At 49.4% G+C, this 57,671-nt stretch carries 48 protein-coding genes (2 of these 48 only partly in view); 34 read left to right on the top strand and 14 right to left on the bottom strand.

What is annotated here, in order from left to right:
- The 14 genes from BN3279_RS20155 to BN3279_RS20090 form a co-directional block, all read left to right on the top strand.
- Positions 1–250, top strand: partial view of a thiamine pyrophosphate-dependent enzyme gene (locus BN3279_RS20155; RefSeq protein WP_059053369.1) — the final stretch only. Its footprint begins 2,057 nt before the window's first position; 250 of the gene's 2,307 nt are visible here — the last part of the coding sequence; its start codon lies beyond the left edge, outside the window; the stop codon is at positions 248–250.
- Positions 251–264: 14 nt separating this feature from the next.
- Positions 265–1,257: an acrylyl-CoA reductase family protein gene (locus tag BN3279_RS20150; RefSeq protein ID WP_059053366.1), complete on the top strand. Its 993-nt coding sequence runs from the start codon at positions 265–267 to the stop codon at positions 1,255–1,257.
- Positions 1,258–1,458: 201 nt separating this feature from the next.
- Entirely contained in the window at positions 1,459–4,890 is a 3,432-nt protein-coding gene (locus tag BN3279_RS20145; RefSeq protein ID WP_232436895.1) for a glycoside hydrolase family 2 TIM barrel-domain containing protein, read from the top strand.
- 25 nt (positions 4,891–4,915) lie between these two features.
- The gene (locus tag BN3279_RS20140; RefSeq protein ID WP_059053362.1) at positions 4,916–6,619 is read left to right on the top strand and encodes an SGNH/GDSL hydrolase family protein; all 1,704 of its coding nucleotides are present in this window, start codon (positions 4,916–4,918) and stop codon (positions 6,617–6,619) included.
- A 310-nt stretch (positions 6,620–6,929) separates the two neighbouring features.
- Complete coding sequence (locus tag BN3279_RS20135) at positions 6,930–9,869, top strand: glycosyl hydrolase 115 family protein (protein ID WP_059053360.1); 2,940 nt, start codon at positions 6,930–6,932, stop codon at positions 9,867–9,869.
- Between the two features lie 138 nt (positions 9,870–10,007).
- Entirely contained in the window at positions 10,008–11,534 is a 1,527-nt protein-coding gene (locus BN3279_RS20130) for a helix-turn-helix domain-containing protein (protein ID WP_059053358.1), read from the top strand.
- A 63-nt stretch (positions 11,535–11,597) separates the two neighbouring features.
- On the top strand, positions 11,598–13,418 hold the full coding sequence (locus tag BN3279_RS20125) for a sensor histidine kinase (protein WP_059053356.1): 1,821 nt from the start codon (positions 11,598–11,600) through the stop codon (positions 13,416–13,418).
- Positions 13,408–14,943 carry a response regulator gene (locus BN3279_RS20120; protein ID WP_059053354.1) on the top strand — a complete coding sequence of 512 codons (1,536 nt, stop codon included), beginning with the start codon at positions 13,408–13,410 and terminating at the stop codon, positions 14,941–14,943. The genes BN3279_RS20125 and BN3279_RS20120 overlap by 11 nt, the downstream gene beginning before the upstream one ends.
- Positions 14,944–15,064: 121 nt before the next feature.
- Positions 15,065–16,750, top strand: coding sequence for a type 2 periplasmic-binding domain-containing protein (locus BN3279_RS20115; RefSeq protein WP_059053351.1), 1,686 nt, complete (start codon positions 15,065–15,067; stop codon positions 16,748–16,750).
- A gap of 179 nt (positions 16,751–16,929) precedes the next feature.
- A complete protein-coding gene (locus BN3279_RS20110; RefSeq protein WP_392396886.1) occupies positions 16,930–17,790 on the top strand; it encodes an ABC transporter permease in 861 nt (286 codons plus the stop codon).
- Complete coding sequence (locus BN3279_RS20105) at positions 17,787–18,686, top strand: carbohydrate ABC transporter permease (protein ID WP_059053348.1); 900 nt, start codon at positions 17,787–17,789, stop codon at positions 18,684–18,686. The genes BN3279_RS20110 and BN3279_RS20105 overlap by 4 nt, the downstream gene beginning before the upstream one ends.
- Positions 18,683–20,218, top strand: a complete 1,536-nt coding sequence (locus BN3279_RS20100; RefSeq protein WP_059053346.1) for a glycoside hydrolase family 43 protein — start codon at positions 18,683–18,685, stop codon at positions 20,216–20,218. The genes BN3279_RS20105 and BN3279_RS20100 overlap by 4 nt, the downstream gene beginning before the upstream one ends.
- Before the next feature lie 17 nt (positions 20,219–20,235).
- Positions 20,236–21,243 carry a glycoside hydrolase family 43 protein gene (locus BN3279_RS20095; RefSeq protein ID WP_059053344.1) on the top strand — a complete coding sequence of 336 codons (1,008 nt, stop codon included), beginning with the start codon at positions 20,236–20,238 and terminating at the stop codon, positions 21,241–21,243.
- A gap of 83 nt (positions 21,244–21,326) precedes the next feature.
- Positions 21,327–22,367, top strand: a complete 1,041-nt coding sequence (locus BN3279_RS20090; RefSeq protein ID WP_059053342.1) for a CobW family GTP-binding protein — start codon at positions 21,327–21,329, stop codon at positions 22,365–22,367.
- 89 nt (positions 22,368–22,456) lie between these two features.
- Here the strand turns inward: BN3279_RS20090 and BN3279_RS20085 are convergent, their stop codons facing one another.
- On the bottom strand, positions 22,457–24,505 hold the full coding sequence (locus tag BN3279_RS20085) for an ABC transporter ATP-binding protein (protein ID WP_059053340.1): 2,049 nt from the start codon (positions 24,503–24,505) through the stop codon (positions 22,457–22,459).
- A 3-nt stretch (positions 24,506–24,508) separates the two neighbouring features.
- Positions 24,509–26,266, bottom strand: a complete 1,758-nt coding sequence (locus BN3279_RS20080) for an ABC transporter ATP-binding protein (RefSeq protein ID WP_059053338.1) — start codon at positions 26,264–26,266, stop codon at positions 24,509–24,511.
- Positions 26,267–26,774: 508 nt separating this feature from the next.
- On the opposite strand from BN3279_RS20080, the gene BN3279_RS20075 reads away from it, so the two are divergent.
- Complete coding sequence (locus BN3279_RS20075; RefSeq protein ID WP_187377823.1) at positions 26,775–27,074, top strand: HesB/YadR/YfhF family protein; 300 nt, start codon at positions 26,775–26,777, stop codon at positions 27,072–27,074.
- Between the two features lie 93 nt (positions 27,075–27,167).
- Here the strand turns inward: BN3279_RS20075 and BN3279_RS20070 are convergent, their stop codons facing one another.
- The 3 genes from BN3279_RS20070 to BN3279_RS20060 all read right to left on the bottom strand — a co-directional run bounded on the left by BN3279_RS20070 (position 27,168) and on the right by BN3279_RS20060 (position 29,281).
- Positions 27,168–27,671 carry a hypothetical protein gene (locus BN3279_RS20070; RefSeq protein WP_059053337.1) on the bottom strand — a complete coding sequence of 168 codons (504 nt, stop codon included), beginning with the start codon at positions 27,669–27,671 and terminating at the stop codon, positions 27,168–27,170.
- 134 nt (positions 27,672–27,805) lie between these two features.
- Positions 27,806–28,258 (bottom strand): DUF441 domain-containing protein, encoded by a 453-nt coding sequence (locus BN3279_RS20065; RefSeq protein WP_059053335.1) that lies wholly within the window; start codon positions 28,256–28,258, stop codon positions 27,806–27,808.
- Between the two features lie 30 nt (positions 28,259–28,288).
- Entirely contained in the window at positions 28,289–29,281 is a 993-nt protein-coding gene (locus BN3279_RS20060) for a YpdA family putative bacillithiol disulfide reductase (protein ID WP_059053333.1), read from the bottom strand.
- Between the two features lie 226 nt (positions 29,282–29,507).
- Here BN3279_RS20060 and BN3279_RS20055 point away from each other — a divergent pair, with 226 nt between their 5' ends.
- Positions 29,508–29,975, top strand: coding sequence for a DUF3939 domain-containing protein (locus BN3279_RS20055; RefSeq protein ID WP_059053331.1), 468 nt, complete (start codon positions 29,508–29,510; stop codon positions 29,973–29,975).
- A 78-nt stretch (positions 29,976–30,053) separates the two neighbouring features.
- Entirely contained in the window at positions 30,054–30,779 is a 726-nt protein-coding gene (locus BN3279_RS20050) for an HAD family hydrolase (RefSeq protein WP_232436894.1), read from the top strand.
- Here the strand turns inward: BN3279_RS20050 and BN3279_RS20045 are convergent.
- Complete coding sequence (locus BN3279_RS20045) at positions 30,766–31,554, bottom strand: alpha/beta hydrolase (protein ID WP_059053329.1); 789 nt, start codon at positions 31,552–31,554, stop codon at positions 30,766–30,768. The genes BN3279_RS20050 and BN3279_RS20045 overlap by 14 nt on opposite strands.
- Positions 31,555–31,724: 170 nt before the next feature.
- Between BN3279_RS20045 and BN3279_RS20040 the strand changes: the two genes are divergently transcribed.
- A complete protein-coding gene (locus BN3279_RS20040) occupies positions 31,725–32,963 on the top strand; it encodes an MFS transporter (RefSeq protein WP_059053328.1) in 1,239 nt (412 codons plus the stop codon).
- Positions 32,964–33,047: 84 nt separating this feature from the next.
- Here BN3279_RS20040 and BN3279_RS20035 read toward each other — a convergent pair whose 3' ends face one another.
- The gene (locus BN3279_RS20035) at positions 33,048–33,287 is read right to left on the bottom strand and encodes a hypothetical protein (protein WP_059053327.1); all 240 of its coding nucleotides are present in this window, start codon (positions 33,285–33,287) and stop codon (positions 33,048–33,050) included.
- A gap of 374 nt (positions 33,288–33,661) precedes the next feature.
- Here BN3279_RS20035 and BN3279_RS20030 point away from each other — a divergent pair, with 374 nt between their 5' ends.
- Positions 33,662–34,531 carry a hypothetical protein gene (locus tag BN3279_RS20030; RefSeq protein WP_059053326.1) on the top strand — a complete coding sequence of 290 codons (870 nt, stop codon included), beginning with the start codon at positions 33,662–33,664 and terminating at the stop codon, positions 34,529–34,531.
- On the opposite strand, the gene BN3279_RS20025 is transcribed toward BN3279_RS20030, so the two are convergent.
- Entirely contained in the window at positions 34,499–35,152 is a 654-nt protein-coding gene (locus tag BN3279_RS20025; RefSeq protein ID WP_059053325.1) for an NADPH-dependent F420 reductase, read from the bottom strand. The genes BN3279_RS20030 and BN3279_RS20025 overlap by 33 nt on opposite strands.
- Positions 35,149–36,126: an SDR family NAD(P)-dependent oxidoreductase gene (locus BN3279_RS20020; RefSeq protein WP_059053324.1), complete on the bottom strand. Its 978-nt coding sequence runs from the start codon at positions 36,124–36,126 to the stop codon at positions 35,149–35,151. Before BN3279_RS20020 ends, BN3279_RS20025 begins: the two co-directional genes overlap by 4 nt.
- Before the next feature lie 270 nt (positions 36,127–36,396).
- On the opposite strand from BN3279_RS20020, the gene BN3279_RS20015 reads away from it, so the two are divergent.
- The 10 genes from BN3279_RS20015 to BN3279_RS19970 all read left to right on the top strand — a co-directional run bounded on the left by BN3279_RS20015 (position 36,397) and on the right by BN3279_RS19970 (position 47,605).
- A complete protein-coding gene (locus tag BN3279_RS20015) occupies positions 36,397–36,996 on the top strand; it encodes a TetR/AcrR family transcriptional regulator (protein ID WP_059053322.1) in 600 nt (199 codons plus the stop codon).
- Between the two features lie 105 nt (positions 36,997–37,101).
- Positions 37,102–37,908 (top strand): SDR family oxidoreductase, encoded by an 807-nt coding sequence (locus tag BN3279_RS20010; RefSeq protein WP_059053320.1) that lies wholly within the window; start codon positions 37,102–37,104, stop codon positions 37,906–37,908.
- Positions 37,909–38,025: 117 nt separating this feature from the next.
- Positions 38,026–38,397 carry a DnaJ family domain-containing protein gene (locus BN3279_RS20005; protein WP_059054593.1) on the top strand — a complete coding sequence of 124 codons (372 nt, stop codon included), beginning with the start codon at positions 38,026–38,028 and terminating at the stop codon, positions 38,395–38,397.
- Between the two features lie 54 nt (positions 38,398–38,451).
- Positions 38,452–40,620, top strand: coding sequence for an ATP-dependent RNA helicase (locus BN3279_RS20000; RefSeq protein WP_059053318.1), 2,169 nt, complete (start codon positions 38,452–38,454; stop codon positions 40,618–40,620).
- A 358-nt stretch (positions 40,621–40,978) separates the two neighbouring features.
- On the top strand, positions 40,979–43,066 hold the full coding sequence (locus tag BN3279_RS19995; protein WP_059053317.1) for a glycosyl hydrolase family 18 protein: 2,088 nt from the start codon (positions 40,979–40,981) through the stop codon (positions 43,064–43,066).
- 350 nt (positions 43,067–43,416) lie between these two features.
- Positions 43,417–43,914 carry a PTS sugar transporter subunit IIA gene (locus BN3279_RS19990; RefSeq protein WP_059053315.1) on the top strand — a complete coding sequence of 166 codons (498 nt, stop codon included), beginning with the start codon at positions 43,417–43,419 and terminating at the stop codon, positions 43,912–43,914.
- A gap of 30 nt (positions 43,915–43,944) precedes the next feature.
- Positions 43,945–45,426: an N-acetylglucosamine-specific PTS transporter subunit IIBC gene (gene nagE / locus BN3279_RS19985; protein ID WP_059053313.1), complete on the top strand. Its 1,482-nt coding sequence runs from the start codon at positions 43,945–43,947 to the stop codon at positions 45,424–45,426.
- Between the two features lie 194 nt (positions 45,427–45,620).
- Entirely contained in the window at positions 45,621–46,457 is an 837-nt protein-coding gene (locus BN3279_RS19980; protein WP_059053312.1) for a sensor histidine kinase, read from the top strand.
- A complete protein-coding gene (locus BN3279_RS19975; RefSeq protein WP_059053310.1) occupies positions 46,454–47,104 on the top strand; it encodes a response regulator in 651 nt (216 codons plus the stop codon). Before BN3279_RS19980 ends, BN3279_RS19975 begins: the two co-directional genes overlap by 4 nt.
- A 123-nt stretch (positions 47,105–47,227) precedes the next feature.
- The gene (locus tag BN3279_RS19970) at positions 47,228–47,605 is read left to right on the top strand and encodes a cupredoxin domain-containing protein (RefSeq protein WP_059053308.1); all 378 of its coding nucleotides are present in this window, start codon (positions 47,228–47,230) and stop codon (positions 47,603–47,605) included.
- 21 nt (positions 47,606–47,626) lie between these two features.
- On the opposite strand, the gene BN3279_RS19965 is transcribed toward BN3279_RS19970, so the two are convergent.
- On the bottom strand, positions 47,627–48,505 hold the full coding sequence (locus BN3279_RS19965) for an AraC family transcriptional regulator (protein WP_232436923.1): 879 nt from the start codon (positions 48,503–48,505) through the stop codon (positions 47,627–47,629).
- 192 nt (positions 48,506–48,697) lie between these two features.
- Here BN3279_RS19965 and BN3279_RS19960 point away from each other — a divergent pair, with 192 nt between their 5' ends.
- Positions 48,698–51,364, top strand: a complete 2,667-nt coding sequence (locus BN3279_RS19960; RefSeq protein ID WP_059053304.1) for an alpha-L-rhamnosidase — start codon at positions 48,698–48,700, stop codon at positions 51,362–51,364.
- A gap of 105 nt (positions 51,365–51,469) precedes the next feature.
- On the opposite strand, the gene BN3279_RS19955 is transcribed toward BN3279_RS19960, so the two are convergent.
- From BN3279_RS19955 to BN3279_RS19940, 4 genes are read right to left on the bottom strand one after another with little or no spacing between them, the layout of a single operon-like run.
- Positions 51,470–51,769, bottom strand: a complete 300-nt coding sequence (locus BN3279_RS19955; protein ID WP_059053302.1) for a metal-sulfur cluster assembly factor — start codon at positions 51,767–51,769, stop codon at positions 51,470–51,472.
- A gap of 22 nt (positions 51,770–51,791) precedes the next feature.
- Positions 51,792–53,033, bottom strand: a complete 1,242-nt coding sequence (locus BN3279_RS19950; RefSeq protein ID WP_082673150.1) for a heme-copper oxidase family protein — start codon at positions 53,031–53,033, stop codon at positions 51,792–51,794.
- Positions 53,034–53,047: 14 nt separating this feature from the next.
- The gene (locus BN3279_RS19945; RefSeq protein ID WP_059053301.1) at positions 53,048–53,617 is read right to left on the bottom strand and encodes a DUF2249 domain-containing protein; all 570 of its coding nucleotides are present in this window, start codon (positions 53,615–53,617) and stop codon (positions 53,048–53,050) included.
- A gap of 45 nt (positions 53,618–53,662) precedes the next feature.
- Positions 53,663–54,664: a multicopper oxidase domain-containing protein gene (locus tag BN3279_RS19940; protein ID WP_059053299.1), complete on the bottom strand. Its 1,002-nt coding sequence runs from the start codon at positions 54,662–54,664 to the stop codon at positions 53,663–53,665.
- A 317-nt stretch (positions 54,665–54,981) separates the two neighbouring features.
- Here BN3279_RS19940 and BN3279_RS19935 point away from each other — a divergent pair, with 317 nt between their 5' ends.
- The 4 genes from BN3279_RS19935 to BN3279_RS19920 all read left to right on the top strand — a co-directional run.
- The gene (locus tag BN3279_RS19935; RefSeq protein WP_059053296.1) at positions 54,982–55,608 is read left to right on the top strand and encodes an FMN-dependent NADH-azoreductase; all 627 of its coding nucleotides are present in this window, start codon (positions 54,982–54,984) and stop codon (positions 55,606–55,608) included.
- Positions 55,609–55,762: 154 nt separating this feature from the next.
- Positions 55,763–56,257, top strand: a complete 495-nt coding sequence (gene infC / locus BN3279_RS19930) for a translation initiation factor IF-3 (RefSeq protein ID WP_059053294.1) — start codon at positions 55,763–55,765, stop codon at positions 56,255–56,257.
- 107 nt (positions 56,258–56,364) lie between these two features.
- The gene (locus tag BN3279_RS19925; RefSeq protein ID WP_059053292.1) at positions 56,365–57,087 is read left to right on the top strand and encodes an MgtC/SapB family protein; all 723 of its coding nucleotides are present in this window, start codon (positions 56,365–56,367) and stop codon (positions 57,085–57,087) included.
- A 111-nt stretch (positions 57,088–57,198) separates the two neighbouring features.
- On the top strand, positions 57,199–57,671 hold the 5' portion of the coding sequence (locus tag BN3279_RS19920) for a response regulator transcription factor (RefSeq protein WP_059053291.1). Its footprint extends 229 nt past the window's final position; 473 of the gene's 702 nt are visible here — the first part of the coding sequence; its start codon is at positions 57,199–57,201; the stop codon falls past the right edge of the window.

Below are 57,671 nucleotides of genomic sequence, written 5' to 3'. Positions count from 1 at the left end.
GAACATCGTGGATGCTGCCGTTAACTCCTGTTTCTTCCCGCTCTATGAAGTAGAGAAAGGGCAAACGGCGATTACGTACAATCCGGAAGAGAAGAGCAAGCGTGTACCTCTTACGGACTGGCTGAAGACGATGGGCAAGACACGTCATTTAACGAAGCCGGAAAATGCCGAGGCTCTGGCAGAATTTGAGCAAGAGGTAGAGCGGCGCTGGAAAGTGCTGCAAGCCAAACACGAAAATCCTTATTTGTAAGGTGGTTTTTGGAGATGGACCAACAATTTCGCGCTTTCCGTATACATCACGATGCAGAAGGATTTCGATCAGGTGTAGAACTCGTTGACGCTTCGGTACTTCCCGATGCTGATGTCACCATCGCGGTGCGTTATTCCAGCGTGAATTATAAGGACGGCTTGGCCAGTCTAGAGGATGGCAAGATTGTTCAGCGCTATCCCTTCATTCCCGGGATTGACTTGGCCGGGGAAGTGATAGCTTCACGAGATGAGCGATTTCGCCCAGGAGATGCCGTACTCTGCACTGGCTACGGACTGGGCGTAGCCCACGAGGGTGGCTTTGCAGAGGTGGCCCGGGTTCCCGGTGATTGGCTGCTGCCACTGCCTCAGGGTCTGACGGCTCTGGAAGCAATGGCGATAGGAACCGCCGGTTTTACTGCGGCGATGTCCGTAGAACGACTGCTCCATAACGGCCTTGCGACTGAACAAGGACCTGTTCTGGTCACAGGGGCCACGGGCGGTGTCGGCAGTATGGCTGTCTCGATATTAGCCAGATTGGGCTTTGAAGTGGTGGCCTCCACCGGGAAAGTGGAAGCTGGCGACCGGCTCAAGGCCTTGGGTGCTTCGGCAGTCATTAGTAGAGAAGAAGCCTCGCAAGGCAAACGCGGCGTATTGTCCAAGGAACTGTGGGCCGGCGTAGTAGATCCGGTGGGCGGGGCTGCTACAGGAGAGATTGCCAAATCGGTCAAATACGGCGGGAGTATTGCGTTATCGGGGCTTACAGGTGGCGGGAGATTTGATACATCCGTGCATCCTTATATTTTGCGTGGGGTAAGCTTGCTGGGCATTGATTCGGTGTATTGTCCCGCAGAACTGCGGGCTGATCTCTGGAGCAAGCTTGGCGGGGTATGGAAGCCGGAGACGGCGCTGGAGCATTTGATTACAACGATCTCTCTGGAGGATTTGCCTCAGGCTTTAGCTACGATTTTGCAAGGTCAGATGCTTGGCCGACAGGTTGTAGCCCTGTAAATATAAATCAGATAGCTATGAACCTTGGGTGGCACTCATGAAATAATATGAGATGCCACCTTTCTTATTTCCCCTCTTTTTATTCCTATGAATGTTTAATTTCTACAAAGACGAGAGCAAAAAAATATGCCATACTATCCATAAACAAGGACTTATTCAGCAGATAACCTGATGATTATGACGGGAAAAGAGGTGGAAGCCGTGTTTAGAAATTTAAAGCGCCTGTTTAACGAGGGTTGGGAGTTCGCCAAGAGTGATTTGGATAACGCAGCGTGGTCGAGGTTAACCTTTGAGCCCGTTGACCTTCCGCATGACTGGTTAATTTATAATACGCCCGACTTGTATGAGCCTAGTATTGGCTGGTATCGAAAGCGTTTCCATTACGAGTTTGACCATCGAGAGGTCCTGCTGGCTTTTGAGGGTGTATATATGGACTCTACCGTATATGTCAACGGGCAGTATGTCGGAGAGTGGAAATACGGTTATTCTTCCTTCGAGCATGACTTAACTGCGTTACTTGTGAATGGAGACAACGAAATTGTGGTCAAGGTGGTCCACCAAAGCCCCAACAGCCGATGGTACTCAGGAGCAGGCATCTACCGCAATGTATGGCTCAAGCTGAGAGATCGCAATCACCTCACCACCGATGGAACCTATGTATCGATAACGAAGACGGCACAAGGATCGTGGAAGCTGGAGGTGGAGACGGAGGTAGTTGCATATGAGCCGCTCAGGCTGACCCATGAGCTGTATGACGGCGAGGGCAACAGGCTTACCACCGTGAGCGAAAGGCTGGAGCCACGCTTAAGCTCCGTTCTGCTTAGCCAACTGGATGTTCAGGTGTCATCGCCTCACTTATGGAGCGTGGAGCATCCGTATCTTTATACCTTGATTACCCGTCTTGAATCGATGGCCTCCGGGGAAGTGGTGCTGGAGGAAAGACAGCAGTGTCTAGGTTTTCGACATATCGAGATGGACCCGGAGCACGGGCTTCAGCTTAATGGTCAGAAGCTTAAGCTGAACGGCGTATGTGAGCATCATGATCTAGGTGCGCTGGGTACGGCGTTTAACATTACAGCCTTGCGAAGAAGGATGATTCTGCTCCAAGAGATGGGTGTTAATGCTATCCGTACTGCCCATAACATGCCAGCTCCGGAGCTGATGGATTTGGCCGATGAGCTGGGATTTCTGGTCGTTTCAGAAGCCTTTGATATGTGGGAGCGTCCGAAAACACCCTATGATTACGCGAGATTCTTCCCAGAGTGGATGCAATGCGACGTAAGAAGCTGGATACGAAGAGATCGTAACCACCCCAGCTTGCTGATGTGGAGTATTGGTAATGAAATTTACGATACACATGCTGATGAGCGAGGTCAGGAACTGACAAGGTTGCTTATAGATGAGGTAAAGAAGCATGATCCAAAGGGAAATGCCAGAGCCACGATCGGCTCTAACTTTATGCCTTGGGAGAATGCCCGGAAATGCGCTGATATCGTGAAGCTGGCTGGCTATAACTACGGAGAGAAGTATTATGATGAGCAGCATGAAGCACATCCGGACTGGATTATTTATGGCAGTGAGACGGGCTCGGTGGTGCAAAGCCGGGGAGTCTACCATTTCCCGTTCTCCAAATCGATATTGGCCGATGACGATGAGCAATGCTCTTCACTGGGGAACAGCACGACGAGTTGGGGAGCGAGGTCACCGGAATTTTGCATTATAACGGAGCGCGACAAGTCGTATTCCTTGGGGCAGTTCATCTGGACCGGGTTTGATTATTTGGGTGAACCAACGCCTTATCATACTAAAAATGCCTATTTCGGTCAGTTGGACACAGCCACCTTCAAGAAAGACGCTTATTACATCTATCAGTCGGCCTGGACGGATTATCGAACTTCCCCGATGGTTCATCTATTCCCCTACTGGGACTTTAATGATGGGCAATTGATTGATGTCCGGGTGGCCTCGAACGCGCCACGCGTAGAGTTGTTTCTGGAAGGGGAATCGTTGGGGTCCCACGTGTCCCAGCATAAGCAGGGCACGCAACTGGTGGGCTGGTGGCAAGTTCCATACCGTGAGGGGGAACTGAAGGCGGTGGCTTACGATGAAGAGGGCCGGGTAATCGCTACGGACCTTCAGAAATCCTTCGGTGATGCAAGCCGAATTCGGCTTGAGGCGGATAAGCTTACATTGTTGGCTGACGGTACGGACCTTATTTTTGTGGAAATTCAGATGGAGGATGCAGCGGGACAAATTGTTGAGAATGCTAATAACAGGGTGCGGATTGAGGTGGAGGGAGCCGGGCGGCTTGTCGGCCTGGATAATGGAGATAGCACAGACTACGATCCTTACAAAGGATTGAGTCGCAGATTGTTCAGCGGCAAGCTGATGGCGATCATCGGGTCTACATTTTCACCGGGAGATATTACTGTTAAGGTATCCTCTGCAGGATTGCCAGTAAGCACTCTGAATTTGAAGGCAATGCCGGTAAGTCTTAAGGAGATCGAGGGTAAATCGGCCTACACATCCAATCAAGAAATGCCCTGTCTAACTGGTAAGCTGGATGAAATACCAGTCCGTAAGCTGGCAATTCAGAGTCCACAGGGGCAGACGTTCCATGCTGAGCGACAAACAATGGCGCTGGAGGTACTACTATATCCGCCGAATACGTCTTACACCGAGGTGGAATGGAGCGCTGTGGATGATGCCGGGATTGAGTCCAATCTAGCCAAGGTAGAAGCCGAAGGGCATCGGGCAATCGTGACTGCCCTGGGGGATGGAGCGTTTCGCATTCGTTGTACCAGTCGCAACGGCACCGATAAGACAAAGCTCATTTCCCAACTGGAATTCGTAGCTTCTGGTCTGGGGACTGCTTATCTGGACCCTTATTGTTTAGTTTCGGCGGGGTTGTATCATTACAGCAAGGGTGATATCGGAAATGGGAATGAGCGTGGTATTGCGACCAGCCGGGATGGAGAAACACAAGTGGGTTTTCGCAACCTGGACTTTGGGGACGATGGCTCCGATACGATAACGATCCCGATTTTTGCCCTTAGCGACCATCCACATGCCTTGCAAATTTGGGAAGGGATGCCGGGCGAAGACGGGAGCGTTCTGCTGATGGATGGTGTGTATCACAAGCCCAGCAGGTGGAATGTCTATCAAGAGGAGACCTATAAGTTATCCAAGCGGTTGAAGGGAGTCACTTCGCTTTGCTTCGTATTACGAGAGAAGGTTCATATCAAGGGTTTCTATTTTGCTCAAATGAGCAGAGCTTTTACTAGAAATGCCGCCGCCGAATGCGATCGTATCTACGGAGACAGCTACCGGCGTGTGGATAGCCGTATCGAAGGTATTGGGAATAACGTCTCTCTCGTGTTTGATCGTATGGATTTTGGTCATCCGGGGGCTGCCCAACTGACGGTATTTGGCAACTCTCCGATTGACCGGAATACACTGCATATCCGGTTTGAAGGACCGGACGGAGAGAGCAGACAACTTGTCGAGTTTACGCAAACGGCTGGTTATGAGGAACGCATCTTCCAGCTTGAACCGGTGGAAGGCGTGCAGAAGGTGACATTTCTGTTTTTGCCGGGGTCTCAATTTGACTTTGGCTGGTTCAGATTCAGCTAAATGCTTCATGGGGAGGAAGAAAAGAATGAACGAGGGGCCTAAGGCGCCAAAAGATCCCGACGTCCGGCGCAGCAGCTTTTACGTCATGTACGAGAACAGGGTGGAGGGCACATCTAGGCCGGATGGGACATTCTCTCATGAGATTTATTTAGATGGGAGATTAGTAGATAAAGCGCGATATATGGGTGGGGTCGTTGACGAGGACATCCTCCGCCTGCTGCAGGACTGTGAGGGTGTGCGTCGCCTGGTGCACAGTATTGGCGTTACGGTAAAGGCTGAGCAATCTCCGGCTAGCCCAGTGCAATTCGTGTATCAGAATTTGGGTCATACGAGCAAATACGAGTCTGGAACCCGGATTGAGCTGACCTGTCCAGCAGACGGGTCTGAGACGCTGATCAGGATGGAAGAGGTGGAGTGGGGGGCAGATGATGATGTACCCGGCAGCTTTGCCTTTCTATTCGCTCAGCCTGGGGAAAGGGCTATGGTTAGTGTTATTTTTTATTTGCATGAGGGCTTTCAGATTCCCGTAACTTCTCCAGAGGCGCCAGTCGCCTTTGGATCAGAGGCTTACCTTGAGATGATCGGCAACTCCCTCCTCAACTCAGGGCATAACCGACGACTCAAGGCCGCCATCCAAAAGGCAAAACGAGGCGATAAGGTCACGCTGGCCTTCATTGGCGGTTCCATTACACAAGGAGCAGGTGCTGTCCCGATTCACGAACAATGTTACGCCTATCAAGCCTGTGAGCGATTCAAGCACAGATTTAGCCCCGCTGGCGAGGCGGACATTCAACTGATTAAGGCAGGGGTAGGCGGGACCTCCTCGGAGCTGGGCGTGGTCCGGTATGAACGAGATGTGCTTCGAGAGGGGCAGGTTGCCCCGGATATCGTAGTCATCGAGTTTGCCGTCAATGATGCGGGGGATGAGACGGAGGGAAATTGCTTTGAGAGTTTAGCGTTAAAAGCCTGGCATGGTCCAGGCAACCCGGCGGTCATCTTATTGTTCAGCGTATTTGCCGATGACTGGAATTTGCAGGAACGCTTGGCACCTGTCGGTTGGCATTATGATTTCCCGATGGTGAGTGTCAAGGATGCCCTCGTCCAGCAGTTCGGGCTTACAAAAGCAGCAGGGAATATCATCTCCAAACGGCAATTTTTCTATGATATCTACCATCCCACTAATGATGGACACCACGTGATGGCGGATTGTCTGGATAAATTGCTCCGCGTAACGGATGCTGCCCCGTGGGATGAGGGGGAGGCGGTTATGGGCAAGACGCCGGTGATTGGTCATGACTTTGTTCATCTCAAGCTACTGGATCGTGCTCAGCCGGAATGCATAGCTGAAATTGAACCGGGTGGTTTTACAGGAGTGGATACAGATATGCAGATGGTAGAAATGGATGCTCATGCCTACCGTAGCGCTCAATTTCCGCATAATTGGATGTATGAACCGACGCTTGGAAGGCCAGAATTTTGCCTCAGGCTCTCTAGCAAACGTCTTATCTTCATTTTTAAGGATTCGGGCTCAACTGAATTTGGGTGCGCAGATCTATGGGTGGATGGGCAATATGTCAAAAGGCTGGACCCCCATGCAAATGGCTGGACCCACTGCAATCCCGTGTTAGTGTACAACGAACAGGAGAGCCGGGAACATACGGTGATTATTCGCATGGCGAAGGGAGATGAGCATAAGCATTTTACTGTGCTGGGCTTCGGATATGAGTGAGCTATATAAGTTGAACTTATATTTAACGCAAAGAAGCAGACGAGAAAATGTTCTTACGATCGCTGTTGCTCATGGATTTCTCTTATTTAATAAATTCTTATAGGGTAGAAATCCATTCACAAAGGCGAACAAGCGTAGGCTTCCGATGCAGCTTTCTTGCAGAAAGCTTTGACCTTCTTCAGAATCATTTTTCTCGCTTACTTGTTATGCCTTTTCTTAGTTCAACTGATATAGCTTGGATTTAGTACTGTGGCTGAAGCAGGAGATATCATGAAAGCGCTATCTAAAATAGGTAAAAGGAGCTAGGATGATGAACGATGTTAATACAAATGTGGCAGAAGCTGTTGTTCTTGTTCAGCAGGGTCAGGCAATCCCCATTTATATATATGAGCAAGGTCAGGATTATGCCGGAATCAGGCGTGTTTCCTCCTCACTGGCACAAGATATTCAGCTTGTTACGGATGTCATGCCGCAGCTTATTACCGACAGAACGCAACTGAGCAAGACCGCGGTGATAGCAGGGACCATCGGACATAATGATATCCTTGATTCCTTAATCGCGGAAGGTCGGCTTGAAGTGACTGCATTGCGAAGCCGCCGGGAGAGCTTCATCATTTCGGTTATAGAGAATCCATGCCCCGAGCTTGATCAGGGGATCGTGATTGCAGGCAGCGAGAAGCGGGGGACACTGTATGGCTTGTATCACATCTCCAGACTAATTGGCGTCAGCCCTTGGGTCTATTGGGCAGATGTATACCCGAAGAAGCAGTCAGAGCTAATCTTCACGAAGGAACAAGTGGAATTCGTCTCGAAGGAGCCGTCGATCCGTTACAGAGGTTTCTTCCTGAATGACGAATGGCCATCGCTAGGTTCCTGGTCCAGAGACCATTGCGGCGGATTTAGTGAGCGTATGTATGAACAGGTATTCGAGTTATTACTGCGACTGAAGGGCAATTATTTGTGGCCGGCCATGTGGAGTGCGGTATTCAGTGAAGACGGCTTAAGTCATCCACTGGCTAATGCCGAACTGGCCGAGGAATATGGAATCGTAATGGGGACCTCGCATCATGAGCCCATGTGCAGGGCCGGAGAGGAATGGAAGAAGACGCATCATTTTTATGGTGAACATGGCTTATGGGATTACTCAGATAACCAAGAAGCCATTACGAATTTTTGGGAGGATGGCGTGGTTCGTAATAAGCCCTTCGCCAATGTCATTACGCTGGGCATGCGCGGGGAGCAGGACTCTGCTCTCGGAGGTACTTTAGAGGAGAATATTCAACGTTTGAAGGAAATTATCCTGACGCAGAAGGAATTGCTGCGCAGACATGGGCTGGAGTGTGCGCCACAGGCGTTGACGATCTATAAGGAAGTTGAGGCGTTCTGGTATGGAACAGAAGAGGTGCAGGGGTTACAGGACTGGGACGTGCTGGATGATGTCACCATCATCATGTCAGATGATAATTTCGGCAATATGAGGAAGTTGCCGGAGGAAGGACTGCGAGATCGCAAGGCTGGGTGGGGAATTTATTATCATTTTGACTATCATGGGGCTCCGAATTCCTATGAATGGGTGAACACGGTTCCTCTTGAGAAGGTATGGGAGCAGATGTCGCTAGCTTATGATTATGGCATCAAAGACCTTTGGATCGTGAACGTGGGTGATTTGAAGCCAATGGAGCTGCCGCTCTCTTATTTTATGGAGTTAGCCTATGATTTTGAAGCATGGGGAACGACAAAGCCCAATCGTACGGGGGAATTCCTTCGGGAATGGGTGGAGCAGCAGTTCGCTCATACTGTTGCAGAGGAAGCGTTAGTCGGCATTGCGGAGGTGCTGGAGAACTATACTAGAATGAACGGTCAGCGCAAGCCAGAGGTTACTTATGCAGACACCTATAGCGTGTCTCACTATGATGAGGGGCAGCGAGTGCTTGCCGAGGCGCTGGAACTGGAGCGACAAGCCGGGGTCTATTATAACATGATTAGCGAACCTCACAGGGATGCCTATTATCAGTTGGTGTACTATCCCGCAGTCGCTAGCGCCAATGTCAAAAAAATGCAAATTTACGCCGCACTTCATCAGAAATACAGCAGCTTTACGCCTCCCAGCCTACTATCCAATCACTATGCTGACTTAATAGAGGCAGCGATATTCCGAGATAAGCAACTCCAGCAGCAATACAACCATGAGTTATCTGGTGGAAAATGGAGTGGAATGATGTCTTCTGCACATATTGGCTACGTGCACTGGAACGACGAAGGCTGGCAGTATCCGGCCTACCGCTCTGTTGAGCCCCAGGAGGAAGCCTCGATTATCGTTGACGTGGAAGGAACTAGTGGTGGATTCAGCTCAGGAACACTGGCGTTACCGACGTTCACCAATGTTCAGAAGGAACGCTATCGCGTGACGATTAGCCATGGCGGGAGACAGGTGCTGGATTACCGTGTGCAGCCAAGCGCTGACTGGATCAGGCTTGAGCGGCAGCAGGGAAGTCCCTTGCAGGGAGAGGACCTTTATGTGTCCCTGGACTGGGAGCAGGTCAAGGCTCCTCTGGCTGGAGAGATTGTGATTACTTACGGTCAGCAGTCCAAGTCCAGCCTGCAGACGGTTAGAATTACCGTTGAAGCCCGGATTATATCTACCGATTCGCTTCCTCCTATGACCTTTGTTGAGACGAACGGTGTGATTGTCATGGAAGCTGAGCATACCTGCGATCGGAATGGCAGGCAAGACGCTCATTTTGAAGTGATTCAGAAATATGGACGTTCGTTATCCGCCGTGAAGCTATTCCCGACAACGTTACGATATGAGCGGTATCAGGAGGCTCCTTATTTGGAATATCGCCTGTGGGTGGCAGAAGAGGGCATTCATACAGTTATTGTTCATGCCGCTCCTACAAACCCGCTAACAAAGCAGGGGCAGCTTCCTTATGCTATAGGACTGGATGATAACGAGCCGGTCATCGCCCAACTACTACCTGCGGAATTTGTGGCTGGTGAATCGCACCATTGGGAGCAAGCAGTGCTAAACAATGTTCATACCCATGGAACGCAGCATGTGCTTACGTCTGGCTTGCATACCCTGCGCGTTTATGTACTGGATGCGGGATTGGTGCTACAGAAGCTAACAGTATCGAAACATTCTCTTCCATCCTCCTATTTTGGCCCGCCGGAAAGCTACTATAAGTGCGTGTTCAAAAAGTCGAGTTTACAGGACCAAGAAGGTTGGATGAAGCCAGGGACTGAGTAGCGGAGCGTACGTAGTGGGTACGTGAGCAACGGAAGGCCCGGGTGAATTCAAGATTCGATGTCGAGTTCACTCCTTGAACTACTTCGTTCTGGGAAGGTGACTTTTTGAACAACCTCTATAAGTGAAGGAGGGATCAGCATGATGAACGTATTGCTTGTGGACGATGAGCCATGGGTACTGGAAGGATTGCGCACGATCGTCAACTGGAACAAGCATGGGTTCCAGGTTTGCGGGGAGGCGGCTAATGGGCATTTGGCCTGGTCACTGATGGAGCGCTTGCAGCCTGATTTAGTATTTACTGATCTCCATATGCCCTCCGTCGGGGGTCTTGAATTGATTGACCGCTCCCATCAGGAACTGAGTAAGCCCCCCCGGTTTGTCATTCTGAGCGGCTACGATAATTTTGAATATGCGAAGACAGCACTTGAGCAGCGAGTGGAGGATTATCTCCTCAAACCAATTGATGAAGATGAGATTGAACTGGTATTAGAGCAAGTGAAAAGAACTATTCTGAATGAGCAGGTCGCTGCGGAACGCCTACTTCTTGAACGCTCCTTGTATGGAAAGGGGCTGATTCATCGCTTGCTGCAAGGGGAAAATCATCGGGAACTAGCTTATGAAGCTGCAAGGTGGCTCCAGATCGAGAGCCATGAGAAGGTTGCTTGCCTGCTGATAGATACCAAGTTTGAAGAGAGACGCTGGCATGGTCTGGTTAAGGAGCAAATGCAATCGTTTTTGCCGGAGAGATGTGCTCATTTTGAAGGAAGAGAAGTTCTGATCGCCGGCGAGGATTCTTACGCTCTGGATCAACTTGAAGACTTGGGCAGACGCATGATTGAGCAAGGCTCTGAAGACCCTGCCATAATGACGGCAGTGGGGTATGCAGAGGGAGGTGTGCTCGCCTTAAGGAGCGCTTATCAACAAGCGATACTCGCGCTGGAACAGAAATTTGAAGATAAGGGTGGAGGCAAGACGAAGCGGAATGGTGTCAGGGAGAATGACGAGGCGAGAAGCGTGAATAAGCGCGCTTTGACTGTCTTGATGAACATCCTGAGTTCGGAGGACCAGGCCGGTCTTGAACCGGCAATGGACGCCTTGCTGACCGCGCCATCTTCCAGACGACCTGCCAGGGATATGGAGTATATCCGTATTCAACTGCTTGCGCTGGAGATGGAGATTTTTAAGCAACTTAAGATTTGGGGAGGGAATGCTGATCAATTCGCTGAAAGCCTGCAGCCAGAGCCTGGTGTGTTTACTGAAGGGCTTGGATATGAGGAACTGCGCAGATATGCCAACGGATTGTGTATGAAGAGTGTGGAAGTACTCGGAGAGCAACGCAAACGTAGTGAGGCAAATACTATCTTCCAAGTGGTTCGGTATGTAGATCAGGAATTCCGTACAAGGCTTCAGTTGCAAGACCTGGCCCGCAGATTCCATATGAATCCCAATTATATGGGGCAGGTCTTCAAGCAGCAGACAGGTCGAACTTTCCGCGAATATTTAAATGACAAGCGAGTGGAAGAAGCCAAGAGATTGCTGCGGCAGACCCGTATGAGCATTGCCGAAGTTGCTGCGTATTCCGGTTATCCCAATGCCGACTATTTTGTAAGTCAGTTCAAGCGAATGACAGGTGCGGCTCCTTCTGTTTACAGGAAGCAGCAGTGAAGTGAAACAAGGCTTAGAACACAGCTAGACATGAACGGCACGGAGGGGTGGGGTGTAGCCAACATGAGAAGAGTCCGGTTCCGCAGTATCGTTAATGATATTCCACTCAATTACAAGCTGATGTTGATTTACATCATCGGCATTTTGCTGCCTCTAATGGTCATCAGTTATCTGTTCATGGACCGGATGTCCGAACTGATTCGGGAGCGGGAGGAGCAGAATCTACAAATTTCACTAGAGCGGGCAAGAAAGGATATTCATAGCATGATTGATGGAGGAATGTCGGTCAGTCATGCCCTGATTACGGATAAATTGTTGTCCGAAGCGATGGACCGTGTCTATGAAAGTCCGTTAGATTTCTATAATACCTTCGACGAACAATTACGGCATCGGGTCACCTCCTATATTCCCGTCAACAATCAGATCCAGCGGATTGGCATTTATACCGACAATCCCAGCATCGTGTCCGGCGGAGATTACTATCTATTAGATCCATCCGTACGGTCAAGTAGCTGGTACCAGCAATGGCAAACCTTCAAAGGCTCTGTGAAAGTGTCGGCCTACCGGGCCAGGTCCGTGAACAATTCCGCGGCCACTTCCTCTTACCTTAGCATTATTGAGCGAATGGATGATTATCAGGGAGATCATTCCTTTCAGAAACTGGTGCGGATCGATTTCTACTTAAGTCGCTTCTATGATGTCATTGCGAGGGAGCGTCACTATCTTGATCTATATCTAGTAAATGAGTTGGGACAGGTTATTGTATCCACGGATGATCGCTATCAAGGAGAAGGCGATGCGGATTATGCCTTGTTTGATAGTACCGGGGCAGCGGATAAGGATTTACATATGGTTCCTATCGGCAATGCCAGCTATGTGAAGGGCTGGAAGCTCATCGGTGTTCCGCAGGGAACACGGGTCAAGCAAGCGATGCTCGATATGCGCCTTTATTTCGGTATGCTGGCAAGCATCATCACCTTGCTGACCTCTGTGTTCATGTATGTGATGCTGCGCTCCTACAATGACAGGGTGAAGCGTCTATCCAGACAGATGCAGAAGGTGAGGAACGAGAAGTTCGATCTGCTTGAAATGGATGGAGGTCGGGATGAGATTGGTCAACTGATTGGCAACTTCAATATGATGACAACGCAAATTCATTCGTTAATCAACAACGTCTATAAGCTGGAAATTCAGCAGAGAAGTCAGGAAACGGAGCGCATTCGGGCGGAGCTTAATTTGCTGCAAAGTCAAATGAATCCGCATTTTCTGTTCAACACGCTGAACGCCCTGCTAGTGGTAAGCACCAAAAATAATTATGTCGACGTAAAAGATATTATTAAGGACTTATCCAAATTACTACGTCGTTTATTGAACTGGAAGGACGATTTGGTTTCGCTAGAAGAAGAGATGAGCTTTACCGTAATGTACCTGGGGATTGAGAAGTTTCGTTTCCGGGACAAATTCGAATATCATATCAAGGTCAGCGAGGAAGCTCGCCAGTATAAAATACCAAAGCTGAGCATTCAGCAACTTGCTGAAAATGCCTGTAAGCATGGCATACAAGCGATTGAAGGCTTGGGGATCGTGACCATTCGTGCCGAAGTGATCGGCGAGTATTTGAGCATATTAATCGCGGATAACGGTAAGGGGATGGAAAAGGAACAGTTGCAGGAAGTGTTATATCATATGCGCAGTACAGAGGAGCCTGGTGGAAGCAGTATTGGCATTCGTAATGTCTACCGACGTCTGGAGCTGTATTATGACGATAAGGTTCAATTTAATGTAGCCAGTCAGGCGAGACAAGGCACGCAGATATCATTCAAAATCCCCTTACATCTGCTTGAACGGCAGGGAACAGAAGGAGGGTATAACCATGGCGTTTAAGGTGCTGCTGATTGACGATGAGCCATGGGCACTGGAGGGGCTACAGTTGTGGATTGACTGGGAGGGACTTGGCTTTGATGTATGTGGTACCTGTGGCAATGGGGCGCAAGGCTTGAAGCTGATGGAGGAGTTGGAGCCTGATCTTGTCATGGTGGATATTCATATGCCGGTGATGGACGGCCTGGAGATGATTCAAGCCTGGCGCAAGGCCGGAAGACAAGATACCAAATTTGTAATTCTAACAGGCTATAGCGACTTTGAATATGCACGCAAAGCGCTGAAATGCAGAGTGTCCCGGTATTTGTTAAAGCCCCTTGATGAGGAGCAGACTTACCTGGAGATTCAGGCTATTCAGCAGGAGCTTAGGGAGGAGCAGGCCAAGCTTCAGATTTCCAAGGCGGCTCGGCGGGAGAAGGAAACACTGCTAATTCAGGAATTGCTGACAGGAAGTGTATTGTCCCAGCCTGACAGAGAGGAGCTGGAGTCTCTATCATTGCTGGCCACATATTGGAATGTGTGTCTGGTTCAGGGGCGGGAAAAGGAACTTATGCGCCTCAGATCGATGGTTGCCGAATCTGCAAGTGAACGTGAAGGCACTCCCATGTATCTGGCTCAACTACGGCCTCATGTTTTCTGTCTTGTATTCGGCTCGTACGAACACCAGGAAGGGCAGTCAGAGGACCGCATTGAGGCTATAGCCCGCCACCTGGCGGGTTTTCATGCATGTGTATCCATAGGTGTAGGCAAACGGGTAGCTTCACTAATGGAGATTGGGGCTTCTTACAGAGCGGCAGCAGATGCTTTGATGCATACCTTCTATGAGTCGGGGAGGAACAAGATTATTCATTATGCTGACGTGAAGGAAGGCGAATTTCAAAGCTATTATCAGCAAGCAGACCTGCTGGAGCGGGTGCTCGATTCACTTCGGGTGCTTGATGCTGCCGATTATGAGGAGATCGTGAATTCCATAGATCAAGCCTTTCGTGAAGCAAGCATTTATCCGGATGAGGCTCGTAAATTTATAATCTATCTCCTTCATGAGATCAGCATGTATATGAGCGGGCAAATGGAACAGGCCGCAGGGCCTTCGCATCGCTTATTCGATATACCGAATCTGAATGAGGGATTGAACTTCGATGAATTGATTGGAATGCTGCGCTCCTGCGGCCGTGCATGCTTCGATTGGTTGCTGCAGGAGACGGTAGCGGGGGCACAAGGAATTGTTCAGGACATTAACGAATATATGGAGTCGCATTTCCGCGAGAGATTGACAATTAAAATGCTGGCAGAGCGATTTTTCCTTCATCCGGCCTATCTTGGACAGTTACTGATGCGTAAGAACGGAGTGAATTTTCATGAGTTCCTTCATAATTTGCGAATAGAAGAGGCCAGTCGCCTGCTTCGGAGCCATCGGTATAAAAATAGTGAGATTGCGGAGATGGTCGGCTACACCAGTTATCAATATTTTCTGCAGCAATTTGAGAAGCGTCTGGGTATGTCGCCTAACGAATACAAGAAAACCTAAGATTTGCAAGGATATAGCTATAATTCGCATGTAGTTCCTGCCCCTATAACAATCTTATAATGAAATCAGCTTCATGAAAGGGCTTTCATTTTTTAGAAAATAATCATTCTGGAGGTGCTTTATGGGGGACAGAAAAAGAGTGCTGCTTCGGTTCGGAGCTGTGCTGTTGCTGGCCTTGAGCGTTACTGTTGCCGGCTGCTCGGGCGGCAATACGAAGGGGACAGATGCGGGTACGACCAACAATGCTGGAGGCAGCGAGGTTGGACCGGAACAACCGTTTGAAATCTCTGTGTTCTTGGGAGAAGCGGGGCAGCAGCCGACCGCAGACAACAAAATTTACAAGAAAATCAAGGATGAGCTTGGCGTTACCTTCAAATTTGAATTTCTCGCAGGGGACAAGAACCAGAAGCTTGGCGTCATGATTGCCGGTGCGGATTATCCGGATATGATCACCGCAGATACCAAGCTGACAGCAGCTGGAGCGGTGATTCCGCTAGAAGATATTATTGAACAACATGCTCCTAACCTCAAGAAGCATTTCGAGAAGTATTGGAACCAGATGAAGGACCCTAATGATGGGCATATCTACTACTTGCCGAACTATGGCGCTTATAACAGTGAGGTGTCCGACACTTACTACAGCGGACCGGCATTCTGGATTCAGAAGGCCGTACTTAAGGAATTTAACTACCCAACTCCAAAGACGTTGGATGAATATTTCGAGTTGATTGCCAAGTACAAGGAGAAGTATCCGACCATTGACGGGCAGCCAACGATCGGATTTGAGATATTGAACTATGACTGGAAGAACTGGGGATTGCTTAATCCTCCGCAGCATTTAATCGGTCATCCCAATGATGGCGGGGTAGTGGTGAATGATGGCGTAGGCGAAATTTTTGCCGACAAGGATTATGCCAAGGACTATTACCAGAAGTTGAATGAAGTCAACGCTCAGGGCCTCTTGGATAAGGAAGCCTTCACTCAGAACTACGACCAGTACATGGCGAAGCTCTCAAGTGGCGCGGTCCTGGGGATGTTCGACCAACATTGGAACTTTGGCAGTGCAGTAGATTCGCTGAAGACACAGGATAAGCTGGAGCGGACCTATGTAGGCTTACCGCTGGTATATGATCTCAGCACCAAGGATTACTACCGGGATCGTCCATCCCTCAACCTGAATAACGGGTTTGGCATCACGGTAAATGCCAAGGACCCTGTCAAAATTATCAAGGTGCTTGATAAGCTGATTGAGGAGGACTGGCAGAAGCTGTTGACTTGGGGAGTTGAAGGAGAAGATTACCAGGTCAATGAAGAAGGCCGATTCATCAAAACGCAAGAACAACGCGACAATGCTTCCGATGCGACATGGAAGCTGGCTAATAAAGCCGATGCTTATTATGGAACCGCTCCTAAAATTGAAGGGTATTTCAGTGACGGCAATGCCACGGCAGCCAGCAACCAGCCCGAGGAATATCAAGCCAGCCTGAAGCCTTTTGATAAGGAAGTGTTGGACGCCTACGGATTCAATAGCTATGTTGATTTCTTTAGTCCGCCTCCTGAGAATCCGATCTATTATCCTGCCTGGTCTGTCGATTTGGTCGAGGGTTCCCCAGCCAAGATAGCCAACACCAAGCTGAACGAATTATCTACAAAATACTTGCCCAAAGCGATATTGGCTACGACAACAGAATTTGAAGCCACCTGGAAGGAATATGTATCTGAAATTCAGAAGCTGGATATCAAGGCCTATGAGGACCGGATTAATGAAGTATTGAAGTGGAGAATCGACAACTGGACCGTAAAATAAACGCGCTTGGCCGGGGGAAGGGAGAATGACACTCCCTTCCCCTCAATCTAAGGATGGATAGGGAGATCGATATCATGGAGGAGATTGTAACAGAAGCAAGACCCCTGAAGCCGCCGGTGAAGCGACAGAGACGACGGTGGTCCTGGAATACAGTGAAGGAACAGAGACAGCTTATATATATGTCTGTGCCGCTGCTCGCTTACATTATTCTGTTTGCTTATGTACCGGTCTGGGGCTGGACTATGGCCTTTCAGGATTACAAGCCTGCAAGAAGCTTCGGTGAGCAGACCTGGGTGGGATTCAAGCACTTTCAATTTCTGTTTACCGATGATAATTTTATGCGAGTACTGCGTAATACGCTGGCTATGAGTATTATTAATCTGGTCTTGGGTTTTGCCACGGCCATTATTTTGGCTTTACTGCTTAATGAAATCAAGAAGACGTTCTGGAAGAGAACCGTCCAGACAATCTCTTATCTGCCGCATTTTCTGTCATGGATTATTGTCACAGGAATTGTGGCTACTTCACTTGCTTCCGACGGCATTATTAATGATTTGCTAATGAAGCTGAATCTGATTGATAAGCCTATCATATGGCTCAGCGAAGGCAAGTATTTCTGGGGGGTAGTGGGGGCTTCCCATGTGTGGAAAGAGGTCGGCTGGAATACAATTATTTACCTGGCCGCGATGTCCTCCATTGATCCCGCCTTATACGAAGCTGCCGATATTGACGGGGCGAACCGCTATCATAAAATGTGGAGCATTACGCTACCCGGGATTCGGCCGACGATTGTTATTTTATTAATCATGTCCATTGGTCATATTCTGGAGGCCGGCTTCGAAGTCCAATATTTGCTGGGCAACGGATTGATTGTGGATTGGTCGGAAACGATTGATATTTTTGTCCTCAAATACGGTATTGCGCAGGGTAACTATTCTCTGGCTACCGCTGGGGGGATCTTCAAAACCTTTGTCAGTATCACCATGCTGCTGCTCGCCAACTGGACCGCCAAGCGGTTAGGGGAGGAGAGGTTGTTATGAGGAGAAGACAAGGAGCCGTCGAGCCGCTCGTATTTCACACATTTAATACGGTATTCATGATTATGCTGGTCATTGTGACCCTGTATCCGTTCCTTAATACGATCGTTGTTTCGTTTAATGCGGGTAATGACACGATTCGGGGCGGGTTGTATTTATGGCCAAGGCAATTCACGTTACAAAATTATAAGGCGGTATTCGCTTCGGGAACGATCTATGATGCCTTTCTGATCTCGGTGGCGCGTACGGTACTGTCAACCATATTAAATATCTTCCTCACGACGATGCTGGCTTATGCGATTAGCCGTCGGGAATACATCTTCCGCAAGCCAATTACCGCTATATTCGTACTTACGATGTACTTTAATGCAGGCCTCATTCCCGGGTACTTCTTGATGAAAGACCTGCATTTGCTTAATAATTTTCTGGTCTATGTGTTGCCATCCATGATCAGTGCCTTTAATCTGATCGTCATTCGGACCTATATTGGCACGATTTCCGAAAGCTTGGTGGAGTCGGCCAGAATTGATGGAGCTGGGGACTTTAAAATTTTCTGGAGACTTATTTTCCCGCTCTGCAAGCCTGTGCTCGCTACGATTGCCTTATTTGTAGCCGTTGGTGCATGGAACTCCTGGTTTGATGCCTTTCTCTATACCTCCTCAAGACAGGAACTGAGCACGTTGCAATACGAATTGATGAAGCTGCTCTCATCGAGCATGAATGCAAATAGCAACCCTGCCGTGGCTAACGGTGTAGGGATGGAGCATATGACCCAGGTCACGCCGATTTCCATTCGAGCGGCCATTACGATTGTGGCTTCCGTTCCGATTCTCATGGTCTATCCGTTCATGCAGAAATATTTTGTCGTTGGACTAAATGTAGGGAGTGTCAAAGAATGATTCATTACTCCAATCCCATTCTCCCTGGATTCTATCCTGATCCTAGTGTAACCAGGGCGGGAGAAGATTTCTATCTGGTATGCAGTTCCTTTGAATATTTCCCTGCGGTGCCGATATTTCGAAGCAGGGATCTGATTCATTGGGAGCAAATCGGACATGTGCTGGATCGGGTCAGCCAGCTTGATATGACCTCCAGAAGAAGCTCAACGGGCATTTATGCGCCTACGCTACGTTATCATGACGGTACATTTTATATGATTACAACCGATGTGGGCGGAATCGGCAACTTCTATGTGACAGCCACAGATCCAGCCGGGCCTTGGTCGGATCCCATCCTCGTACCCTATGGGGGAATTGATCCTTCTTTATTTTTTGATGATGACGGCACCGCTTACGTAACGGTTCAGCAAGGAGCCGATGAGGAATCTCATATTATCCAGTATGAAATTGACATCGTTACCGGTGAGGCGAAATGCGAACCGCAGGTAGTGTGGAGGGGAGACGGAGGTCCTTGGATTGAAGGACCGCATTTATATCATATCAACGGGATGTATTACATGATGTCTGCTTCTGGCGGAACGGGTAAGGAGCATCGCGAAATCATTGGACGCAGTCATTCTCCTTACGGCCCCTTTGAGCTGAATCCTAATCCGATATTGACGCATAACGATCTGGATCATCCTATGCAATGTTTGGGCCACGCCGATTTAATTGAAGACCTGGACGGTAACTGGTGGGCTGTGTTTCTTGGAGTGCGTTGGCTAGAGGGTAACTATAGCGTGCTGGGAAGGGAAACCTTTCTGTCTCCTGTCCTCTGGCAGGACGGATGGCCGCAGATTGATAACAATGAAGGAACCGCAGATTTAAATATGGTCGTGTCACACAAGGGGGCGGAACCGTCCCAGCCTACCTTGCCGCCTGGGGCCATAGGCCGTGACCATTTCGAGGGGGAATGCCTTGGGCCGGCGTGGATATTTATACGCAATCCTGGTAGCGGCCATAATTCCTTGAATACAGAGCATAAGGGATTGACGCTCTACGGACAGGCTGGCACGCTTAGCAATCTGGAACCAATCACCTTTGCAGGCCGTAGACAACAGCATATGAAGGCAAGCTTTATTACGTCCATGTCATTTGCACCCGTTGTAGAGGGGGAGGAGGCCGGATTGTGCGTACGCAGGGATGAGGATGCTCATTATGAAATTGGAATCCTCCATTCCGCGAACCGGCTTCTGCTTATAGCTCGTCTCACCGTACGTGGTCAGTCGCAGATCGTGTATGAAGCAGAGCTGCAATCTACGTCCATTCTGCTGCGAATTGATGCGTTAGGGCAAGAATACGCCTTGCAGTATTCGGAGGGTCAGGATAGTTGGAACCACATAGCGACTGGCGAAGCAAGAGCCTTGTCCCCTGAGGACTTTGTCCGGCATATGTGCTTCACAGGTGTAGTCGTTGGATTATATGCAACGGGAAATGGTCGCTCAAGCAGGTCGCCGGCAAGCTTCGATTGGTTTGATTATCAAGTGAAGTGAAGAGGAGATACCCGTAAATGACAAATCAACCCAAGCCCCATCAGCCTTTAGTAACTCATATCTATACCGCTGATCCTTCAGCCCATGTGTTTGAGGATCGAATTTATATTTATCCCTCACATGATTTGGATCATGAGGGTGAGACGAATGACAACGGAGATCAGTATAAGATGGAGGATTATCATGTATTGTCCATGACTGACTTCAACTCCCCCGTCATGGATCACGGCGAGGTATTGCATGTCAGGGACGTGGCCTGGGCATCCCGCCAAATGTGGGCGCCGGATGCGGCGTATAAGGATGGACAATATTATCTATTTTTCCCGGCAAGAGATCATGAGGGCATATTTCGAATTGGGGTGGCGACCTCGATGTCTCCATCGGGTCCCTTCAAAGCCGAGGAGAACTATATTGAGGGTACCTTCAGTATCGACCCTGCTGTCTTTATCGATGATGATGAGCAAGCCTACATTGTGTTTGGTGGACTGTGGGGAGGGCAGTTGGAGAAATGGCAGACCGGACGTTTTGTTGAAGATGCAGAGGGACCGCTTCCAGATGCGCCTGCCCTTGGACCCCAAATAGCCAAGCTGAGCGGAGATATGCTTGCATTGAATTTCGAGGCTCATGAGATTGTTATCTTAGATGAGGCAGGCAACCCGCTCACAGCGGGCGATGAGGAACGTCGATATTTTGAAGGACCCTGGATTCATAAATATGAGGGTAAATACTATTTGTCTTACTCCACTGGAACAACGCACAAGCTGGTGTATGCAATTGGGGATCGACCGGAGGGGCCGTATACCTTTCAAGGAACGTTATTACCGCCTGTGCTCGGGTGGACAACGCATCATTCAATCGTAGAATTTCGCGGTAGTTGGTATTTGTTCTACCATGATTGCTCCTTATCCGGGGGCGTTGATTACAAACGTTGTATCAAATATACTGAATTAACCTACCGTTCTGACGGGACTCTCCATAGAGTTGACCCGGATTCTGAGTATGCACAGGATATCAAACGAAGCTGACGGAGCGAACGAGGGTTGCGCGCCCTGTCCACTTGGTGTAAACTCGCATTCATATGCTATTTCCATTAAGGGGATGAGACAGGATGAGCGTGACACCCGTTTACATATTATCCGGATTTTTAGGCAGCGGCAAAACCACGCTGCTACAGCGTCTAATTACGCATTGGCAGGGGCAAGGATTGCGCCCGGCAATCGTTATGAATGAGATTGGGGATGTGAACCTGGATGGATTGTTGGTATCCACCGAGGTGCCCATGGCTGAAATGCTGGGAGGCTGCATCTGCTGCACCATCCGTGGAGACTTAAGTGTTCAGCTCTCCGAATTGATAGAACAGGAGCATCCTGATTTGATCGTGATTGAAGCGACCGGAGCGGGAAATCCGTTGGAGATCTTCGATGCGGTTACCGAGGTATCCTTATATATGAAGCTCGATCTTAAACCGATGATTACGGTAGTTGATGCCTTGCACTTAGCGGATCTTCATGCTTCCCAGCAAGGTAAAACCTACCGCCTGATGATAGAGCAAATCCGCTGTGGGTCGGTATTGGTCATGAATAAAGTGGATTTAATCCATGCAGAGCAGCAGAAGGAAATGACAGAATTTCTACAGCATACAAGTCCTTTTGCCCGCATCATTCCGGCGGTAAAGTGCGAGGTTGACGTGGCAGACCTGCTTGAAGCAGGCCAAGCGGAACCGTCTTTAATAGGGGAAACAGCAGCGGAGCGCCATGTTTGCAACTCTGATTGCCACGATCATGAACATCACCACCATCACGATAATGAGCATCATGAGCATAGCCATAGTCATGACCACGCTCATGCTTCGCACGAGCATGTGACTGTGTATACTCATTATTTTCATGGCCCGATAGATAGCACTGAGTTTGAACGCTTTATCAGCGAATTGCCTCGTGAGGTCTATCGCGGGAAGGGTATTTTACGTTTCTCTGATACGAGCAGCCGATTCCTCTTCCAATATGCTTACCGGGAATCGGATTTTCTCAAGGTTACACCACAGAAGGACGTACCTGATGTAGCTGTATTTATCGGTGAACATTTTGACCGGAACTGGATTGCCCAGCGACTGGAGGAAATGGAGCAGAAGCAACGCGACTTGGTCTGAACCAAGTAACAAAAGCCGCTCTCGGGAATTATCCCGGAGCGGCTTTTGCATACCTGTAGGTTGTTAGATTAGCTTGGGTTAACAGCGACCTAAGCCGTTGAAGGAGCTTGAATGGCTGGTGCATCAACAGCACCGGCTTGCAGCTTATACATTTGATAATAACGTCCACCTAAGGCCAGCAGTTCTTCGTGATTGCCACGCTCCACAATTTCCCCACGATGCAAGACCAGAATCTGATCGGCGTTGCGAATGGTGGAGAGACGGTGAGCAATGATAAATGTGGTCCGCCCCCGTTTTAACACTTCAAGTGCCGACTGAATCAAGCTCTCCGTCTCCGTATCAATATTGGCGGTCGCCTCATCCAGGATAAGGATGGCAGGGTCAAAGGCCAGTGCCCGGGCGAAGGAAATGAGTTGACGTTCGCCAGCGGATAAGGTGCTGCCTTTCTCCACTACAGGTTCATCAACGCCCTTCGGCAAGTGAGCCAGAATCCGGTCCGCGCCCACATCGATCAGCGCTTGCTTGGCCGTCTCCCTGGAGATTCGCTCATCACCCAAGGTCACGTTGGACAGGATTGTGCCAGTGAACAGGTAAGGGTCTTGAAGCACGATACCCATATGCTCTCGAATCCATTGCTTCGGCAAATCCTTAACCGCCTGGCCATCAATTGTAATTGTGCCTTGCTGTGGATCGTAGAAGCGGAACAGCAGGTTAATGATGGAGCTCTTGCCCGAACCAGTATGCCCGACCAGGGCAACGGTCTGACCTTGCTTGGCCTCGAAGGAAATATTCTTGAGTACGTAATCCTTCTTGTAGGCGAAGGACACGTCCTTGAATTCTACATCTCCTTTATAGCGAGGCATGGAGCCGTCTACCACCGGTTCTCCAGGCTCATCCATAAGCTTGAATACCCGTCCGGCAGATACCATGGACGAATCGAGTGCTGCCAACTGATTGACCATTCCCGTAATCGGCTGGAACAAGCGTCCCAATACGTCGACAAAGGCATACAGCACACCGAGCGAGATAATGCCGGTACCACTAAGCTGAGCGGAGCCAAAATACCATAGCACCGTGGCAAAGGCCAGATTACGAATTACGTTCACCAGGTTATGCGAGGTGAAGGCATTGAGGTTGAGCATCTTGTTCTGATGCTTCATGTAATCCTGGTTCAAATTCTCGAATTCTTCCTTGGTTTGCGCTTCGCGGCGGAAGATCCGAATGATCGACATGCCCTGGATGGATTCGTTGATGATGGCATTGATCTCACTGAGGCGTGAACGAATGATCGTATTGTATTTTGTGGCGAATTTGCGGTAAAGCACCACCCACAAATAAATCACGGGTACAACGAACAAACAGATTAGGCCTAATCGGAAATCTAAAATAAACAAAGCGACATAAACGCCCAGCATATTGATGATGCCGGAGAAGAAGTTGGCGAGCACGGCGATGAACAAATCCTTGACTGCTTCCGTATCATTTGTGACACGAGAGACCACCTTACCCGCTGGCAGGTTATCAAAGAAATGCACCGGCAGACGCTGAATATGGGCATAGACGTCCATGCGCAGCTTCTGAATGACTTTGTTGGCCGAGGATTGCAGCCAGTAGGTTTTGCCAAATTCCATCACAATCGAGATGGCCAGGAACACCAAATACCAGACGACCAATGAAATAATTCCGGGGATCTCCGGCTTGTAAAAGGAAAACAGCTCAGTGGACCCCAGCTTTTGCGCTGGATAGTCGATACTTGTGCCGTCTTGCTTCGTCAGAGTGAGAACGCCGTCCTGGTAGCTTCGGTTCCCGGAGATGTCCGGTACAGAAGCCCCCACGAAGACAAAGCTCTTGCCAACCTGGAGCACGCGTGCTTCGCTGCCTTTGGCTTCATTCTCTGCAAAACGGTCGCCCCTCTTAAAGGTTCTTTCGTCATAATTCACTGTGCTTGCGTCTTGGGCGGATGTTTCGAAGAACGGACGTTCAATCGCCAGCATATGGTCATCGATCATGGCGCGGGCCAGGAAGGGACCGGCGAGCTCTGCGGCTACGCCGATCGCCAGCATGACAAGGGCCAGAATAAATGTGTTTTTTGCCGTTAAGGCATATTTGAATAATGCTTTTCCCGTATGGGCGTGCATAGCTTAAGACACCTCCCCGTCTGTCAGGTGGGATTCCACCTGCTGACGTTCGTATTGTTCCCGATACCAGCCGCCTTGTGCCAGCAGCGCCTCATGGGTACCTTGCTCGATAATACGACCTTGCTCAAGCACGATAATCCAATCGGCATGTTCAATAGCAGACAGCCGGTGGGTGGAGATCAGCGTGGTTTTGCCCGAGCGCTGGTCTCGAATATTTTGAATGATTCTGGCCTCGGTGCGTGCGTCAACTGCGGACAGTGCATCGTCGAGGATCAGAATGTCCGGATCTGCGATAAAAGCACGGGCCAAAGATACGCGTTGCTTCTGTCCGCCGGAAAGGGCTACGCCTTTCTCACCGACAAGCGTATCCAGTCCATCGGATAGCGTACCGAGGTCCTGATCAAAGGCCGCCGTGCGAATCGCTTCAAGGATGACCTCATCGGAAGCATCCTTGAGGCCAAACTGAATGTTCTGGCGTACGGTCTTGGAGAATAGAATCTGCTCCTGCGGAACGTAACCGACCCAGCTATGCAATCGTTCCAGCGAAATCTTCTGAATCGGCACACCGGAGATGGAGAGCTCACCGCTGCCAAGAGGATACTCATGTAGCAGTTGCTTAAGCAGCGTAGACTTTCCGCTTCCTGTCCGTCCCACAATACCCAGCGTTTGGCCGCGATGAATCGTCAGGTCAATATGCTCCAGATTGTTGATGGTCGATGTCGGGTAGCGGAACGTCACATCGGAGAACGTGATGGACTCTGGTATGGCGACAGCTACAGGGTGAGCATCGTCTGCGACGTCAGGCTTGACGTTCAGCGTCTCGTTCACCCGGTCCAATGAAGCGCCACCGCGCTGCATAATATTGATCAGCTCACCGATGGCGAACATCGGCCAAATCATCATCCCCAGGTACATGTTAAAGGATACGAGATCACCCAAGGTTAATTCATTATGGAAGACGAGATAGATGCCGTAGGTTAATCCGATGGCATAGCTCATACCTACGCAAAGCCGAATGGTGGGCTCAAAGTACGCATCTACCCTGGCTACTGCCAGGTTCTTCTGATAGACATCATCGGTAATAGCGCCGAAGCGGCGTTCATCATGGCGTTCCTGCACATAGGCACGAATGACGCGGATTCCCGCGACGGATTCAAGAACCTGATCGTTCATATCGCCAAAGGCATCCTGAGCCAGTGTATAACGCTCGTGGATAATCTTCCCGTAAATCTTCATCGCCAGTGCGATAAAAGGGAGGGGAATGATGGCAGCGAGCGTGAGCTTCCAACTGATCAGCGTGCTCATCGCAATGAAGATCACGGACAGATAAGCGGTGGAGTCGGTTAGCGTCAACATTCCAAATCCAGCGGTCTGGGCTACCGAACGCAGGTCGTTGGTCGCCCTGGCCATCAGGTCACCCGTTCGGCTTCGTTCGAAGAACGGCGGTGTCATTCGTAGCAAATGGCTCATAAAGCGAGTGCGAAGCAGCCGCTCGACCAGATTAGACCCTCCAAACAGGGAATGCATCCATATGTACGTAATGTAGTAAATAAACATCAGTACGACGATAATGAGTAGAATATAGCGGGTCAACGAAGCCCAGGTTACTGTGCCGGCTACGATCTCGTCAATCGCGCTGCCTAGCAGCCGTGGCGGAGCCAGTTCAGCAACGCCGGCCACGATGAGCAGAAACAGGCCGATGATATAGCGCCTTTTCTCTTGCCGGAAAAACCAGCCTAAATTTTTGAGTACCGAGAACATGGAGTTCCCTCCTTTGAATCCTTCAATTAGGTTGCCGAAAAAACCTCTGTAGCTTACATAACCGAACAAAAAGTCGCAAAAAAGGCATACCGTTTCGAAAACGATATGCCTTAAAGCCTTCACATATATCGCGTCCGTTACTTACTAAAGAAGCAACGCCGCAAATTGTTATTCCCCAAGCCTGATGAACACGCAAGGGAGGGCTAGCGCTAAATGCGATTCAAGCCTACAGGGGTTGCTCCGGTATTCAGTTGTGTGTTTTGCTTGCGATCTCGATTAGCAATCAACTTAAAATTAAACACCTTTGCTCACCCTTTCTTAGAATTTTAGATTTTGGTAATTACTTGAAATGAAATCTCGTATGCTCCCGATTTTAGCATCGGTCCAAGGAAGGTGTCAACGGTATTTTTTAGAATTAGGCTGGTTTTTAGGTAGGAGCGCATAATCATTTGGCAATCGCTGGCGGTTTGGTCTACAATAGAAGGTAAACGAGGAGGTGGAGAATCTGATGATCAATGTGACACATGAAGCTGCCGAATGGTTTAAGCAGGAGCTGGGTCTTCAGGCAGGGCAAGCCGTACGTTTCTTTGCACGCTACAGTGCAGGAGGCAAGCTGCATCCGGGATTCTCGCTGGGGATCGACGTAGACCAACCGATATCGCCGGGCATCGCTTCCAAGGTGGAAGGAATTACCTTCTACATGGAGGATCAGGATATGTGGTACCTGGATGGCTACCATCTGAACGTTTTATATGACCAAGGTCTGGGCGATATTGAATACCAATATGAGGCAGCGAATACTCATTAAGCATAACTAAGGCAAGATGAGATGAGAACAAAGAAAAGAACCTAAGACTCCACTTTTTTTCTAGTGGAACAAGGTTCTTTCTTTTTGTATTTATTAGATCATGCTGTCTTCCATGGCATATTCGAAATCACCAATATCAAATACCTGAACCGGTACTTCCGCTTCAATAATCCGCCGGATGAGTTCAAGTTGGTCAGTTAAAATAGGTACGTGTTCCCGCTGAGCGGTCAATACGACTTCAGTCTCGATCGGATCAAGAAATTCGCCGTACTGCTCATTATCTACGGAGTTAATGACAGTCCAGGATACGAGATCACCAAACAGGATGGAGGGACTCTTGGACCAAGGCACCGCTAAAGACCGTTCCAGCTTCTTGCGATTCAGCGGCTCTTCCAGATAGGCGATCAGTTCGGAAATCTTCTGCTTCACATGCATATCGTCGACGGGGTCGCTCATCAGCGGCTCCGGACTGTCCTTAAATTCATAAAGCTCCATCACGGTGGTGTAGGGGACAATATATTCAACCGGCACCTGGGGCACCAGTAATTCTCCGTATATCGCTACCATCACCGCTTCAATGACAAATCGGCGTGACATGGTCATCCTCCTAAACGACGTGCAACTCGGGCTGTCCATGAGACAGCGACAATTGATTTACTAAGGAGTATAACATAACCGAAGGTTGAATTCAGCCAGAAGCCACGAAAATCCGCGTTTATGCAAGAAATCAGCTATAGCTTCCCGACCATCAGGGACAGGATCCCCGCAGCGATAAGCGGTCCAACTGGAACACCGCGGAAGAAGGCCACTCCCAGCACAGTTCCAATTAAGAGTCCGGCCACGATGGTCGGTTGATTACTCATTAAAGTAGCCCCGCGTCCACCCAGCCAAGCCACCAGCATGCCGACAGCGATTGCAGCCAGTGACTGCCAATGGAAGAAGGAGCCCCACAATGTCTGAAGGGAAATGCGACCGCTGGCAACCGGTGTCATGACGCCGATGGTCAGTATGATGATCCCCAGGGTGAGACCGTATTTCTCCAGCCAGGGGAAGGCATAGTTCAGATGCAGCACTCTCAGTAGCAACAATACGATCATGGCGATCGTAATGGGCATGTTGCTGCTAAATATACCCAGTGCCGCAAGAAGCAGCAGTAATAAAGATGTGACATCAACTTGATTCATGAGTTTTTACCTCCCGTGCCAACTTGGGCACTAACTCTTGGATGGGAACGCCGTGGTTAAATGTTCGGCAATCAAACGTCCATGGCCCCGGCCCGTCTCAATAAATACTTCGTTGGCATTGCGACCTGAGGCGATAACCCCGGCGACGTACAATCCAGGTACATTGGTCTCCATCGTGTCCGGGTTAAATACAGGCTTCTCCATATCTCCCGCCATCTCAACACCGGCCGAGAAGAGCAGCTTGCGATCGGGACGGAACCCGGTCAATGCCAGCACAAAATCATTGGCGTGTTCAGTGATCTCACCGTCTATACCGGACTCAACCACGACGTGGCCCGGATGAATCTCGATGACTCGTGCATTGAGGCGCAAAGTGATTTTTCCTTTACTTACGGCGCTTTCAAATAGAGGACGCACCCAAGGCTTGATATTAGCAGATAGATCATCCCCGCGATAAACGACGGTTACCTTGGCGTCTACGCGAATTAGCTCCAGCGCAGCATCCACTGCGGAGTTGCTGCCTCCTATAATAGTGACCTTCATTCCCGTATAAGGATGAGCCTCCTGGAAGTAATGAGAGACCTTATCTGTATCTTCTCCCGGAATGCCTAAAATATTGGGATGATCAAAGTACCCTGTTGAAAGAATAACATGGCGTCCAGCATATTTTGCTTGCTCACCGTTGCGTTTGAGTGAATGAACGATGAAGCTACCATCCGGTTGCCGGTCAATGGTGGTTGCTTCCTCGTAAGCAGATATAGGCAACTGATAATGTTCGCTTACTCTCCGGTAGTAAGACAGCGCTTCATGACGGAAAGGCTTGTCATTAGGTGAGGCAAAGGGGACATCACCAATCTCCAGCAGTTCAGCGGTACTGAAAAATTGCATATAAGTAGGGTAAGAGTAGATGGAGTGAACAAGGCAATGCTTCTCCAATACGAGCACTTCCAGCCCGCGTCTGCGGCATTCAATCGCCGCCGATAATCCGCAGGGACCGGCACCAATAACAATAACATCCAGCATAGGGACCTCCTGATTTACATAGGTTTCAAACCTTTTTCAAAACAATTACATCCTACCGCAAATGCCTCGGAATAGCCAGATGTCGAGCTGAATTGCCCAGATGTGAAAGTTGTGTCAATCCTATGACATCTATGGTTTTCAGGGTTCAAATTCAAATTTTTTGAGTAAACTAATACTGTAAGCGTATACTTTAAAATTGAAGTAACTGATTTAGGAGGTGCCGAACATGTTGTCATGGTTAAAAAGACAAAAACCTGCTCGTGCGAGGGTCCCTGTTGCGATTGAAGTATCCTTGGATGAAGTCAGACGGGCTGTGCTTCGTTATGAAACTGAGATGCCCGAAGGCATAAATCGGTTATCCTTGCTGCTTCCGGATGGTAGTCTGGATATGAAGCGATTGTCACGATATTTAGGCGGGATAACAGATCAACGCTTTTATTTATCGAGAGAAACCTATGAGATCTTTACGGAAGAGGAACGAGAAATCCCTTATTATCTGGATATGGTTCAGGGCGCAGTGGACAGTTACGTCGAGGAGAAAGGCAAGCTACCGGTGCTGGAGCAGTCCCCTGACTTTGAAGTGGATGTCAAAATGCTAATGAGAGAACATTATCTACGAGAGCTTCCGCCGTTCGCCTTATATGTTACGGAACAGGAATTAATGCTCACCCACCGTCCCAAGCAAGTGATATAAAGCCAGGCGCAAACCGAAGAAGCCTTCGCGTTTGCGCTTTTTTATTTGACAGGCTGATTTACAATAGAGAGAGACATCTTGGGAAAGTGGGGAAGAAGGTTGCTGCTGAAAGCTGTTTTATTTGATCTTGATAATACGTTGATGGACCGGGACAATACGTTCCTCAGTTTTATTAGACAATTGGTGCAGGAATGTCTGTTGCCTATGGAGAAGGTGGATGCGGACAAGCTTATTGCGGACATTATTATACGTGACGCAGATGGCTATAGAGTGAAGGAAGGATTTTTCCTTGAACTGATTGATCTTTTACCATGGCGACAAAAGCCTTCGCTGGAACAACTTCAGTCTTATTATGACCAGCATTACATGACACATGCCAAGGCGATGGACCATGCCATCGACACCCTGCAAGCCTGCCGTAATATGGGGTTGCGACTGGGAGTCATCACGAACGGGCACAGCCACTTGCAGCATCGCAAGATTGATCTGCTTGGCCTACGTGAATATTTTGATACGATTGTAATTTCGGGGGAAGTTGGCTTGAGTAAGCCCGATCCGCAAATTTACAGATTGGCTTTGGAGCGTCTTGGCGTAGGGCCGGATCAATGTGTCCTCGTTGGGGATCATCCGCGTAACGACATTTGGGGAGCTGCCCAGGTAGGATTGCAAGGGATCTGGCTGCGCAGGAAGCATGAATGGAATGAGGAGCTAATAATGGGGAAGCCCTGGAAAACCGTCATCGAATTAGACGAGGTTCCAGAATTGCTTCCCCAATTTGGGCTGGAGAATATTAATAACGTCTGAGCGGAAGCCATTTCAATATGTCCTGAATGCGCGCATCCCAGTAGCTCCATTCGTGGGCGCCGGGTCCTTCCTCGTAAGTTAGCGGAATATTCAGGCGGTTACAGGCCTCGCGGAACGTCTGATTATCCTCGTACAGGAAATCCTCTGTCCCGCAGCATTGATAAAGGGCGGGGATGGGTAGACCATGGTGTGCTTTGTCGGCAAAGGGTTCAAGTAACGTCATCAGATCATTGTCGGTACCCTTGGGCCCGGATTCGCCAAACACGCTGATTAATAGGGAAGACTGCTCTTGGAAGTGCTCGGCTCTGCTCACGATATCGAGTGCGCCGGACAAGCTGGCTGCGGCAGCAAACATCTCCGGCTTACGCAAAGCTAGCTTGAAGGCACCATAGCCGCCCATGGACAGCCCGGCGACAAACGTATCTTCACGTCTAGGGGACAGCGGGAAGAAGGAGCGGCACAACCGCGGGAGTTCCTCGCTAATAAACGTCCAGTAACGGTTACCATAAGCCATATCGGTGTAAAAGCTGCGATCTACCTGCGGCATCACGACAGCAAGCCCAAGTTCTGCCACGTAACGTTCGATAGAGGTGCGACGCAACCAAATCGAGTCATCATCCGACAGACCATGCAGCAAATACAAGGTAGGGTAAGGCCCGGAAATTTCCGGGGTTTCCATGCCGATTTGCGATTTGGCAGGCTGCGGAAGGATAACCGTCATTGAGGTGCTGAGTCCTAGGGCTTCAGAGAAAAAACGAGTTTGAAATAATGCCATGGTTTATACTCCTTTTATTGTATTCGCTTTCAATATTGACACAGCTTAATTATAACTCGGGATAGTTGGAAATTCTAAATATTTCAGATCGTTTCGAGGTAATTCGTGCTAGAATTAGTATATCGGGTTTATTCCAGGGTATCGAAGTGACAACGCTGGGGGTGGATCGGATGGATGATTTCCCCTGGAAAAGAAATCTGTACGTGCTTTGGGTTGGTGTGTTTTTTTGTAGCACCGCGTATTCCATGGTTATACCGTTCATGTCTTTATTTATTGCCCATGATCTTGGGGTTACAGAGCATCTGACTCTGTTGTCGGGTTTTGCCTTCGGTATTACTTTTTTGGCGGGAGCTTTAATCTCACCGTATTGGGGTTCCCTTTCTGACAAGTACGGCCGTAAGCCGATGTTGCTGCGCTCTGGCTTTGCCTTGTGCGGGGTGTACATTCTGAATTCCCTTGTACAGGACCCTTACCAGCTTATCGCTGTGCGTATCCTATCGGGATTGCTGGCGGGATATGTTCCTTCGGCAATTGCACTCGTGGCGACGAATACGCCTGAGAAGCATGTCGGCTACTCGCTTGGAATTATGTCTACCGCAGGTGCGGCTGGAGGTATTATCGGGCCCTTGATCGGGGGATCACTCACCAAATTCATCGGTTTTCGCGAGTCATTTCTGGTAGCGGGAGGCGTGGTGCTGTTTTCAGCGCTTATCGCCTTGTTGTTTGTGAAGGAACAGAATTTTGACCGCAATCGCGAACGCTCACATGTGCTTGATGATCTCAAGGAAGCCAAGGCCAATCGCCCTTTGATGGGCAACCTATCGATCGTGCTGCTTGTCACGGCCTCCGTAATGGTGCTGGAGCCGTTGCTCTCGCTGTATGTGCTGGATCTGGGTTCTACGGTTGCAGATGCTTCCTTCAGTTCGGGGATTATCTTCTCGGCCGTTGGTATTTCCACCGTTATTGCGGCTCCATTCTGGGGCAAAATCGGTCAGCGCATCGGCTATCGCAATACGCTCATGATCGGTCTGATCGGAGGCGGAGTGGGCAATATTATGCAGCATTTCATCCATGATCTGGTGGCATTCGGGGTGCTGCGGTTCGTTTATGGCTTATTCTTTGCTGCTGTTTTTCCAGCGCTTAACGCACTGATCGTCCAGTCGACCCGGTCCGAGTTTCGGGGTCGGGCATTTAGCTTGAACCAATCGGCCAGCCAGCTCGGCAACATGGTTGGTCCCATTGCCGGGGGGACGTTGGGAGGCTGGATTTCCATTCCTGTCGTGTTTGTATTAAACGGTATGTTGCTTGTAATCACAGCATTAACCATGAAGTTCAAACCTATGGTTGGAGCGGGTAACGATAGCAAGCAGCAGGAGCAGGGTCAAACCGTAAACGGACCTAAAGCTTAACAAGTGTAGAAGGAAATAGAAGGCTCCCTTCCTGGACATAGCCGGGAAGGGAGCCTTCTATATGTTTACCTTGGGACCAGCGAATTAATAGAGTGATAGAGCCACGGAGTCGAATTCGCTCTTGCTATGCAAGATTGCCTCGGAGCCTTCAATTTCGATACTGATCAGCGAATTCAAGCATCTTTGTAAGGCTTGTTTGCCGTTATAATACTTGTATTCGAGCGCGCTGGTCAGCAATCTCAAAGTGCGCTGTACAGGCTGCTTGCTGTCAACATCAAAGTAAACCGGAACCATGTTGTCTTGAAAGTTAATTAGAATTCTCATTAATAATCACCTCTATACAGTGGTTTCATAGTACTGATCATAAAATAGAAATCTTAAAAAAAGCTTAAGAAAACCTTATGTTTAGATAAATGTTTGTGTCATGAATGATGGGGAATAGAAGTCTACCTATCATTGTTTAGACTTATTACGATCCATAGAATTAAAAAGTTTCAACTCTATTAAAATTTATGCTTCGAAGACTATATTTATGGGTAATATGTAATGGTTTGGAATATATTTCCGAGTATTGACAACTAGAAAATGATATAATTCTCACATTAGTGCTGTGACATTATACCCGGAAATAGGTTAATAGTACATAGATAAAGCTTGGTTGCTGCATAGTGACTAGTCGTTCTGAAGGAGTTGGACAGATGTTTATTACAAATTCTGCTCGCAAGAGGACTCTGAGCCTGGAAGGCAAGGAATGGGCGTTCCTGGTTCAGCGTCTGGGAATGAAGTCTTGGCCGGAAGCGGATCATCCTTTTGCCGCTTTTTTGGGACAAGAGGAGTTACTGGGGAAGACTTTGGAAGAGGGCAGAGATTTGCTTAGGTCAAAAGGTTACCTGGTGTCCAGGCCTTCAGGCGAAGAACTGGAGCTGCCGCCGGGAATGAAGAAGGAATTAAATGCAGTGCTGCCGGCAGTTAAGGGATGCCGCCTTACCTATCATAGTGGTCAGCAAAGCTATGACGAGTACTGTTACTATGCAGGCGATTACGTTGTACGCATGGAACGTTTGCCTCGAAAGCACTCTGACAAGTACAGCCTCAAACGTGGTGGAGCAAGACAGATATGCGCAAGACTGGCGGATAAAATGAAGTGGAGTACGAGAACCTCCGGCGAACTACCCGCTTTGCTGATGTCCAGGAAACAATTTGAAGCTTTGTTGAGCGAAGCTCCCAAGCTTGATCTGAATACACTGACTGACAGGCTCGCCGGAATTACGGATGATGCGGAAGGCAGTATTGCACTGGCCCGATGTATCTGGACGCGTATCGCCTACGGAGATATCCAGTGCTTCACCCGTCAGCAGGGAGGATGGGAGCGCCAGCATATTCAGTTCATGAATAGTGAGCATACAAGCTGGCTGATTCGTTCCAGCACAAAACATGACGAGGACTGGATGATTGCGACTCCTACGCCAAGGCAGGCGTTTCAGGAAATGCTGCAGCAATGGCTGTGCCAGCCGGTAGATCGGACAGGGGCAAGCTTACCTCATGATGATCCTTCGCGCTTTGGCTAAATTAGCGGTCAACTCGGCATGGGTCTGGTGTTCATGCGCCATCCAGGCTGGTTGACCAGGTCCGCTTCGCCATGACTCGCTTAGCGGACTGTTATCAACAGTATCAAAACCAAACTGGTCGTACAGCCGTGTCACGAGTTCAATAGCCTCGGGATAATTACTTGAGACCGACAATGCATGTCGGTCAGGTGTGCCAGGTGGTCTACTTGAAATGAAGAGGCGTGGGGCCTGAATATGGGTAAAAGCCTTCGCCACTTTAGAGCCAGGAAGCTGTTCCTGACGGAGTTCATGAACTGTCTTCTCACCAGAATCAATCATGGGGAAACGACCATCGCGCCAAGGCATGTAGTTGTTCGTATCAATAACAATTTTGCCCGCGAGCTGTTCAACCGGCATGTTGTTAACCAACTTAAGGGGAACAGCGATAACGACGAAGTCGCCAGCCGAGGCGGCTTCGGCTGCAGTCGCTGCGCGTGCAGAAGGACCTAGCTCGTCGGTGAGGTGCTTCAGCGTTTCGGGCCCTCGTGAATTGGCAATGACAACCTCATATCCGTTTGCGATAGCTGCCCGCGCAATTTGACTCCCCACTTCACCCGCTCCGATTATTCCAATAGTCCTCATAGTTTAAAACCTATGGCTTGCATCATTTCTTCACTCTTTAACCAGAGCTGTTCGGCTCTAATTGGATTGAGCGCGTAAGACATTACACCATCAGCAAACGGATTAGGTGTGTCATTAACTGGTGAGACTGCACAATCTTCTAGATAGTGACTTCCGATTTCATCTTTGTCTGCCACGACGGCAGCCCAGACTGAGGTTGCTGCTGCCTGAGGAATCTCTTTGAACTCTGCTACGGGAAGATTAGCTTCGGCGCGAGCTTTGCTAACATTTTCCAGAAGTTCCTGTAAGCCCGCCTGCGAGAAATGGCGTGAGAGGTCAGTAGGACTATTGCCAGGCATTACGGAAGCAGCGCGTATGCCACGACTACGATACCGCTTATCGAACCCCACTGCGAAGAGAGTAGTAGCCGTCTTCGATCGGCCATATGCGACAAATGGATCGTATGCCTGTTGCTCGAAATTCGGATCATCCAAATCAACATCAGCGGCGCGATGAGCCTGGGATGACAGTATCACCACGCGTCCGTTATCGACAAGCAGTGGCTCAATCCAATTAATCAAAGCAAAATGACCAAGATAGTTGGTTCCGAATTGAAGCTCAAATCCGTCAACCGTCCGATCAAATGGGGTTGCCATAATGCCAGCATTTGCAATAATGGCATGGAACTGCTGCCCGTTAGCTAGCAGGTGATCTGCGCAGTCGCGGACACTTTGCAAGGATGCGAGGTCAAGTTCAATCAATTCAATATCGCCATTTCCTTGCTTCGCGGCATCATGAATTGTATGGGTAACGACATCCGCTTTAGCCAAGTTCCTAACTGTACCTATGATACTAGCCCCACGAGATACGAGTGAACGGGCAGTTTCATATCCTATGCCCGATGATATTCCTGTTATTAAAAATCGTTTGCCTTTGAGATCTGTACCAGAAAGCACCTCGTCAGCGGTAGATTTTTCATTGAATTGATTAGTCATAATGTTCTCCTTTGTTGATTTAATGTGGGTAATGCGTAATACCATGTCGAAATACGACAAATTACATAATGATCATTACAGAAAATATATTATATACTTCTTTTCGCATTGTCAATAACATAATGATCGTTATGAAAACGCCAACTCGCGACGATTGATAAAAGATACGCGGTGCTATGGAAGGGCTCACTAGAGATGGTTCTGATTTGTAACGTATGTTATGATATTCTCAGTTTAGAAATTTAGATATGAGCAGAGGAGATTAGGCTGATGGGACGTAAACGTGAATTCGATGTGGATCAGGCATTAGAGGCCGCCCTTTGTGTGTTCTGGCGCAAAGGTTATGAGGGTGTGTCTTACACTGATCTGACGCAGGCCATCGGTGTCGAACGCCCTGCACTTTACTCCGCGTTTGGAAACAAGGAAGCTTTGTTTCGCCAAGTTCTGGCACGCTATTACGAACGTTACTTGGATTTCATTCCTGCCGCACTGGAGTTACCAACTTCACGGGAGGTGGCAGCACATATTCTCCTTAGTGCCGCAGATTTAAATACCCGTTACCCCGATCGCAGAGGGTGCCTGGCTGTACAAGGGGCCTTGGCTGGCTCAGATGATGCCGAACCTATTCGGCTGGCTTTAATCGATGCACGTGCAGAAGGAGAGGCCTTGTTGCGTGATCGCTTCGAGCGGGCAAAAAGAGAACGGGATCTCCCAGAGACAACTGACTGTGCTGTGCTCGCTGCATTTTTGCTGGCAGTTCTCCATGGTATAGCTGTTCAAGCCAAAGCTGGTTTTAGCCGTGAAATGCTAGAGGCTGTTGCTGGGCAAGCGCTCTCCACCTGGCCTGTCGGCAGTTCTGCAGGTTCCTAAATGATTGGACAGCCGTTATGATTAAACTACATTCGAAAATGGGTATTCTGGAATAAATGGATAAATATTTGTAAAGAGCCTATGAAGCGAATGGAGTGTGTCGACATGACGGGAAAACGGGAAGGAAACGGCAATCGCTTTGCTAACAAAACAGCCATTGTTACGGGGGCTGGCTCCGGCATCGGCAAAGCGACAGCCATGAAATTGGCAAGCGAAGGCGCCAAGGTGGCGTTGTTTGATCTATTGGACGAGCGTACGGAGCAGGCTGCCGGGGAGATCAATGCCCTATATCCAGGTTCGGCTCGTGCTTTTGATGTGGATGTCTCCGATCCAGAGCGAATGGAGCAAGCAGTAGTCGAGGCGGCTAAGGCATTTGGCAGAATCGACATTGTTTTTGCCAATGCTGGCATTAACGGCAAGCTGGCGCCGGTGGATGAACTGAGCTTTGAAGAATGGAACAAGACGTTGAGCATTAACTTGACGGGGACATTCCTGACGGTCAAATATACGGTGCCATATCTGAAAAAGCAGGGCGGCAGCATTATCATTACAAGTTCCATTAACGGCAACGACAAGTTCTCGGGCTTTGGCATGTCCGCCTACAGCGCCACCAAGGCTGGTCAGGTGGCTTTTGCCAAGATGATTGCTTTAGAACTGGCTCGTTACCGGATTCGTGTGAACGCCATTAGTCCGGGAGCCATTGCTACTAATATCGACAAATCCACGGAGAAGAGCAAGGAATTGGAGGAAATTATCATTCCTGTGGAATATCCCGAGGGCTCTCAGCCGTTGGCGGATGGTCCGGGGCAACCGGAGCAGGTAGCCGATCTCGTTGCCTTTCTTGCCTCTGATGAATCTATTCATATCACGGGGGCTCGTGTTGTGATCGACGGTGCGGAATCTCTGCTTTAAGGCTAAGAACCTAAATCTGGTTGAAATTGTGCCTTCCGCTGACGCGGGGGGCATTTGTTTTGTCAGAGAACGGGCCGTGCTATGATAGAGACATATATATATGATTTGATGGAGGCGATGGGGATGTTGTCCTGGCTGGCCGAGCAGAAGATTGCAGAAGCAATGCGGCAGGGAGAGTTTGACAATTTACCCGGAGAGGGCAAGCCGCTGACAATAGAAGATTTGTCCGGTGTGCCTGAAGAACTGCGGATGGCGTATAAAGTTATGAAAAATGCGGGATATGTCCCCGAAGAAATTCAATTGAGCCAAGACTTGGTACGTCTTGACGATTTGATTGCCGCTTGCGGAGATGGACCGGAACTATGGGCTCTCCAGCGCAAACGCTCGGAGCAACAATTGCGCTTCAATATGTTGGCGGATCAGCGGGGATTACAGCATAATGCGGCCTTTCGCCAATATGAAGGAGTTATTCGTGAGAGACTGGAGTAGTCCTGAAATTAATGAACTCTCATGTAACAGTTAGTCATTTGTAAGGAGATAATTATGACCATTGTACCGATGCCGATTGACGAAGTTATTCCTGATGTAAAGGCAGCCTTGCGTGGAGCCGGAGTGGCGGTGCTGCTTGCGGAGCCGGGAGCGGGAAAGACGACGCGCACTCCGCTTGCTCTGCTAAGCGAGCCGTGGCTGGAAGGACAGCATATTCTGTTGCTGGAGCCTCGGCGCCTTGCCGCGCGTTCGGCTGCCGTATACATGGCAGCACAGCTTGGTGAGCCCGTTGGAGCGACCGTGGGTTACCGAATGCGCGGAGACGGCCGCGTATCCGAGCGGACTCGTATTACCGTCGTGACCGAGGGAATCTTGACCCGCTTGATGCAGCAAGATCCCGCCTTGATGGGCACGGGGCTCGTTATTTTTGACGAATTTCATGAGCGGAGTCTCCATGCCGATCTGGGCTTGGCCCTGGCCTGGCAAAGCCGTGAGCTGCTGCGCGAGGACTTGCGGCTGCTGGTGATGTCGGCCACTCTGGACCCGGAGCCGGTTGCCCGGTTGCTGGATGGAGCGCCGGTCGTGCAAAGCGCAGGCCGAATGTACCCTGTGGATACGATTTATGCCGGGGGTGGAGCCAAGGAACCGCTGGAGCTGACAGTGGAGCGGACGGTTCGCCGGGCACTTGCGGAGCATGAAGGCAGCTTGCTTGTCTTTTTGCCTGGGGCGCGGGAAATCCGCCGAGTTGGCGAGGCCTTGCGGGCACGGGGACTGCCGGATGGCGTCCTGCTGACACCGCTATACGGGGCGCTGCCGCAGGCGGAGCAGCGGCGGGCCATCGAGGCGCCTCCCGCAGGGCAGCGCAAGATTGTGCTGGCCACGTCCATCGCCGAGTCCAGCTTGACGGTGAATGGCGTGACGGTGGTCATCGACAGCGGGCTGCGCCGCACGTCGCTCTTCTCGCCACGCACCGGCATGAGCCGGCTGGTCACCGCGAGAGCTGCACGGGACTCCGTCGATCAGCGGCGAGGACGGGCCGGGCGCACGGCACCGGGCGTATGCTACCGCCTCTGGAGCGAGGAGGCGGACCGTCAGCTTGAGGCGCGTACGCCGCCCGAGATGCTGGAGGTGGACCTGGCGCCGCTGGCGCTGGAACTGGCCGCGTGGGGAGCGGACGCGCCAGATGAACCCGGCGCCGCTACCACCGGGGCTAGCGCTAGTGCGCCCCCAGCGGTGGCGGCCTTGGACGCTGACCGCTGGTGCGGCCTGCTGGTGGCCTTTGCTTATCCGGACCGCATCGCGGCGCGCCGTCCGGACGGCCGCTATCTGCTACAGGGTGGGCGCGGCGCCCATTTAACAACAAAAGATATGCTGGGCACGGCATCCTTCCTCGCTGTTGCTGACATCGACGATGAGGGGATAGAGGGCCGCATTTGGCTAGCTGCTCCGCTAAATGAGGAGGATCTGTACCATTACTGCTCAGAGGATATTCGCGAGGAACGGAGTGCCGTTTGGGACGAGCCCTCAGGCACCGTTCGTGCCCGAATTCGCCGGACGCTGGGCGCTATTGTGCTGAGAGAGCAGCCGGACCCTGAACCAGGCGCAGAGCAATTGGTTCAAGCGTGGCTGGATGCCGTTGCCACAAAGGGTATAAGCATCCTTCCCTGGACTGACAAGGCTCGCAAGCTGCAAGCACGGCTGCTGTTCCTGCATCGGTTGAATAGCGATTGGCCAGACGTGTCCGATGAGACCTTGGCCGCAACGGCTGATGAATGGTTGGCTCCCTATCTATCCGGAGTTCGCAAGCGTTCTGACTTACAGGCCTTGTCCTTGCACAATATTCTGGAGCATCGGCTTACCTGGCCACAGCAGCAAGCGCTGAATGATGAAGCACCCAGCCATCTGCTGGTGCCAAGCGGCTCGAAAATCCAGGTACATTACGAGGGAGCGCAGGCCCCGTATGCGGCTGTGAGGCTTCAGGAAGTATTTGGTCTGATGGAGACGCCACGCGTCGGATTTGGCCAAGTTCCCATCACGTTGCATCTGCTATCTCCGGCAAGCCGCCCCGTACAGGTGACTGCCGATTTACGCAGCTTCTGGGCCAACACTTACTTCGACGTCAAAAAGGATCTTAAAGGCCGTTATCCCAAGCATTATTGGCCGGATGACCCACTTGAGGCCATCGCAACGCGCAGGGTACGTCCGCCGGAGGGCAAACGATAGTCGGGTAGGGATGCCGATAGTTTCACACGAATTTAATAGTATAGGCCAGACTGCTTGGCTTGCATTCGCAGCGCTCCTTTGGGGGCGCTGTTTTTTTGCGCCTGTGCCTATCATCCTTTTCTCTCATTTTGTCCAATTATTCCTGAGAATTCGAGAAAATAATAGAAATTTATCCTTTAATCGCCATTTTGATTGTGATTTAATAGATTTGTAAACTCTTACAATTCAATATTAGGAGGGAATGCCTGGACGAATCAGAGAGTAGGGCCATCCTAGCAGAATCATAGGAAAGGCGGTTTGCTTACTTTATTCCAATTCTATTTCATCACATTAATTACGAGAGAGAGGGATCTAAGTTATGCATTCAAAAAGGCACACACGTTTCGCCAGAAAGTGGAAGCTGTTCACAATGACCTGTTTGGCCTTGTCTCTGCTTCTTCCGGGAGGTCTCTTCCAGCCCGAATCCGCAAAGGCAGCGGAGGATTACAAGGTTGTGGCCTATTATCCTTCATGGGGAGCGTATGCCCGCAATTTTAACGTTTATGATATCGATGCTTCCAAGATTACGCATATTAACTATGCCTTTGCTGATATCGCCTGGGATGGACGCCATGGTAATCCTGATCCTACCGGACCTAATCCGATTACATGGCCTACCCAGGACGAAAAGGGACTAACCATTAACGTTCCTAATGGTACCATTGTGCTAGGAGATCCGTGGATTGATACCGGCAAGCAATTTCCGGGAGATGTCTGGGATCAACCCTATGCGGGCAACATTCATCAGTTGAATAAGCTGAAGCAAGCCAACCCTCATTTGAAAACGATTATTTCGGTAGGGGGCTGGACCTGGTCCAATCGCTTCAGTGATGTGGCAGCCAGCCAAGTTACTCGCGAGACCTTTGCAAATTCAGCCGTAGATTTCCTGCGGAAATTCAATTTTGACGGGGTCGACCTGGACTGGGAATACCCGGTGTCGGGCGGACTTCCAGGCAACAGCTACCGTGCGGAAGATAAGCAAAATTATACGAAGCTGCTGCAAGAAATCCGTACCAAGCTTGATGCGGCAGGAGCGGCTGACGGCAAGCATTATCTGCTGACGATTGCTTCCGGTGCATCACCGGCGTACGTGAATAATACGGAGCTTGGCAATATCGCTTCGATTGTTGATTGGATTAATATTATGACTTATGATTTCAACGGCGGATGGCAGCAGGTTACTGGCCATAACGCCCCGCTGTACTTTGATCCGGCGGCTGAAGCTGCGGGTGTGCCAAGCGCCTCGACCTTCAATGGAGATGTGGCGGTTCAAGGCCATCTGAATGCAGGGGTTCCGGCAAGCAAGCTCGTGCTTGGTGTACCGTTCTATGGACGGGGCTGGGATGGAGTAACTAGCGGCAACGGGCAATACCAAAGTGCAAGTGGTGCTTCCTCTGCGGGAACATGGGAACCGGGCGTGTTCGATTTTAGCGATCTGGAATCCAATTACATCAACAAGAACGGTTACACCCGGTACTGGAACGACACGGCCAAGGTACCTTATTTGCACAATCCATCCACCGGCCGTTTCATCACTTACGATGACACGCAATCCATCGGCTTCAAGACAGATTACATTAAGAATCGCGGCTTGGCCGGAGCGATGTTCTGGGAGCTGAGCAGCGACCGCAACAAGACGCTGCTAACCAAGCTGCGCAACGATCTTGGAGGTACGGTTACGCCGCCGGGAGATACAACCCCACCGACAGCTCCAAGCGGAGTAACGGTTACCGGCAAGACAAGCAGCTCGGTTACCTTAACGTGGCAGGCTTCGAGTGATAATGTTGGCGTAGCGGGTTATGTAGTCTACCGTGACGGGGCACAGGCTGCAGCCGTGAACGGTACGACGGCCACTATTAGCGGTCTGACACCATCGACAACTTACAGCTTTACTGTTGTGGCCCGAGATGCCGCGGGCAACACATCTCCCGCCAGCGGAGCGGTAAGCGCGACAACGGAGGCAGGAACGATTCCTGGAGATACGGTTCCACCTACTGCACCGGGCAATTTGAGCGTTACTGGCAAAACTTCAACAACTGTATCCTTAAGCTGGGGAGCTTCCACAGATAACGTGGGTGTTACAGCTTATGAGGTTTACAATGGAAGTCAACTGGCTGCGTCTGTAAGCAATTTGACGGCGACCATCAGCGGCCTGGCTCCATCAACATCGTATACCTTCACAGTGGTAGCGAAGGATGCTGCGGGGAATAGCTCACCCGCTAGCAATGCGGTAACGGCGGTAACGGATTCTGGAGATACGGGCGTAGAGGCCTGGGCGCCTTATACGGCTTATACCGTTAACCAACTCGTGTCCCATAATGGCATCATTTATAAAGTAATTCAGTCCCACACCTCGTTACCTGGATGGGAGCCCAATGTAGTACCAGCCTTGTTCCAAGCGCAATAAAAGCGGGTATTTATAGAGCATATTACCCCCTTTTTGGAAGGATTTCTCCTTGAAATTCGAGCGGCAAGGATTGGAATAAATATTAAGTGAACGCTTTCAATTTTATGGTTGACGCTGAACATGGGTTGAACTATTATAATCACATAACCGAAAACGAAATGACTTTTGGCGTGTTACCATGAGCGAATGGGCATGAGCCGAGAAGAGTATACCTGTAACTTGGGTTCTTTTCTTGGCTCTTTTTTATTGCCTGGCGGGCTGGGTAATATTTCATCAAAAGGCAGAAACAGTTCGGGATGAAGTGTTTTATAGAAAGAGATAAACAGAATTCGTATGGGGAGGAAATCATCTTGTTTTCAAAATGGAAAAAGAAAAATACGGAGAAACAAGCTGTAGAAATTGCATCACCACTTACCGGGGAGGCTGTAGCCTTGACCCAGGTTCCTGACGAAGCTTTTGCCGGAGGGCATATGGGTCCAGGATTAGCCATTGAACCTAGCGAGGGAAGGTTGGTCGCTCCGTTTGACGGAAAGGTTGTCCATGTCATTAAGAGCAGCCACGCGCTGATGATCGAGAGCACCACGGGTCTGCAGTTCCTGTTCCATTTGGGCATCAATACGGTTTCGCTTAAAGGAGAAGGCTTTGTCACCCATGTTGTGGCAGGCGATCAAGTCAAGGCGGGCCAATTATTGATTGAATTTGACATCGCCAAAATCCGAGCAGCCGGTTATCCGGTCATCTCGCCAATTATAGTAACAAACGCTGAAGAAGCGGCAAGCAGTGTAGAAATAGTCACCGGTCCTGTGACGGCAGGCGGTAATGTTGTTTTGAAGGCGGTTTTACAATAAAACCAGAGGTTAGGAAAGGATGATTCAAGGATGCTAGCTTTTCTCCAGAAAATCGGTAAGTCATTAATGCTACCGGTTGCAACACTACCTGCAGCAGCTATTCTGCTCAGGTTCGGAAGCATCGACTACATCAACGAGTTTCACTTGGGGCAATCGGTTGGGGGATTTCTGAACACGTACATTGCTCCATTCCTGGCGGCAGGTGGGGGAACGATATTTGATAATCTTCCGCTCATTTTTGCCGTAGGTGTGGCAATTGGTTTGGCCGGGGATGCTGTAGCGGCATTGTCAGCGGTCATCGGCCAGTTAATCCTGTTGAACGTATTGGACCGCGTGCCAGGGATTTTCCCTGAGCTGATGCAATCCGCCGATACGAAGCTCAACATGGGGGTTCTGGGCGGGATTATCGTAGGTTGTATCTCGGCCTATCTTTACAAGCGATACCACAACATCAAGCTGCCAGATTGGCTGGGCTTCTTCGGAGGCAAACGTTTTGTGCCAATGATTACGGCTTTAACTATGGTTGTTGTGGGCTTGATTCTCGGTTTGATCTGGGGACCGGTACAGAATGTACTCGACACGTTCGGGAACTGGGTCACCAGCCTTGGCGGATTCGGCTCGGCTATTCATATCGTGGCCAACCGCTTGTTGATTCCGTTTGGTCTACATCACATTCTTAATTCCATCGTTTGGTTCCAAATCGGTGACTTCACCAATGCGGCCGGGGATGTCATTCACGGCGACTTGCACCGCTTCTTTGCTGGTGACCCGACGGCGGGCATGTTCATGACAGGCTTCTTCCCGATTATGATGTTTGGTCTGCCTGCTGCTGCTTTTGCCATCATTCATACAGCCAGACCAGAGAGACGTAAATTGGTTAGCTCCATCTTCCTGGGGGCTGCGCTTGCTTCTTTCTTGACCGGGATTACGGAACCGCTTGAATTTGCGTTTATGTTCGTTGCTCCTGTGTTGTATGGGGTACATGCCTTGTTGTCCGGGGTTGCGGCGTATGTTACTTATGCGCTGGGCATGAAGCTGGGCTTTGGATTCTCGGCAGGCTTCATCGATTATGCGATTAACTATCAAATATCAACAAAACCACTACTATTAATCCCAGTAGGTCTCGTGACAGCCGTTGTCTATTATGTGATCTTCCGCTTCATGATCGTCAAGTTTAACTTGAAGACGCCAGGGCGTGAAGTGGCAGGGGATATTGGTGAGGTGGATGAAGCAGATACATTAACTGCTACTCCTGCTACAGGATCAGCATCGTCAGCCGATAGCAGATCCGCCAAAATCTTGGCGAACATCGGCGGAGCGGAGAACGTGGAGTCTGTGGATGCGTGCATTACCCGCCTTCGCCTGATCGTCAAGGACGACAAGATTGTCAATGATGCCGGATTGAAGCAGCTTGGTGCAGCAGGCGTCATGAGATTAGGCAAAGGCGCAGTCCAGGTCGTATTCGGACCACAATCCGAAGCGATCAAGGATGATATCAAGAAATTGCTGTAGGACAATCTCATAGTAATACACGTAAAACATCAAGCAGGGCGGAACGGCAATTCCGCTCTGCTTTTTCTATTACGGTTCAAAGGGGCAATTGGATTCACTTTTGCTGTTTTTCTTCTGGACTTGCCAGTTCGGTGCATGGTTAGGTAAAGTTAAGTCGGGTAATGGTAGAAGTGGATAGGGAGGCAGGTGCAAAGTTGTCATACAAATTTACGAAGTGGATGATCTTGATTGTTCCTACACTAATCGTTGGTTTATGGGAATATGTACGCCATCAATTCTTAATGCCGTTCATATCTATGGATTTGGGCAATGTATTGACACCGGTTATTCTATTTGCGGTTAGCATAACGCTGCTGAATCGTTGGTTCTCTTATCTGGAACAGATGCAGGAAGAACTGCAACGCGAGCGGGCATTGAAGGCCAAGCTGGAGCAGCGAGAGCAACTTGCCCGTGAGCTTCATGACGGTATAGCCCAGTCGTTATTTCTGTTATCGGTAAAGGTGGATCGGGCACAGCGGCAACGAAGTGCGGACAGTGGGGATGAGGAGTGGCATGAACTGCGGAAGGCCATTCACAAGGTCAATCGTTATGTTCGCGAGGCGATCTCCGATTTGCGAATTCCTGCGAATGTTAAGGAGGAGGGAGCGGCTAGCGCATCCATGTCAGCATTGATTCGTCAGATGGCCGCCGAGCAGCAATTGGTTTTGCATATGGATTGGCAGCTAAGTGAGGAAGAGTGGTCGACGAAAGCCAGGATGGAGCTATTATCCTGCATTCGTGAAGCTCTTATTAATGTAGGAAAACATGCTGGAGTCTCGGAGGTATCAATTGCGGCTACGGGTAACGCAGCATCCTTTGATGCCGCCATAACAGATTACGGAAGCGGCTTTGTAGTGCAGGAAGCGACCGAACCAGGACGTTACGGCTTGCAAATTATGCGGGAGCGGGCTAGCGGAATGGGCTGGACACTCCAGGTGACCTCCCGTCCGGGAGCTACTACGCTGCATATTACGGGAGGGGTGGAGGTATGAAGGTACGGGTACTGGTTGTTGATGATCACCCTCATGCGCGGGAAGCCATCGGAGATATTCTGGCAGAAGATCCGAACTTTGAAATTATAGCCTATGCCGAGAACGGTGATGAAGCCATCTTGCAAACGGAGCTATGGATGCCGGATTTAATTTTGATGGATATCCATATGCCGGGCAAAGATGGACTAGAGGCAACGCGAGAAATCAAGCTGCGTTACCCCTATGTCAAAATTGTGCTGATTACCGTATCGGATGATGCTGCTCATTTATTTGAAGCGTTGAAGCAAGGGGCGCAGGGTTATCTGCTGAAGAACCTGGAGCCCGGTACCTGGCTGGAATACTTGCGGGCGATCGCCAGCGACGAGGCACCGTTATCCAGCGAATTGGCTCTCCGTATCTTGCAGGAGTTCTCTCTAATGAAGAAAGAAGCCGGGGAGACGTCACCCCTAACGGCGCGTGAACGAGAAATTCTCGGCTGGGTGGCCCAGGGGATGACCAATCGGGAGATCGGCGCAGTGCTGCATATTTCCGATCAAACGGTCAAAAATCATCTCAAGAACATTTTGCAGAAGCTGCATTTGGAGAACCGGGTTCAATTAACAAGATACGCCCTGGAGCAGGGTTGGGTGGACCGCCGTCGTACTTGATATCGCTCAGAAGAGGCTCTGATACATAGAAGGAAAGTTGTTTTGTTGTGATAGAAATCACAATCGCAGTGTTTCCCCCATTCTACACTTGTAGTAATAGTGTAAGTGAAGGAGGGAACGTGAATGAGCAATCGTTGGTTAGTTATGATAAGTCTGTTGGCTGGCATACTTCTACTGACGGCGTGCGCGGATAGACCGGGGCGTTATATTGGAGAAGAGCCATCTGCACTGAAGGGACCGGCTAAGGAGTTTACGATACATGCCGAGCCTTCGGGTTATGATACGAAGGAGATTAGGGTCAAGCGTGGAGAGACTGTACGTATTAAGCTGGTGAACACCCAGGGGATGCACTCCTTGAAAATTTCTAGCTACAACCAGGAAGTTCGGGGTGGGAAGACCATTACCTTTGTTGCAGATCAAGCGGGAGAGTTCGAATTCTCATGCAACATCTCCTGCGGCAAGAATCATAAGCAAATGAAGGGGACCTTCATCGTCAAATAAGACAAGCCGACTTGGCTTGTCTTATTTGTAGATATTATCTACACTCATTGACTTTCGATATTGCTGGGGAGTCATCCCGATCTTTCTTTTAAATAGACTATGAAAAAATTTAAGATCCGTATAACCTACTGCGGAGGCAATCTCACTGATATGACTCCGGCCCGTCGTGAGCAAATGACACGCTGCTTCCAAGCGAATACTTTGTAAGTAGTTCATGAAGCTCATCCCGGTCTGTGCCTGAAAGAGACGGCTGAATTGTCTTTCACTAAGATTGGCTTTTGTCGCCAGTTCATTTAGTTTCAGGGGATTGGCATAATGAAAGTGAATATAAGCGATGATCTCATCGACGGCGATCCATTGCGGCTTATCTCCAGCGGGGGCGCCAATCAGCATTTGATGTCTATACATTCCCGTCAATATTTGGACGATAATTGCAGACAGAACGGCTAAGAATCCAGGCGGCTTGGCCGAGAACTCCCGATATAATTCTTTAAACATGGTATTGTAGGTCCCGGCTGCATCCTTCATGGAGAACCAGTGCAGGTCTCCCTCCGAAAAAAAACTGAATATCTCTGAGGCTTGAGGGAAAGCGCTGCCAAGATCGCGTATAAAGCTCACAGGAAATAAACAGTTATAAACAATCAGCGGGGTATCTTTCTTTGGAGTTCTTGGACGAAAGACGTGACTGTATCCTACCGGTATGAAGAACAAGGTACCATGCTCCACAGGAACTGCTGCATCGGCAATGTAGTGCACCCCGGAACCCTCGCTCACATATGTAATTTCCAGAAATTCATGGGAATGATACTCCATGTCAAATGTTTCCTGAGCCCGGTTTACATAAACGGGGACACCCGGTTCGAAGAAACTCTCCCCCGTCATAACATAGGTATTGCGCATATTATTCACTTTGCATTCCCTCTTTTTTTAGAACATCTATGTCATTTTATCTTATGTTATCCCCTGATGAATGTCTAGATTGGCCTATGAATTTGTCGATAAAGCCCCCCAACGATTTGGATATTGCCTTTTACAATAGAGGTAACGATGCAGGCTTGCTACTACAGCATCCGTATAGGAGGATCCGATATCATGGCCAATTTTGAAGTATCCAATCTGCAGGTGAATTACAGAGTAAATCCTTTGGGAATCGATGATCTTCATCCCCGTCTAAGTTGGCAGATCAAGTCTGCAACCAGAAATTTCATTCAAGCCGCCTATCAAATTCAGGTCTCTCATAGCTTAGACTTCACTGTAGAGCATGTGTGGGATTCTGAAAAGGTGGACTCGGAGTTTAATGTACATGTCGAGTATCAAGGGCCTGCTCTGCAATCCCGTACCCGTTACTACTTCAGAGTCCGCGTGTGGGACCGCGCGGGGAATGGTTCAGGATGGAGTGAACCCGGATACTGGGAGACGGCTTTGCTGACGACGGAGGAATGGCAAGCAAGCTGGATTGAAGCTCCTCAAAGTCTCAACAAAGACGGAGAAGCGGCCTGTGACTATTTCCGTGTTGACTTTACGGTTCCCGCTGATGTCGTGTCCGCGCGAGTGTACGCAACTTCGCTGGGTGTCTATCGGCTGCACGTAAATGGTGATGTGGCGGATGATACCTTGTTTAACCCAGGCTGGACCAGCTATCATCAACGGCTGCAATACCAGACCTATGATGTGACTTCGTTCATCTCTACGGGCAAAAATACGCTGGGATGTATTGTGGGGAATGGCTGGTATAAAGGTTACTTGACTTGGGACACAGACAAAAAAGATGTGTATGGGAAATCCCGCAAGCTCCTGATCCAAATGCATATTACGCTTTCGGACGGGTCCGAGCAAATCCTTGTGTCCGATGCAAGCTGGCGCACCTCATCTGGGCCGGTGCTAATGTCCGATTTGTATCATGGAGAAACCTATGATGCCCGGCTCGAATTAGAAGGGTGGTCCTCTCCAGGTTATGAAGACCAGGCGTGGTCGGTCGTTAGCGTGGTTGATTCTTCAACCTCCATATTGGTTGCCCAAGAGAATGAACCAGCAAGGATTATAGAGACGATTAAGCCCATCGCAGTCCTGAACACGCCTAAAGACGAGATTGTATTGGATATGGGCCAAAATATGGTAGGTTGGATCAGATTTGCGATTCGTGCCGAAGCCGGAACAAAGATAACGTTACAGCATGCGGAGGTACTTGATCGCGAGGGGAATTTCTATACGGGGAACCTGCGTTCAGCCAAGCAGACCGTAACCTATATCTGCCAAGGTGGCGATACTGAAATCTACGAGCCGCATTTCACTTTCCAGGGCTTTCGTTATGTGAAGGTGGAAGGGGTGCCACAGGATCAGCTGCTTGAGCAATTTACAGGCTGCGTCATTCATTCCGATTTGCAGCATACCGGACATTTTCGCTGCTCGGATGATTTAATCAATCAGTTGCAGCATAACATTCTTTGGGGGCAAAAGGGGAACTTCCTCGATGTTCCGACAGATTGCCCGCAACGGGATGAACGATTGGGCTGGACAGGAGATGCACAGGTATTTGTCCGTACCGCTGCATATAACATGAATGTGGTGCCTTTTTTTGAAAAATGGCTAAAAGATCTGGCCGCTGATCAAGGAAGCGATGGAAGAATTCCTCATGTTATTCCTGATGTGCTTGATGTCAGTGACGGTTCGTCTGCATGGGGAGATGCGGCCGTAATTTGTCCCTGGACCCTTTACCAATGTTACGGGGATGTCCGTATTCTACAAACCCAATATCCCAGCATGAAAGCCTGGGTCGAATACATTCGATCACAGGGGGACGATGAGTACCTGTGGAATACAGGGTTCCACTTTGGGGATTGGTTAGGGCTTGATGCCAAAGAGAATAGCCTAGAGGGCGCGACGCCCAAGGATTTGATTGCTACGGCTTATTATGCTTATTCAACAGAGCTGCTGGCAAAAACGGCCGCAGTGATTGGCCAGACCCAGGATGCGGAACACTATGAGGTATTGCATGAGCATATCATTCAAGCCTTCCGTCAGGAATTTGTGACGCCGAATGGCCGGGTTGCTTCCCCGACACAAACGGCCTATGCCCTGGCCCTGATGTTTGATCTGCTGGAAGAGAAGGATCGCAGCCGGACAGCAAGAATGCTGGCTGAGCATATCGAAAGCAACGGAAAACATTTGACAACCGGATTTGTGGGAACCCCATATCTATGCCATGTGCTGTCCCGGTACGGCTATACCGACTTGGCTTATGAACTGGTTCTGCAGAAGGAATATCCGTCCTGGCTGTACTCTGTACTTCAGGGAGCAACTACGATTTGGGAGCATTGGGATGGAATCAAGGCAGATGGCTCATTCTGGAGCGATAATATGAACTCCTTTAATCATTACGCTTATGGCGCCATTGGAGATTGGCTTTACCAGGTTGCTGGCGGTATTCAGTTAATGGAGCCGGGTTATAAGAAGATTCGAATTCATCCCGAGCTTGGAGAACAATTGACTTGGGCAGAGGCCGAGTTGGAATCCATGTATGGCACCATCCAAACCGCCTGGAGAAAACAACCGGATGGTTCCACCGAGATAGATGTCATGATCCCGGCGAATACAACGGCAGAAGTCATTCTTCCTACCAGTCTGCGAAGCCGTGTCTTAGAGCAAGGACAATCCTTGGAGCAAACTGATGGAGTGTCTGATGTAGAGACGACTGCTCAGGGAACAAAGGTAACGGTGGGATCAGGAGATTATCATTTTACTATTAGTAATAGTAACTGAAGAGTAGGGTAGACGTGTAAATACGGTCAGCACAGACACAAGCAAGTGCCAAAGAAGGATATCCTTCTTTGGCACTTGCTTTTTTATCGTTATTATATCCCTGACTCAGAAATGTCCAAGCTCCTCTTTGGCGGCTTCAGACATATTAGCCGGGGACCAGCGTGGCTCCCAGACGATATCTACCTCCGGATCGGTAATGCCTAACTGGTCATTCAACGCAAAGCGAACGCCACCTACAATGGTGTCATGCATAGGGCAGCCTGGCGTAGTTAAGGTCATTTGAATATAAACCTGATCGTCGTCCTCTCGAATGTCGTATACCAGTCCAAGATCAACGATGTTGACTCCAAGCTCGGGATCATATACCTGGCGTAAGGCTTCACGGATTTGTTCGATTCTGTTCATAGATTATTCCTCCAGTTTGAATTTAATGGGCAAATACCAAAGCAATGATTGTGATATAGGCGAGGGAGACAACCGAAAGCATGGCTCCTCCCAGGGCAACGACTAATGAGAAGCCAAGAACCAGCCCCATCAGAACCGTCAAATTGGCACATAAGATAAGGGTTAAGCCAAGGTTGACCTTGCGATCATCCAGCAGATCTGCGAGTACCGGTGTTCCTGGCTTCCCGGCTTGTTTGCCGTATTTATGGGTCCACCATAGAAAAGGCACGATTTTTGATACATAGCCAAGTACAGTAAAGGACACCCAGCAGCTAAGATACACCCAACCTGCAACTAACACGGTAGACGTATCCAGCAAGCTCTCCGGCAGCAAGATGGCCCGGATGAAGAATAAGGCAGTGAATAAGGCCAGCAATTGGCTTCCTGTAACAGCCCATTCGATGCCAGCTCCGGGGCTGCGCTTGTGCCGTTTCTTACGGATTTGCAGCAAATGTATATTGTAGACAATCAGCGCAATAGCAATAAGCCCTAATGAGGCAATCTTAAATCCGATAGGGGAGCCCAGCAGGAAGGAGCCTGCTCCCAGTAACACACCGGCATTCCACAGACCAAGCACAACATACTCCAACCGGAGGGAATAGTCATGGGATAGATAGAACATGGGCAGTAGCTTGTAGCTGAATCCAGTGATTAGAAGACCAAACCATCCCAAGGTTCCCAGCCAGATATGGGCGCCGAACAGGTTCTCATGCCAATCGCTCCATAAGCCGGTAGCAAAGCCGATACCCATCGTCATACCGGTTAAACCGGTTAACAGCAGAAAGGTCACGGCACAAGCGGTGCTGAGAGTGATAGCATTCCAAAGCTTTGCGCGCAGTAGTGTTGCGGCCATATTCCAGACGAATAGCACGATGCCGGAGAAGGCAACGGTAGCAAAGCCGCCAATCCAATACGTATCGCCTTGGACGAAGCCAAATAGCAAACCAAACAAACCAACGGTAAACAAGACGTAATGGATATAACCAAGCCGCTCACTGTAGAGGTTAGCTTGCAGGATAACGTTGATCAGTTGGTAAACGGCACCCATCGCCAGCATAGTAGCCCACCCTAGTACAAACAGATGAACCTGGAACCAGCCAGCCGGGCCACGAATATCCTCACCGAGCCAGCCTGTAAATGACATGAGAGAGGTAGCATGGAAGAGAACAAATCCGAAAATCCCTGTAACAATAAATAGAAAGGGTAGACGGGACATTGCCGGCATTGGTGGTCACCTCCTTAAGGCTTGTGTATCTTCACCTTGGCTGATCCATCGGGTTGTTCCTCGACGGTATAAGTACAGCCTAAGCTGTTCAATTCTTCAATCAGAAAGACGGGCACCCGATCATTATGGATATGGACCTCTCCGCCGGGCTTGCTACGTCCAATGGCAGCAAGGGTACGTACCATGGGTTGGGGAGGTTCAAGACCACGATTGTCAAGCTCGATAATGGCTTGCTTCTGTTCCGCTGAGCAGTCTTGCACATCGGGGGAAGCATCCGGACGATCCTCTTGGGACTTCGCTTCCTTGGAACCCTCGAGCTGTTGTTGCTCCAGCCAGGCCTTATTCTTTTTGTGAACAAAGGTGGTTACCCAATGCTCCTTCTCCAGCATCTCGGCTTTACCGGCAAATCCTCTCATCTTCAATAAACCGATTAGCGGCGTGGGCTTGAAGGTAGCATGTAAGACGAATATATCGTCTTGCTCTACTGTCTTGATGGTATCCATAATAAGCTGAAATGGCTCAAGCTTGTTTCTGAGCTGTTCCCGTACATCTAGTTCGACTATTTTGGCATCTGCTTGGTTCATGTCAATCACCTCTATAATTATTTGATTTCACAGAGTAGGAGCCAGTTAATGGCTCATCGTAGGCTCGCCATGGTCCTGCCCGTCATGGGTGGCTCTTAGAATGGCGATAGCTCCCTTGAAGGCATCGTTCAACTGATGCGTCAGAACGGGGTAATCCCCAGCTTCTGTCACCGTAAACTCAACGACAGCTCCGCCCCCAGCCGGGATAAGGACAGTCTGCATGCCGTAAAGAACGTTCTGCGGATTCCCATCCAGGTAAACGCGGTCAAAGGTAGTGCCTACCACATGGAATGAGGACACATGATTAGGTCCTGCGTTCATGACGTACAGACGTACTTTGTCTCCGACCTTGGCTAGCAAGGGCTTCTCCTTGAGAGAGAAGTCATCTCCGTTGAATACCACATATTCCGGGTCGCCGTGCTGAAAATCATCTAAATCGTTCTCTGCGTACCATTCGCTCTGAACCAGGGTGTAGGTTTGATCAATCTCGTGATCGGTCTCATAGCCGTCTTCAGGTTCGACGATGATGGTTCCATACATGCCATTAGCGACATGAAGCAATACCGGGCTCGCTCCGCAATGATACATAAATACGCCAGGCGTATCTGCCGAATATTCGAAGGTGCCTTGCTCATCAGGCATAATTTCAATGAACTTGCGACTCGGCGCAGCATGAACTGCATGAAAATCCATCGAATGCGGCATCTCGGGGTCCATATTAACGAGCGTAAATTGAAGCAAATCACCTTGCTTGACGCGTAAGACAGGCCCAGGTACGATTCCATTAAAAGTCCACGCATTATAGATTACATCCTGCGAAATTTCGATATCCGTCCGCTGGGCCGTCATTTCAATGCGAACTACATTGCCATCCCGCTGAATCACGGGAGACACAGGCGCTTGATTAATCCGCTGCGCTTCGGGCAACGCAGTTAGATCCTCCTCAGCTTCATCCGAACCGGGAGAGATGGCAAGCCAGGCGGCAGTGATCATGATAAGGGCTGAGATGACTAGAACAAGCCCTCTCAGCAGCTTGAACTGCTTCATATCCATTTTCCTTTCTATACGAGTTAACCGATTGTCGGTGATTTTTATTTAAGATAAGCAATTTAAGCGTAAGTGGAGCGGACCAGCGGGATTGTGATATAAATCACTTGAATATTGTCGAAATTGCATAAGTCATGCTTAAACCGCTGCCATATAACACAAGATAAAATGCAAGCAATTTAAATTGCAAAAATTAAGCTAGCTAGAATTGACAAAGTTAAAGTTAGGCTTTATTATAATTATTGTTTGAAAGTAACATTTTAAATAATAGATACTATAAAAAAGATAGTAATAACTATTGGTTGGAGGGAACCTACATGTCTCAAGTATTATTCGTAAAAGCTAATGGCCGTCCTGCGGATCAATCTGCAACGGTGAAATTGTATGAAAGCTTTGTGCAAGCTTATAAAGAAACACATCCTCAGGATTCCGTAACGGAACTGGATTTGTTCGAACTGGATTTGCCTTACTATGATGTAGACATGCTGAACGGCTTGTTCAAAGTAGGAAAGGACATTCCGGCAACGCCTGAAGAGCAAAAAGCTGCTACTTTGGCTAACGGCTATCTTGAGCAATTCTTGCAAGCGGACAAAGTCGTATTTGCTTTCCCACTGTGGAACTTTACGATCCCTGCTCAATTGTTGACTTACTTGTTCTACCTGAACCAAGCAGGCAAGACATTTAAATACACAGAACAAGGTCCTGTAGGCTTGCTTAGTGATAAGAAGGTAGCATTACTTCACGCTCGTGGCGGTGTTTATTCCGAAGGCCCAATGACTGCGCTGGAAATGTCCCTGAACTACGTGAAGAACACTTTGGGATTCTGGGGAATTACCAATCCGGAAGTTGTGGTTGTTGAAGGTCATAACCAATTCCCGGATCGTGCTGAAGCCATTATCCAAGATGGTGTGCAACGTGCAGCTGCCCTTGCAGCACAATTTTAATAGCATGAATTAATGATTGGCATAATGCCGCTTTTCCCGGAACCTTCCGGGGGAAGCGGCTTTTTTGTTTGGGTTAAATATGGGGAGGTTTGGCCCAAAGTCAGCAGTTCTGCTATAATACGGCTATTATGAGCAGTGGGGACGGGGAATCAGAATGATAATTATGAATGAGAAGATTAAAGCCTTGGAAGTCTCGGTGACGGGTGTGGATGGCGAAGATCTGGGTATTATGAATACGAAGGATGCGCTCAAGCTGGCGAAGTCCTTGAAGGTAGATCTGGTCTGTACTTCGCTGTTCTCCAGTCCGCCGCCATGCCAATTGGTCAGAGGATCAGAGCATCAGGCCAAGCAGCGTCAAGCCAAGGGGCAGGAGCGGAAGCAGGCTACAGGGGGCAAGCTGAAGGAAATTCGTCTTACAGCACACATTGAAGAGCATGATTATGATACTAAGAAGCGTCAAGCTGAGCGGCTGCTGTCTTCCGGTCATGACGTGCAATTAACCGTGCTTGTGGACCGTAAACAATCCGAGCCTGCACGAAAACTGGCGGAGGAACTGGCCCACGATTTGAAGCATTGCAGCCAGCAAGAGCGGGGAATCCAGGTGAGTGGCAAGCAGGTCGTGGTCATCCTCAGAGCGGTTCGCGAATAGAGTATAACGTGAAAAGCGTTGAAATAGAACTACAGCGCCCTGCTGATTTATCCTCAGCAGGGCAGTCTTCTGTCAGTTGGAAAGAAATATAGAAGGAGCGGTAATTTATGTTGTTCTTAGATTGGGATTGGGAGACGGTAATAAAGCTTTGCCTTGCCTTATTATTTGGCCTGTTTATCGGGATTGACCGTCAACTCAAGCAGAAGCCGCTGGGAATCAAGACGAGTATGGTCATTTGTATTGCCAGTTGTCTGGTAACTATCGTGTCTATAGAAGCCTTTGCCAAATTTGCCGGACCGGATCACCCGAATATGGACCCGATGCGACTGGCGGCTCAGGTGGTGAGCGGTATCGGTTTTCTCGGGGCAGGTGCTATTCTGCGACGGAGCAATGAAGGAATCTCGGGCCTGACTTCGGCAGCGATGATCTGGGCAGCATCGGGAATCGGAATTGCCATTGGCACCGGATTTTATGTAGAGGCGGCTTTAACCGTCATTTTATTGATTATTTCCGTCAACTTTGTCCCTTATCTTATAAAGTGGATTGGGCCCTACAAGCTGAATCAACGGGATGTCTCCATTAAGATCGTGATGGAGGATCACGGCAACGTCACTGAACTGATTCAGATTATTGAACGTAATGATGAGCAAGGACCTGGACTTCGCGCTAATCCACACCGTATTCGTCGGTTGAAGATCAAGGACCTGGAAGAGGGAAGACAACGTATAGATATGGTAATCACCGCCTCCGAGCGAGAATATGCGACAGCAATCTATCATTTTCTCCGCAAAATTGATCATGTTATTAGTGTGGAAGTGGAAAATTTGTAATTTATTATGAATAGATATTGTAACCTTTTATTTGTAATTGGATGCAAAAGACATGGTATGATGTTACTGTGCTTGATGTATACCTAGCTCAAATAAAGGATGATACGGTTAATGAGTAAACGAATTCTGATCGTTGATGATGATGATAAAATTGCAAAGCTGATCGAAATATACTTGGTTAATGAAGGATATACCGTAGTGAAGGCTGTCAATGGCCTGCATGCGCTGGAGATTACAGATAAGGACGAAATTGATCTCGTTATTCTTGACGTTATGCTTCCTGGCCTTGATGGCATCTCGGTGTGTATGAAAATTCGGGAGACCCGTACAACTCCGATTCTGATGCTTAGCGCCAGAGACGGGGACATGGACAAGATTACCGGACTTATGACCGGAGCCGACGATTATATGGTGAAGCCCTTTAATCCGTTAGAACTCGTAGCACGGGTCAAATCGTTGCTACGCCGCTCCTCATATGCGGCCCAGCCGCAGTCGTCGCAAGGGAATCAAGAAAATATTATCAAGCTGGCTTCCTTGCAAATTGATAAGGAAACGCATACAGCAACCGTAGATGGCAATCCATT

This window comes from Paenibacillus senegalimassiliensis (assembly GCF_001486585.1).
GTDB classification, from domain to species: Bacteria; Bacillota; Bacilli; order Paenibacillales; family Paenibacillaceae; genus Fontibacillus; species Fontibacillus senegalimassiliensis.
This window is presented reverse-complemented; position numbering and strand designations above follow the sequence as displayed.

Bases quoted from the DNA above. Each gene is read 5' to 3' on its own strand.
- BN3279_RS20060 (WP_059053333.1), bottom strand. From the start codon at position 29,281: ATGCTGGATGTTATTGTTATTGGTGCCGGTCCCTGCGGATTATCGGCG.
- BN3279_RS20125 (WP_059053356.1), top strand. From the start codon at position 11,598: ATGAGAAGAGTCCGGTTCCGCAGTATCGTTAATGATATTCCACTCAAT.
- BN3279_RS20105 (WP_059053348.1), top strand. From the start codon at position 17,787: ATGAGGAGAAGACAAGGAGCCGTCGAGCCGCTCGTATTTCACACATTT.
- BN3279_RS20045 (WP_059053329.1), bottom strand. From the start codon at position 31,554: ATGGCATTATTTCAAACTCGTTTTTTCTCTGAAGCCCTAGGACTCAGC.
- BN3279_RS20080 (WP_059053338.1), bottom strand. From the start codon at position 26,266: ATGTTCTCGGTACTCAAAAATTTAGGCTGGTTTTTCCGGCAAGAGAAA.
- BN3279_RS20120 (WP_059053354.1), top strand. From the start codon at position 13,408: ATGGCGTTTAAGGTGCTGCTGATTGACGATGAGCCATGGGCACTGGAG.
- BN3279_RS20070 (WP_059053337.1), bottom strand. From the start codon at position 27,671: ATGTCACGCCGATTTGTCATTGAAGCGGTGATGGTAGCGATATACGGA.
- BN3279_RS19970 (WP_059053308.1), top strand. From the start codon at position 47,228: ATGAGCAATCGTTGGTTAGTTATGATAAGTCTGTTGGCTGGCATACTT.
- BN3279_RS19995 (WP_059053317.1), top strand. From the start codon at position 40,979: ATGCATTCAAAAAGGCACACACGTTTCGCCAGAAAGTGGAAGCTGTTC.
- BN3279_RS19925 (WP_059053292.1), top strand. From the start codon at position 56,365: ATGTTGTTCTTAGATTGGGATTGGGAGACGGTAATAAAGCTTTGCCTT.
- BN3279_RS19950 (WP_082673150.1), bottom strand. From the start codon at position 53,033: ATGCCGGCAATGTCCCGTCTACCCTTTCTATTTATTGTTACAGGGATT.
- BN3279_RS19935 (WP_059053296.1), top strand. From the start codon at position 54,982: ATGTCTCAAGTATTATTCGTAAAAGCTAATGGCCGTCCTGCGGATCAA.
- BN3279_RS20085 (WP_059053340.1), bottom strand. From the start codon at position 24,505: ATGCACGCCCATACGGGAAAAGCATTATTCAAATATGCCTTAACGGCA.
- BN3279_RS20075 (WP_187377823.1), top strand. From the start codon at position 26,775: ATGATCAATGTGACACATGAAGCTGCCGAATGGTTTAAGCAGGAGCTG.
- BN3279_RS20130 (WP_059053358.1), top strand. From the start codon at position 10,008: ATGATGAACGTATTGCTTGTGGACGATGAGCCATGGGTACTGGAAGGA.
- BN3279_RS20005 (WP_059054593.1), top strand. From the start codon at position 38,026: ATGGGGATGTTGTCCTGGCTGGCCGAGCAGAAGATTGCAGAAGCAATG.
- infC (WP_059053294.1), top strand. From the start codon at position 55,763: ATGATAATTATGAATGAGAAGATTAAAGCCTTGGAAGTCTCGGTGACG.
- BN3279_RS20115 (WP_059053351.1), top strand. From the start codon at position 15,065: ATGGGGGACAGAAAAAGAGTGCTGCTTCGGTTCGGAGCTGTGCTGTTG.
- BN3279_RS20020 (WP_059053324.1), bottom strand. From the start codon at position 36,126: ATGACTAATCAATTCAATGAAAAATCTACCGCTGACGAGGTGCTTTCT.
- BN3279_RS20040 (WP_059053328.1), top strand. From the start codon at position 31,725: ATGGATGATTTCCCCTGGAAAAGAAATCTGTACGTGCTTTGGGTTGGT.
- BN3279_RS19940 (WP_059053299.1), bottom strand. From the start codon at position 54,664: ATGAAGCAGTTCAAGCTGCTGAGAGGGCTTGTTCTAGTCATCTCAGCC.
- BN3279_RS20090 (WP_059053342.1), top strand. From the start codon at position 21,327: ATGAGCGTGACACCCGTTTACATATTATCCGGATTTTTAGGCAGCGGC.
- BN3279_RS19945 (WP_059053301.1), bottom strand. From the start codon at position 53,617: ATGAACCAAGCAGATGCCAAAATAGTCGAACTAGATGTACGGGAACAG.
- BN3279_RS20100 (WP_059053346.1), top strand. From the start codon at position 18,683: ATGATTCATTACTCCAATCCCATTCTCCCTGGATTCTATCCTGATCCT.
- BN3279_RS20135 (WP_059053360.1), top strand. From the start codon at position 6,930: ATGAACGATGTTAATACAAATGTGGCAGAAGCTGTTGTTCTTGTTCAG.
- BN3279_RS20065 (WP_059053335.1), bottom strand. From the start codon at position 28,258: ATGAATCAAGTTGATGTCACATCTTTATTACTGCTGCTTCTTGCGGCA.
- BN3279_RS20000 (WP_059053318.1), top strand. From the start codon at position 38,452: ATGACCATTGTACCGATGCCGATTGACGAAGTTATTCCTGATGTAAAG.
- BN3279_RS20010 (WP_059053320.1), top strand. From the start codon at position 37,102: ATGACGGGAAAACGGGAAGGAAACGGCAATCGCTTTGCTAACAAAACA.
- BN3279_RS20055 (WP_059053331.1), top strand. From the start codon at position 29,508: ATGTTGTCATGGTTAAAAAGACAAAAACCTGCTCGTGCGAGGGTCCCT.
- BN3279_RS19960 (WP_059053304.1), top strand. From the start codon at position 48,698: ATGGCCAATTTTGAAGTATCCAATCTGCAGGTGAATTACAGAGTAAAT.
- BN3279_RS20095 (WP_059053344.1), top strand. From the start codon at position 20,236: ATGACAAATCAACCCAAGCCCCATCAGCCTTTAGTAACTCATATCTAT.
- BN3279_RS20025 (WP_059053325.1), bottom strand. From the start codon at position 35,152: ATGAGGACTATTGGAATAATCGGAGCGGGTGAAGTGGGGAGTCAAATT.
- BN3279_RS20110 (WP_392396886.1), top strand. From the start codon at position 16,930: ATGTCTGTGCCGCTGCTCGCTTACATTATTCTGTTTGCTTATGTACCG.
- BN3279_RS20150 (WP_059053366.1), top strand. From the start codon at position 265: ATGGACCAACAATTTCGCGCTTTCCGTATACATCACGATGCAGAAGGA.
- BN3279_RS20030 (WP_059053326.1), top strand. From the start codon at position 33,662: ATGTTTATTACAAATTCTGCTCGCAAGAGGACTCTGAGCCTGGAAGGC.
- BN3279_RS20015 (WP_059053322.1), top strand. From the start codon at position 36,397: ATGGGACGTAAACGTGAATTCGATGTGGATCAGGCATTAGAGGCCGCC.
- BN3279_RS20140 (WP_059053362.1), top strand. From the start codon at position 4,916: ATGAACGAGGGGCCTAAGGCGCCAAAAGATCCCGACGTCCGGCGCAGC.
- BN3279_RS19955 (WP_059053302.1), bottom strand. From the start codon at position 51,769: ATGAACAGAATCGAACAAATCCGTGAAGCCTTACGCCAGGTATATGAT.
- nagE (WP_059053313.1), top strand. From the start codon at position 43,945: ATGCTAGCTTTTCTCCAGAAAATCGGTAAGTCATTAATGCTACCGGTT.
- BN3279_RS19965 (WP_232436923.1), bottom strand. From the start codon at position 48,505: ATGCGCAATACCTATGTTATGACGGGGGAGAGTTTCTTCGAACCGGGT.
- BN3279_RS19975 (WP_059053310.1), top strand. From the start codon at position 46,454: ATGAAGGTACGGGTACTGGTTGTTGATGATCACCCTCATGCGCGGGAA.
- BN3279_RS20035 (WP_059053327.1), bottom strand. From the start codon at position 33,287: ATGAGAATTCTAATTAACTTTCAAGACAACATGGTTCCGGTTTACTTT.